General features: G+C 71.6%; 35 protein-coding genes (2 of these 35 cut by a window edge). 20 read left to right on the top strand and 15 right to left on the bottom strand.

From position 1 onward, the window contains the following. The 4 genes from J8M50_RS23195 to J8M50_RS23180 all read right to left on the bottom strand — a co-directional run. A protein-coding gene (locus tag J8M50_RS23195; protein WP_010355996.1) for a cryptochrome/photolyase family protein crosses the window boundary here: on the bottom strand, window positions 1-340 show its start. It extends 986 nt beyond the left edge of the window; 340 of the gene's 1,326 nt are visible here — the first part of the coding sequence; the start codon lies at window positions 338-340; the stop codon falls past the left edge of the window. Window positions 341-422: 82 nt separating this feature from the next. After that, window positions 423-1,064, bottom strand: coding sequence for an alpha/beta hydrolase (locus tag J8M50_RS23190; protein ID WP_010355997.1), 642 nt, complete (start codon window positions 1,062-1,064; stop codon window positions 423-425). Window positions 1,065-1,123: 59 nt separating this feature from the next. Next, the gene (locus tag J8M50_RS23185; protein ID WP_010355998.1) at window positions 1,124-2,623 is read right to left on the bottom strand and encodes a glycoside hydrolase family 43 protein; all 1,500 of its coding nucleotides are present in this window, start codon (window positions 2,621-2,623) and stop codon (window positions 1,124-1,126) included. Window positions 2,624-2,703: 80 nt separating this feature from the next. Beyond that, complete coding sequence (locus J8M50_RS23180) at window positions 2,704-3,753, bottom strand: LacI family DNA-binding transcriptional regulator (protein ID WP_010355999.1); 1,050 nt, start codon at window positions 3,751-3,753, stop codon at window positions 2,704-2,706. A gap of 129 nt (window positions 3,754-3,882) precedes the next feature. On the opposite strand from J8M50_RS23180, the gene J8M50_RS23175 reads away from it, so the two are divergent. Then, window positions 3,883-5,592: a cellulase family glycosylhydrolase gene (locus J8M50_RS23175; protein WP_010356000.1), complete on the top strand. Its 1,710-nt coding sequence runs from the start codon at window positions 3,883-3,885 to the stop codon at window positions 5,590-5,592. 48 nt (window positions 5,593-5,640) lie between these two features. Here the strand turns inward: J8M50_RS23175 and J8M50_RS23170 are convergent, their stop codons facing one another. Beyond that, the gene (locus J8M50_RS23170; RefSeq protein WP_010356001.1) at window positions 5,641-6,168 is read right to left on the bottom strand and encodes a hypothetical protein; all 528 of its coding nucleotides are present in this window, start codon (window positions 6,166-6,168) and stop codon (window positions 5,641-5,643) included. 107 nt (window positions 6,169-6,275) lie between these two features. Here J8M50_RS23170 and J8M50_RS23165 point away from each other — a divergent pair, with 107 nt between their 5' ends. Next, entirely contained in the window at window positions 6,276-7,481 is a 1,206-nt protein-coding gene (locus J8M50_RS23165; RefSeq protein WP_029184170.1) for a cytochrome P450 family protein, read from the top strand. Here J8M50_RS23165 and J8M50_RS23160 read toward each other — a convergent pair. Further along, on the bottom strand, window positions 7,432-8,889 hold the full coding sequence (locus J8M50_RS23160; protein ID WP_010356004.1) for a carboxylesterase/lipase family protein: 1,458 nt from the start codon (window positions 8,887-8,889) through the stop codon (window positions 7,432-7,434). The two genes, J8M50_RS23165 and J8M50_RS23160, sit on opposite strands and share 50 nt — an antisense overlap. A gap of 88 nt (window positions 8,890-8,977) precedes the next feature. Between J8M50_RS23160 and J8M50_RS23155 the strand changes: the two genes are divergently transcribed. From J8M50_RS23155 to J8M50_RS23135, 5 genes are read left to right on the top strand one after another with little or no spacing between them, the layout of a single operon-like run. Beyond that, window positions 8,978-10,033 carry a hypothetical protein gene (locus J8M50_RS23155; protein WP_010356006.1) on the top strand — a complete coding sequence of 352 codons (1,056 nt, stop codon included), beginning with the start codon at window positions 8,978-8,980 and terminating at the stop codon, window positions 10,031-10,033. An 11-nt stretch (window positions 10,034-10,044) separates the two neighbouring features. Next, the gene (locus tag J8M50_RS23150) at window positions 10,045-10,902 is read left to right on the top strand and encodes a DUF3592 domain-containing protein (protein WP_010356007.1); all 858 of its coding nucleotides are present in this window, start codon (window positions 10,045-10,047) and stop codon (window positions 10,900-10,902) included. A 15-nt stretch (window positions 10,903-10,917) separates the two neighbouring features. Further along, window positions 10,918-11,250, top strand: a complete 333-nt coding sequence (locus tag J8M50_RS23145) for a hypothetical protein (RefSeq protein ID WP_010356008.1) — start codon at window positions 10,918-10,920, stop codon at window positions 11,248-11,250. A 46-nt stretch (window positions 11,251-11,296) separates the two neighbouring features. After that, window positions 11,297-12,985: an acyltransferase gene (locus J8M50_RS23140; protein ID WP_010356009.1), complete on the top strand. Its 1,689-nt coding sequence runs from the start codon at window positions 11,297-11,299 to the stop codon at window positions 12,983-12,985. Continuing rightward, a complete protein-coding gene (locus J8M50_RS23135; protein WP_010356010.1) occupies window positions 12,982-13,536 on the top strand; it encodes an SMI1/KNR4 family protein in 555 nt (184 codons plus the stop codon). Before J8M50_RS23140 ends, J8M50_RS23135 begins: the two co-directional genes overlap by 4 nt. Window positions 13,537-13,538: 2 nt before the next feature. On the opposite strand, the gene J8M50_RS23130 is transcribed toward J8M50_RS23135, so the two are convergent. The 4 genes from J8M50_RS23130 to J8M50_RS23115 all read right to left on the bottom strand — a co-directional run bounded on the left by J8M50_RS23130 (window position 13,539) and on the right by J8M50_RS23115 (window position 19,005). Then, entirely contained in the window at window positions 13,539-14,504 is a 966-nt protein-coding gene (locus tag J8M50_RS23130) for an aldo/keto reductase (RefSeq protein WP_010356011.1), read from the bottom strand. A 76-nt stretch (window positions 14,505-14,580) separates the two neighbouring features. Then, window positions 14,581-17,430 carry an aminotransferase gene (locus J8M50_RS23125; protein WP_010356012.1) on the bottom strand — a complete coding sequence of 950 codons (2,850 nt, stop codon included), beginning with the start codon at window positions 17,428-17,430 and terminating at the stop codon, window positions 14,581-14,583. Between the two features lie 69 nt (window positions 17,431-17,499). After that, window positions 17,500-18,216, bottom strand: coding sequence for an HAD family hydrolase (locus J8M50_RS23120; protein ID WP_010356013.1), 717 nt, complete (start codon window positions 18,214-18,216; stop codon window positions 17,500-17,502). A gap of 240 nt (window positions 18,217-18,456) precedes the next feature. Beyond that, a complete protein-coding gene (locus J8M50_RS23115) occupies window positions 18,457-19,005 on the bottom strand; it encodes a hypothetical protein (protein WP_029184171.1) in 549 nt (182 codons plus the stop codon). 166 nt (window positions 19,006-19,171) lie between these two features. Here J8M50_RS23115 and J8M50_RS23110 point away from each other — a divergent pair, with 166 nt between their 5' ends. The 5 genes from J8M50_RS23110 (at window position 19,172) to J8M50_RS23090 (ending at window position 25,431) form a co-directional block, all read left to right on the top strand. Then, the gene (locus J8M50_RS23110; protein WP_010356015.1) at window positions 19,172-19,387 is read left to right on the top strand and encodes a DUF5988 family protein; all 216 of its coding nucleotides are present in this window, start codon (window positions 19,172-19,174) and stop codon (window positions 19,385-19,387) included. Between the two features lie 105 nt (window positions 19,388-19,492). Continuing rightward, window positions 19,493-20,761 carry an acyltransferase domain-containing protein gene (locus J8M50_RS23105; protein WP_010356016.1) on the top strand — a complete coding sequence of 423 codons (1,269 nt, stop codon included), beginning with the start codon at window positions 19,493-19,495 and terminating at the stop codon, window positions 20,759-20,761. 6 nt (window positions 20,762-20,767) lie between these two features. Beyond that, window positions 20,768-23,011 (top strand): beta-ketoacyl [acyl carrier protein] synthase domain-containing protein, encoded by a 2,244-nt coding sequence (locus J8M50_RS23100; protein WP_010356017.1) that lies wholly within the window; start codon window positions 20,768-20,770, stop codon window positions 23,009-23,011. Continuing rightward, window positions 23,008-24,345 (top strand): crotonyl-CoA carboxylase/reductase, encoded by a 1,338-nt coding sequence (ccrA, locus tag J8M50_RS23095; RefSeq protein ID WP_010356019.1) that lies wholly within the window; start codon window positions 23,008-23,010, stop codon window positions 24,343-24,345. Before J8M50_RS23100 ends, ccrA begins: the two co-directional genes overlap by 4 nt. A gap of 159 nt (window positions 24,346-24,504) precedes the next feature. Next, complete coding sequence (locus J8M50_RS23090) at window positions 24,505-25,431, top strand: esterase/lipase family protein (RefSeq protein WP_141655607.1); 927 nt, start codon at window positions 24,505-24,507, stop codon at window positions 25,429-25,431. A 6-nt stretch (window positions 25,432-25,437) separates the two neighbouring features. On the opposite strand, the gene J8M50_RS23085 is transcribed toward J8M50_RS23090, so the two are convergent. Next, window positions 25,438-26,808 carry a phenylacetate--CoA ligase family protein gene (locus J8M50_RS23085; RefSeq protein WP_010356023.1) on the bottom strand — a complete coding sequence of 457 codons (1,371 nt, stop codon included), beginning with the start codon at window positions 26,806-26,808 and terminating at the stop codon, window positions 25,438-25,440. 380 nt (window positions 26,809-27,188) lie between these two features. On the opposite strand from J8M50_RS23085, the gene J8M50_RS23080 reads away from it, so the two are divergent. Continuing rightward, the gene (locus J8M50_RS23080; protein WP_010356025.1) at window positions 27,189-27,965 is read left to right on the top strand and encodes a thioesterase II family protein; all 777 of its coding nucleotides are present in this window, start codon (window positions 27,189-27,191) and stop codon (window positions 27,963-27,965) included. Beyond that, window positions 27,962-28,756: an AfsR/SARP family transcriptional regulator gene (locus J8M50_RS23075; RefSeq protein WP_010356027.1), complete on the top strand. Its 795-nt coding sequence runs from the start codon at window positions 27,962-27,964 to the stop codon at window positions 28,754-28,756. Before J8M50_RS23080 ends, J8M50_RS23075 begins: the two co-directional genes overlap by 4 nt. 50 nt (window positions 28,757-28,806) lie before the next feature. Here the strand turns inward: J8M50_RS23075 and J8M50_RS23070 are convergent, their stop codons facing one another. Continuing rightward, window positions 28,807-30,027 carry a cytochrome P450 gene (locus J8M50_RS23070; protein WP_010356029.1) on the bottom strand — a complete coding sequence of 407 codons (1,221 nt, stop codon included), beginning with the start codon at window positions 30,025-30,027 and terminating at the stop codon, window positions 28,807-28,809. Window positions 30,028-30,204: 177 nt separating this feature from the next. On the opposite strand from J8M50_RS23070, the gene J8M50_RS23065 reads away from it, so the two are divergent. Genes J8M50_RS23065 through J8M50_RS23040 form a run of 6 tightly spaced genes read left to right on the top strand, consistent with a single transcriptional unit; the run spans window position 30,205 to window position 47,611 of the window. Then, complete coding sequence (locus J8M50_RS23065; protein ID WP_263303544.1) at window positions 30,205-31,962, top strand: type I polyketide synthase; 1,758 nt, start codon at window positions 30,205-30,207, stop codon at window positions 31,960-31,962. Further along, window positions 31,865-34,975 carry an SDR family NAD(P)-dependent oxidoreductase gene (locus J8M50_RS23060; RefSeq protein ID WP_233450431.1) on the top strand — a complete coding sequence of 1,037 codons (3,111 nt, stop codon included), beginning with the start codon at window positions 31,865-31,867 and terminating at the stop codon, window positions 34,973-34,975. Before J8M50_RS23065 ends, J8M50_RS23060 begins: the two co-directional genes overlap by 98 nt. 41 nt (window positions 34,976-35,016) lie before the next feature. Further along, window positions 35,017-45,312, top strand: a complete 10,296-nt coding sequence (locus tag J8M50_RS23055) for a type I polyketide synthase (protein ID WP_010356032.1) — start codon at window positions 35,017-35,019, stop codon at window positions 45,310-45,312. Continuing rightward, on the top strand, window positions 45,309-45,743 hold the full coding sequence (locus tag J8M50_RS23050; RefSeq protein WP_010356033.1) for a nuclear transport factor 2 family protein: 435 nt from the start codon (window positions 45,309-45,311) through the stop codon (window positions 45,741-45,743). The genes J8M50_RS23055 and J8M50_RS23050 overlap by 4 nt, the downstream gene beginning before the upstream one ends. A gap of 36 nt (window positions 45,744-45,779) precedes the next feature. Then, the gene (locus tag J8M50_RS23045) at window positions 45,780-46,193 is read left to right on the top strand and encodes a nuclear transport factor 2 family protein (protein ID WP_010356034.1); all 414 of its coding nucleotides are present in this window, start codon (window positions 45,780-45,782) and stop codon (window positions 46,191-46,193) included. Next, window positions 46,190-47,611 (top strand): NAD(P)/FAD-dependent oxidoreductase, encoded by a 1,422-nt coding sequence (locus tag J8M50_RS23040; RefSeq protein ID WP_010356035.1) that lies wholly within the window; start codon window positions 46,190-46,192, stop codon window positions 47,609-47,611. Before J8M50_RS23045 ends, J8M50_RS23040 begins: the two co-directional genes overlap by 4 nt. A gap of 70 nt (window positions 47,612-47,681) precedes the next feature. On the opposite strand, the gene J8M50_RS23035 is transcribed toward J8M50_RS23040, so the two are convergent. The 3 genes in view from J8M50_RS23035 to J8M50_RS23025 are tightly spaced (at most 46 nt apart) and all read right to left on the bottom strand, a layout consistent with a single transcriptional unit that may run on beyond the window. Beyond that, window positions 47,682-50,336 carry an AAA family ATPase gene (locus tag J8M50_RS23035; protein WP_010356037.1) on the bottom strand — a complete coding sequence of 885 codons (2,655 nt, stop codon included), beginning with the start codon at window positions 50,334-50,336 and terminating at the stop codon, window positions 47,682-47,684. 46 nt (window positions 50,337-50,382) lie between these two features. Continuing rightward, on the bottom strand, window positions 50,383-54,960 hold the full coding sequence (locus tag J8M50_RS23030; protein ID WP_010356040.1) for a type I polyketide synthase: 4,578 nt from the start codon (window positions 54,958-54,960) through the stop codon (window positions 50,383-50,385). A gap of 17 nt (window positions 54,961-54,977) precedes the next feature. Beyond that, on the bottom strand, window positions 54,978-57,671 hold the 3' portion of the coding sequence (locus tag J8M50_RS23025; protein WP_223786250.1) for a type I polyketide synthase. The gene runs 8,526 nt beyond the window's last position; 2,694 of the gene's 11,220 nt are visible here — the last part of the coding sequence; the start codon falls outside the window, past its right edge; it ends in the stop codon at window positions 54,978-54,980.

The raw sequence follows: 57,671 nt of genomic DNA, 5'->3' as shown, positions 1-57,671 counted from the left end.
GTCCCCCCAGCTCCCGGCGCAGCCGCTCCTCCCGGCGCTGCGCGAACCCACTCACGTCGGCCGCCATGTGCACCGCCCCGGCACCCGTCTCACGAACGACCCGGCACACCTCCTCGACGACGTCCCCGCTGCGGACGACCAGCCGCCCGCCCCGCTCCCGCAGCCCGGCGTCCAGATCGCGGAGGCAGTCCGCGAGGAACGCCAGCCGGTTGGCCGCCGTGAACCGGGGCTCGCGGACGAACAGGGGGACGACCTCGCGGGCCCCGGCGAGGGCCGCCGCCAGCGGGGGATGGTCGTGCAGGCGCAGGTCCGAGGTGAACAGGACGACCGAGACGTTCACAGGTGCGTGACTCCGGGATCGGGACGAGATGTATTCCACGGATCACTTCCGCGTCGGGGCAACGTCCGGATGCTCCGAAAGGTCACGCATTCCACGAGGTCGGCAGGAGGTCCGCCGGCAGCGGGTCGGGGCTGCCGGCGGGGTCGACGAGGTGCGCCACGAGCGCCGTCGTCGTCCGCTGCCAGACGCGGTACCGCCGGAGCATCGCGTGATCGCCGCCCGTGACGAGGGCGAGGTCGGCGCGTACGGCGATGCCCTGGGCCCGCCGGATCAGCTCGGCGGTCTCGGTCGCCGACGTGATGTGGTCCCGGTCGCCGTGCAGCGCGACGACCCGCCGCCCGGCGAGTTGGTCGACGGGCTCGCCGGGCGGCCACCACGGAGCGAGCCCCACCACGGCGTGGACCAGCGGATGCCCGGCGGCGTGCAACGCGGCCCGCCCGCCCATGGAGTGCCCGACGAGGACGGTGGGGACGTCCCCGTACCGCTCGGCGAGGTCGTCGAGCGTGCCGAGCGTGTCGCGTACGGGGTCGGCCTGGACGCCGTTCCACCCGCGCACCCGGTACCGCACGCGCGTGACCAGCACGTCCTCCCCCACCGCCGCACCCAGCGCCCGCGCCACGGGCCTCATCCGCAGCGCGGCGAGCTGCCGGTCCCGGCTGGGCCGGACGTCGTTCACCGCACCACCGTGCAGCACCACCACCGCCGCACGCACCTGGCCGGACACAGGCCTCACCTCCACCCCCGATCTTCCCCCGCCGTCCGGTTCCGATACACGCGGGGGCGTCAGGAGCCGACCGGTTCGTACGTGCACCAGTCGAAGTGGACGGTTCCTTCGGCGGCGTACATGCCGATGACCCGGCCCGTGAAGCCGCCCGCGACCTCCGTGGAGAGGTAACGGCCGTCCAGGGCGGCGAGTTGAACGTACGTGCCGTCGGGGTTCTCGATGCCGAGCGTGACGGTGTCGGGGCCGGTGCGGGCGCCTCGGGGCTCGGGGGTGGTCGTCTCGATGCGGAGGACCACGGGGCCGGGCGGGGTGGGGTGGGTGGCCACGATGGGGTTCAACGGGCCGATGCGGGCGCGGACTTGGACCTCGCCGGGGGTGGCCTCGATGGAGTAGTGGTGCTGTTCGTCGAGGCGGACGGCGAGGCCGCCGCGGCCTTCGGAGGGGTCGATGAGGGTGCGGGTGCGGGAGTGGGGGTGTTGCTGGCGGCGGCCGGTGAAGATGACGTCCGTGGCGTCGAGGGAGGTGCCTCGGGTGCGGAGGGTGAGCCAGCCGGGGCGGTCCTTGGTGGTGCAGTGTGTGGTGGGGCGGTCGCGGAGGGAGATCCAGTGGGGGGCGAGGTCGGCGAGGTCGAAGTCGTCGTGGGGCGGGTCGAGTTGGGGGAAGGGAGGCGCGGAAGCGTGGGGCGTTTCCGAGGTGAACTCGCCTTCGGCTGCCCCGAGTTCGCCGACCACCGGCCACCCCTCCACCCACTCCACCGGCGCCAAGAACGTCTCGCGCCCCAGGACGTGCCACCCCGGAGTGCCCCCGCCCGGGCGTACCCCGAGGAACAGCATCCACCAACTGCCGTCACGCGCCTGGACCAGATCCGCGTGCCCCGTGTTCTGGACCGGCTCGTCGGTGCCCCGGTGCGTGAGGACCGGGTTCGTGGGGCACGGCTCGAAGGGGCCCTCGGGGGCGGAGCTCCGGGCGATGGAGACGGCGTGGCCGCGTTCCGTGCCGCCCTCGGCGATGAGGAGGTACCAGAAGTCGCCGATGTGGTAGAGGTGCGGCGCCTCGGGCGCTTTCGCGCCGGGTGCGCCGGACCAGATGCGGCGGGCGGGGCCGAGGGTCTCGTCAGTGCGGGGGTCGATGCGGTACTGGCTGACACCGGCGACCGTGCACCAGCAGGTGCCGTCGCCGTCCCAGGCGAGGTCGGGGTCGATGCCGTGGACGCCGGTCAGGAGGACCGGCTCGGACCAGGGGCCCGCCGGGTCGGTGGCGGTGACGAGGAGGTTCCCGTCGCCGCTGACGTTCGTGACGATCAGCCAGAAGCGGCCGTCGTGGTGGCGGAGCGTGGGCGCGTAGATGCCGCCGGAGGACGGAGAGTCCAGGGGAAGCCGCAACTGGGTGGGCCGGTCGAGGGCGTTGCCGATCCGGGTCCAGTTCCGCAGGTCCCGGCTGTGGAAGAGCGGTACGCCGGGGAAGTACTCGAAACTGGAGCAGGCGAGGTAGTAGTCGTCACCGACCCGGCAGACGCTGGGGTCGGGGTGAAAGCCGGGGAGGACGGGGTGGGCGACCATGAGGATCACGATCCCTGGGGGCGCCCGGAGTTGGCAAGTGTCGTGGCGAGAAGAAGAAAGTTTCGCGCTCAGGCGCCGGATCACTTTCTCGGCGGCGCCGTACTCTCCCGCACCGTCAGCCGCGTAGCGATCTCCACCCCCACCTGCGGCGCCTCCTCCCCGCGCCCCAGCAACAGCGCCAACTCCGTTGCCGCCACCGCCATTTCGGTCAGCGGCTGGTGGACCGTCGTCAGCGGCGGATCGACCCACCCGACGACCGGCAGATCGTCGAACCCCACGACGCTCAGGTCCGCCGGAATCCGCAGCCCCGCTTCCCGCGCCGCCTGGTAGACGCCCAGCGCCTGGAGGTCGTTGGCGGTGAAGATCGCCGTGGGCCGGTCGGGCAGCGCCAGCAGCGCGCGGGCGGCTTCGCAGCCGTCCTCTCGGGTGAGCTGCGTATGGACGATCAGGTCGGGGTCGTCCGGGAGTCCGGCGGAGCGCAGAGCGGAGCGGTGGCCGTCCAGCCGTGCGGCGCAGCAGAGTTGGTCGCGGGGGCCGCCGATCATGGCGATCCGGCGGTGTCCGAGGCCGGTGAGGTGGCGGGTGGCCGCGCGTCCGCCGGACCAGTTGGTGGCGCCGACGAACGGGACGTCGTCGGGGAGTTCGACGATGGGGTCGAAGACGACGAACGGGATGCCCTTGGCGGTGAGTTGGGCGCGTTCGGCCTCGGAGAGCTGAGCCACGGACAGGACGCAGTTGGGGCGCCGGGCGACCGTGTCGTCCCAGCCGGGCGCGGAGTCGTGCAGGCCGAAGCGGGAGACCATGAGGCCGACGCCGTTGCGCCGGGCGACCTCCTCGACGCCGCGGATGATCTCGACCGCCCACATGTCCTTGAGCTCGCGGAAGACGAGTTCGACGACGTTGCTGCGGCTCGCGCCTGCGGGTTTGCGGTAGCGGTACTTGTCGACCAGCGCTTCGACGCGGGCCCGGGTGTCCGCGGAGACGCCGGACTTGCCGTTGATCACCTTGGAGACGGTCGGGACGGAGACGCCGGCCGACTCGGCGATGTAGGCGATGGTGACGGGCCGGCTGGTGTCGGGGGCCCGACCGCTCGCGTGATCGGCCGTCCGGTCCGTTGCGTGATCCTCCAAGGTCGCCTTCCTCGTCGTCGGTACCGGCATTCTCGCACCGGCTCTGGCCCCTTGTAGATCCCCGTGTTAATTTCTCCGCCGCGTAGAGCGAAAGTTTTCCCGCACAGCCCGAGTTTCCGGAAGGTGCACATGGCGAACTTCCTCCGCCGGCGAACCCTGTCACGGCTCGCGGCCCTCCTGCTGGCCCTCCTCCTGCTCCCCCTGCTGCCGGCCACCACCGCGCACGCCGCCGATCCACCCCCGCCCGCCTCCGCCGCCGCCCGCAGCGCGGTCGCGGCGATGCAGCCGGGCTGGAACCTCGGCAACACGTACGACGCGATCCCCGACGAGACGTCCTGGGGCAACCCGCCCGTCACCCGGGCCCTTCTCCAGCAGGTCAAGTCGCAGGGGTTCCGCAGCATCAGACTCCCCGTCACCTGGAGCGGCCACCAGGGCGGCGCCCCCGGCTACACCATCGACCCCGTCTGGCTGGGCAAGGTCCGGCAGGTCGTCGACTGGGCGCTCGACGAGAACCTGTACGTCCTGCTGAACCTGCACCACGACTCGTGGATGTGGCTCAACACGCTGCCCACCGACCACGACAACGTCCTCGCCCGCTACACCGCGACCTGGACGCAGATCGCCGCCGCGTTCCGTGACCGCTCCCCCAAGCTGGCGTTCGAGAGTGTCAACGAGCCCACGTTCACCGACACTTCGGGCGACGAGCAGAGTTACCGTCTCCTCGCCGAGCTGAACCGCGCCTTCCACACGGCCGTCCGCGCGTCCGGCGGCGGCAACACGAACCGGCTGCTCGTCCTGCCGACCCTCTACACCAACTCCGACCAGGGCCGCCTGGACGCGCTCACCGCCGAACTCACCGCCCTGCGCGACCCGATGATCGCCACCACCATCCACTTCTACGGCTGGTGGCCGTTCAGCGTGAACATCGCCGGGTACACGCGCTTCGACGCGACCTCCGAGCAGGACCTCACCGGTTCGTTCGACCGCGCGTACAACGCGTTCACCGCGCACGGCGTGCCCGTCATCGTCGGCGAGTACGCGCTCCTCGCGTACGACCACACCCGGCCCGGGATCATCGAACGCGGAGAGGTGCGCAAGTACTTCGAGTACCTCGGCAACTACGCGCGCGAACGCCGGCTGACGACGATGCTGTGGGACGCGGGCCAGTTCCTCAACCGGAACACCCTTCAGTGGCGCGACCCCGAACTCTTCGCCCAGATCAAGTCGAGCTGGACGACCCGCTCGGGCACCGCCTCCACCGACCAGGTCTTCCTTCCCAAGTCGGCCCAGATCACGGCCCAAACAATCACCCTGAACCCCAACACGACCACCTTCCAGGGCCTGCGCGCCGGTTCCCGCAACCTCCTCCAGGGCCGCGACTACACCCTCTCCGGCAACCAACTCACGCTCACGGCAACCGCCTTGACGGAACTCGCGGGCAACCGCGCGTACGGCCTCAATGCGACCCTCCAGGCACGCTTCTCGCGAGGCGTCCCCTGGCGGATCGACATCGTCACGTACGACACCCCGGTGCTCTCCAACTCCTCGGGAAACACCAGCGGTTTGAGCATCCCCACCCAATTCCGCGGCGACCAGCTAGCCACGATGGAGGCCCGCTACGACGACGGCACCAACGCGGGCCCGGCGAACTGGACTCCGTACCAGCAGTGGGACAGCGCCTTCACGGCGTACACCGCCGACTCGATCAAACTCACCGCGGACTTCACCAACTCCCTGCGGGACAACGCCCGGGCGACACTGACGTTCCACTTCTGGAGCGGGACGACGGTCACGTACCACGTCGTCAAGACGGGTGGGGTGGTGACCGGAACCGTCTAACACGAACCACCTGCCCGTGACGCGCCGCCGTACGCGTCACGGGCAGGTTCAAAGTTCCGGCAGCCGCTTCGTGGACCCAGGAGCCCGGCGTTCGTCGAGCCGGAAGAGGTAGAGCCGGAGATCCAGGGCCAACTCCCCGTCGAGATAAGCGGCGTACTCACGAACGGCAGCTGCCACCCCCTGCCCAGCCCTCTCGTCGTCGGCCTCCCAGGCATCGCCGTGCCGCGCGAGATACTCACGAACCCGCCCCCGCTCCGCCCACCACTCCCGCACGGCCGCGGGCGTCCAGTGCTCGTCCCCGTCGCAGCCGTAGCCGGCGAAGGGGTCGTTCTCGGCGGCGGTGACGAGCCGGCGCAGCTCCTCCGGGGTGCGGGGCTGGCGGTAGACGTACTCGGTGAAATGCTCGGCCTCGTAGAGGACATGGCCGGGAGCGTGCAGGCGTCCGGTGCCGCAGTTGTCCGTGTCGGCGCCGTAGAAGGGGCCCGGTACGTTCAGCCATTTCCGGTCGGGCCACTGGCCACGGAAGGCCGCGCGGGTGTCACCGAGGAGGGGTACGGGGTCGAAGTAGCGCTGCACGTCAGAAGGGTAGGCCCCCTTTTCCCCCGGGGGGCTGTCACGAGTCCGCCCCCTGCCTTGTCATAGAACTGAGGCGGCATCGTCTCGTCCCGTCCGAGGAGGGTTTCGTGGAGCAGCAGGCGGTGTACGTGCTTGATCCCACAGGTGCGGCGCGTGAGGTTGAGCATCGGGTGTTACGGGAGCGGGGGCCGGTGACTCGGGTGGACGTTCTTGGGGTGGAGGTGTGGGCCGTGTCCGAGCCTGCCTTGCTCAAGGAGTTGTTGACCAATCCCGACGTGTCCAAGGACGCCCGGGCGCACTGGCCTGAGTTCGGTGAGGTCGTGACCCGGTGGCCGCTCGCGTTGTGGGTGGCCGTCGAGAACATGTTCACGGCGTACGGGGGGAACCATCGGCGGCTGCGGCAGATGGTCACGCCGTCGTTCACGGGGCATCGGATCAAGGCACTGGTGCCGACGGTCGAGCGGATGGTCGCCGGGCTCCTCGATGAACTGCCGTCGGGGCAAGGCGTCGTGGATCTGCGCGAGCACCTCGCGTACCCGTTGCCCATCGCCGTCATCAGTCACCTGCTGGGCGTGCCGCAGGACCGGGCGAACGGCTTCCGCGAGGTCGTCGACGGCGTCTTCGACACGACGCTCACCCCCGCACAGGCCCAGGCCAACACCGCGCTGCTGTACGAGAAACTCGCCCAGTTGATCCGTACGAAGCGGGACGCCCCCGGCGACGATCTGACCTCCCAGTTCATCGCGGCCCGTGACGACGACGGCACCGGTTTCACCGAGGACGAGCTGCTCGGGACGATGGTGCTGATGCTGAGCGCGGGGTACGAGACGACGGTGAACGTCATCGACCAGGCGATCACGCTGCTGCTGACGCACCCCGATCAGCTGGACCTGGTCCGCACCGAGCGGTACGGCTGGAAGGACGTCGTCGAGGAGACGCTCCGGCTCGAACCGGCGGTCACGCACCTGCCGTTGCGCTACGCCCTCAAGGACATCGCGCTGCCCGACGGCACGACGATCGCGAAGGGCGAGCCGATCCTCGCCTCGTACGGCGCCGCGAACCGGCACGGCGCGGACGCGGACGTCTTCGACATCACCCGCGTCGACAAGGAGCACCTGACGTTCGGCCACGGCGTCCACTTCTGCCTGGGCGCACCGCTGGCCCGCCTGGAAGTGACGGAGGTGCTGCGGCAGTTGTTCGCACGGTTCCCGGACGTCCGCCTGGCGGTCCCGCCGGACCACCTCCGCCCGCTGGCCTCCCTGATCAGCAACGGCCACCAGGAACTCCCGGTGCATCTCGGGACAGCCCCGTGAAGGTGTGGTCCCGCCAGAGCCGGCGTGACGTCTCCTCCGGGTAGGCGGTCACGGCCGGTTCGGCGGCCAGGATGCGGGTGAGGCGGTCCCCGGGGGTGTACGCGGGCCACCCGGGATCACCGGTCGCGGCGAAGGACGTCCACGCCCGGCGCAGGTGCGCCGAGACCGCCTCCGCCTCGGGGGTCGGCCCGGGCCCGATGAGGAGGCGCGCGAGGAACCCCTCGTACACACCGAAGGTCAGCGGCACGTCCAGCGCGTGGCAGGCGCCCGAGGACCAGGTCAGTTCGTACAGATGCGCCCGGCCGCCACCGGCCGTATGCGCCTCGGCGAGGTGCAGCGACGGCATCCGGAAGAAGCGGTCGGACTGGACGAGTTCGTACAGCCGCTCCGGCGACGCGTCCGGATACGCGGCGCGGTAGTCGGGCCCCGGCCCGAAGTACGTCAGCGCCTCCGCCGCCATCGCCTCGTCGACCTTCCCGATCAGCCCTCCCATCAGCAGGAACAGCCGGAACTCGTCCCGGTTGTGCCCGACGACCAGCTCCACGTCCGCCGCGCCCCCACCGGCGAGCGCCTCCCAGGGTGCGCACGGCAGGACCTCCCCGTCGACGACGGGCGCGTACGGCGTCGTCGTCAGCGCGGTAGCCCCCCACCGGTCCAGATGGTCCCGCATCCGCAGCCTCGCCCCGGCTTCGGGCAGCCTGCGGGGGTGTACGGCGGAGAGGTCGCCGACGGTCGGCCGCAGCCCGATTCCGGCGGCGAGGGCGCGGGCGATGTCCCGGGCGAGCGGAACGGTGAAGAAGCCGCCGGGGACGCTCTGGGCGATGGCCCGCCGGAACAGTCCCCGTGCGCACGGCATCGTCATGAGCGCGGCGATCGAGCCCGCGCCCGCCGACTGCCCGAAGACGGTGACGCGCCCGGGATCGCCGCCGAACCCGGCGACGCAGTCGCGCACCCACTCCAGCGCGGCGACCTGGTCGAGGAGCCCCCGGTTGGCGGGAGCGCCCTCGATGAGCGCGAACCCCTCGACGCCGACACGGTAGTTGAGGGTCACGACGACCACTCCGCCCTCGCGCGCCAGCCGCCCGGCGTCGTACCCGGGGTCGGCGGCGTCGCCGAACTTGTAGCCGCCGCCGTACAGCCAGACCATGACGGGCAGCCGGGCGGCGGGGTCCGGGGTCCAGATGTTGACGGTGAGCCAGTCGTCGCCGCCCGTCGAGCCGCCCTCCTGCGGGACCGGCGGCCCGAAGGCGAGGGCGTCGCGGACGCCGTCCCAGGGCTCGGGCGGGCGCGGGGCCGCGAACCGCAGCTCCCCCACCGGGGGCCTCGCGTAGGGGATGCCCCGGAAGACGGCGAGGCCGTTCTCCCTGCTTCCTCGGACCGTGCCCGCGGGCGTGCGCACCTTCGTCATCCCCGCATCGTCACACCGGGACGGACTGGTGACATTTCCTTCTTCGGAAGGTCTGTCGGACGTCACCCGGAACCAGCACAATCGGGCCATGACGATCACCAAGAGCGCGGCGCCGCCTCAGCACGACACGCCGTTGGAGCTCGTCCGGGGGGTGCTGACCGGCGGGGTGATCGGGGTGTCGCTGGCCGCGTTCGTCGTCGGGATCGTCGTCGAGCGGGTGCCGCTGATCGTCGGCGGGCTGGTGCTGCCGACCGTGTACGGGCTGCTGGTGCTGCTCGCCGGTGCGCCGGCCCGGGCCCGGGAGCGGGCCGTGGCGCCGCGTACGGCGCTCGCGATGATCGAGAGCGTGGAGGCCGTCGGGGGCGAGATCAGCGATGTGCCGGTGCAGTTCGAGGTGACGGTCGCGCCGGACGAGGCGTACGCCTACCGGGTGCGGTTCCGGCAGTCCATCAACCTCGCCGACCTGCCCGACTACCGGCCGCGCGACGTCGTGGTGGTGTCGTATCCGCCGGACGAGCCGTGGAAGGTGCGGATCGTGAAGCGGCCGACGCCGGAGTGGGAGGAGCGGGCGGCGGACGCGCGTCTGGACTCGGTGCCGGGGCCGGTCATGGAGAGCGGTCCGACGAAGGGGTGCGCGACCGGGTTCGTCACGATGGTCGCGCTGCTGCTGGGGGCGGCGGCCGTGGTGTACGGGTTCCGGGGCGAGCTGTTCGACTCCGACTCCCCCGCGAAGCCGTCGGCGTCCTCGTCGTCGTCGACCACGTCCATCACCTCGACCGTCACTTCGTCCACCGGAACCACCACCCTCGGCCCGAACCAGTCGATGCTCGACCCCGGTGTGCTGCGCCGGTCGGTCGAGTCGTTGGATCAGGGGAACCACCGGAAGGCGATCACCGTCGTCGTACAGGAACGGCTGCTGACGGTCGTCTTCTCCCCCGATGACGGTGCCACCGGGTTCGATCCCCGGTCCCTGCCCTTCGACCGCGTCCCCGCGCTGGTCGAGGAGGCCGGGTCCGGGCTCGGCGCGCCGCGCACCTGGCAGCTCACCGCCGACGGCGCCGCGCTCAAGGTCACGGTGACCGGGCGGGGCGGCACGAAGTCGCTGGAGGCGGACGGGGCGGGCAAGGTCGTACGTCGAGGGTGAGGGAGGGCCGCATGGAGGTGTACCTCGCGTTGTGGTGCGCGGTGCTGGGGGTGGCCGCGCTGGCCGGGTACGGCAGGTCGCTGTCCGGGATGACCAAGGCGCAGCGGACGGTGCGGGCGCCCGGGCGGATCGAGCAGGTGCGGCAGCCGAAGCACGGGGGGTCGCGCCGGGACGGGGTGTCCGTGGTGGTCTCCTACGTCGAACCGGAGACCGGGCAGCGGGTCACCGTCACGAACGAGGGCGAGCGCGGCGAGATGATCACGGCGGCATGGACGGGCCGGGAGATCGAGGTCAGCCATCCGCGCGGCCGGCCGCACGCCTACGAGTTCGACACCGCTCCCGTGGAACCCGGCCGGGGGCTCGGCTGGCCGAACTTCGCGGTGTTCCTGATCTACGCCGGGGTCGTGGTGTATCTCGCGGTCGAGTACGCCTGGCCGTGGGCGCTGGTCGGGTTCTGCGGCCCGTGGGCCGTGATCGGCGTGCTCTACCTGCCCGAGAACGTCCGGGAGAGCCGGGTCCGCAAGGAGCGGCTGGCCTCGATGGTCGCCGTGCCGGGGAAGGTGATCGCGGTCCTCAAGGACGTCAGCAAGGACTCCGAGGGCGGCACCACGACCACCATCACACCGGTCGTCGCCTTCACGACCGCCGACGGTACGGCCGTCACGGCGCACTGCCGGTCCGGCATCCCGAAGCCTGCCGACGCGTACGGCCGTGACGTCACCGTCCACCACGACCCCGCCGACCCCTCCCGCTTCGTCCTCGACCCGGCCGCCGCACGCCGCTCCGAGAACCGGGAGGTGCCGTTCGTCGCCCTCGTGGTGGCGGTGCTGGCGGGAGCGGCGGTGGCGGGGGCGGTCCTGCTGGTCTGAGGTACGTTCACCGGCATGGAACCGCTGACGTTCGACTACGACTACCTGCACTTCCGCGTGGACCGGGGGGTGTTCGAGCAGTTCAGTCTGGCGGCTCCCGCCCAGGGCTTCCGGATTCCGCTGCGCTGGCTCGGGGCCACCATCCACTACAAGAAGCCGGGCAGGCCGGGGAAGCTGTACGTCGGTTCCGTCCGCGACCCCGGCGCCGCGCTCTACGGCACCGACCGGCTCGCCTTCTCGTACTCGTCCTCCCCGTCCTTCGAGATACCTCCCGTCGACGAGGCGTTGTTCCGGGCGTACTTCACGGAGGTCGCGGCGCTCGCGGACCGGCGGGTCGCCGCGTTGTGAGCACCGGCCCTTCTCAGCGCTGATTCCCCGGGTTAGCGTTCCTCCCGTGGATCAAGAGCGGCGTTTCGACCACTGTCCCTGGCTGTTCCCCGGCGAGGCCACCGACGAGGAGCGTGCCGCTCAGCGGGAGCGGCAGGCCGGTATCGGCGGGGACAGCGTGGTCGGTGAGCGGTGTTACGTCGCCGGGTCGGCGGCCGTCTTTCCGGACCGGCTGCGGCTCGGGGACGACTCGTACATCGCCGCGCATGCCTATGTCACCGGGGAGTTGACGACCGGGACCGACTGCACGGTGAATCCGTACGCGACGGTGCGGGGGACTGTCGTCCTCGGGAACGGGGTGCGGATCGGGGCGCATACCTCGCTGCTCGGGTTCAACCACTCCATGGCGCCTGAACGGCCGGTGTTCCAGCAGCCGTTGACCAGTCGGGGGATCACTGTCGGGGACGACGTGTGGATCGGGTCGCATGTGGTTGTGGTGGATGGGGTGTCCATCGGGGACCACTGTGTGATCGGGGCGGGGGCGGTGGTGACGAAGGATCTTCCGGCGTGGACGGTGGCGGCGGGGAATCCGGCGCGGCCGTTGCGGGATCGGCGGGAGGGGAGGGCGGTGGTGCAGGGGGGTGCGGGGGTAGTGGCGGCTGTGGCGGGAGTTGTGCACCCCGACCCGCTCGCCCGGTTCGCCGAGACCGTCCGTGCGCAGGCCGCCGACGTCATCGGCCGTTGCTGGGACGGCGATCGGTACGTCGACCGGCCCGGCGCCGCGCCCACGCTGCGCGCGCACTGTGACGCCGTCGAGATCGCGGATCTGCTTCTCGGTGCCGTGCCGGAGCAGTTGACGGCTGACGAGCATGTGAAGCGGCTCGCCGGTGCGCAGGACCCGGGGACGGGGCTCGTGCCGGAGTTCGGTGAGGCGGTGCCGGTGCCTGAGGGGGACGGGTTCATCGGGGACGGTTCCGCGCTGTATCACGTGCTGTCCGTGGGGTACGCGCTCGACCTGCTGGGGTCCGCCTTCCCTCAACCGGTGCGCGGCGTCCGGGACATGACGGCCGGTCAACTCACCGCGCGGCTCGACGCGTTGCCGTGGCGGGACGGCGCGTGGGGCGCCGGGGCGTGGATCGACGCGTGGGCGACGGCCGCGCACTGGAACATACGGCGGCAGGGCGACGTACGTCAGGAAGGCGACGTCCGGCAGCCCGGCGGCGTACAACCCGGCGCCCTGGAAGCCCTGTTCGGCTGGCTGCTCACCCGCACCGACCCGTGGACCGGCATGTGGGGCACCCCCTCCCCCGACGCCGGACGCCTCCAGGTCGTGAACGGGTACTACCGCCTCACCCGGGGCTCGTTCGCCCAGTTCGGCCTCCCGGTCCCGCACCCCGAGCGGGTCGTGGACGCGGTGCTCGACCACGCCCGCGACCCCCGCCACTTCGGCCCCGGCCGGGACAACGCGTGCAACGTCCTGGACGTCGCGCACCCCCTGTGGCTGTGCGGACGCCAACTCGACGGCTACCGCTCGGCGGACGTACGGGCCTGGGCGGAGAGGCAGCTCGCCGCGCTCCTCCCCCGCTGGCAGGACGGCCGGGGTTTCGCCTTCGCCACCGGTGAACCCGGCTTGCAGGGTACGGAGATGTGGCTCGCCATCATCTGGTACCTGGCCGACCTCGCCGGCCGCGCCGACACCCTCGGTCACCGCCCACGCGGCGTCCACCGACCCGAACCCGCCGGAGCCCTCCGATGAACCGAGAAGCCGAGAACGTACGGCGAGCCTGGGCCCGCGTCACCGAGTGGCTCGACCAGAACGCTCCGAGAAACGCGGCCTCCCTCTGCGCCCCCGCCCGCCCGAAGGAGATCAGCGACGCCGAGGAGTCGCTCGGCGTGAGCTTCCCGCAGGAGCTGTGGACCTGGCTGCTGACCAACGACGGCGTCCGCATGGCGGACGAGCATTTCGCCGAACCGGACAGCCACTTCCTGCCGCCCGGCTGGCATCTCCTGTCGGTGGAGCAGATCGTGAAGGTCTACCGGACGCGTTCCGGGTACGAGGTGATGGAACCGTCCCCCGACCCGGACCCGGCGACCCTGGCCTGGCACCCCGACTGGATCCCCTTCGCCGTCGAGACGGACTGGCTCTACGGCCGGTTCCTCGACACCGCGACCGGCGAGGTGGGCGGGTGGAGCGACGGCGACCTGAACAGGTTCGGCGTCCACGACTCGCTGGCCGCCTACTTCCACTACCTCGCGGACGAGATGCGCGAGTACGGCAAGGTCGAGGACGGCCGCCTCAGGTGGTGACGTCAGCTGTAGAAGTTCTTCTCCCAGCGGTGCTTCGCGAGGACCGCCAACTGTTCGGCGGTCAGCGGGGGTTCGTCGGAGAGTGCCGCGTTGCGCTCGACGTTCGCCAGTGACCGCATCCCGACGATGACCGTGGACACCGCCTGCCCGGCGAGCGCGAACCGCAGGGCGACGGAGGGGAGTTCGGCGGGCTCGATCCCCAACTCGGCGACCAGCGCGTCCACTCGGCTCGCGACCTGCGCCGGACGCTCCTCGCGGAAGTACCAGTTGCGCCAGTCGCCCTCGGGGAAGGTGACGCCGGGACGGATCGTGCCGGTGAGCGCGCCCTCGTCCAGGGCGACCCGGACGATGACGCCGACGCCGTACTCCTCGCAGGCGGGCAACAGGGCGTCCGCCGGGGCCTGTTCGAAGATGTTGTGGATGACCTGGACGGTGTCGAGGACGCCGGTGCGCAGGACGGTCAGCACGTTCTCGGGCTGGTGGTCCTTGACGGAGATGCCGAAGTACCGGATCTTTCCCTCTTGTTTGAGCGCGGCGACCGTCTCCAGGAGGTCACCCCGGCCGGTCCACTCGTCCTCCCAGGTGTGGAGCTGGAGCAAGTCGACGTGATCGCGGCCGAGTTCACGCAGGCTCGTCTCCAGGCTCGCCCGCAGGTGCGCGCCGGGGAAGGTCTCCAGGGGGTCGAGTCCGCTGGCCGCGAGGGACACCGGCACCTTCGGACCGACCTTGGTCGCCACGAACACGCTGTCACCGGGGCGCTCCCGCAGCGCGCGTCCGACGACGCGTTCGCTGCGGTCGTACGCCCTGGCCGTGTCGATGAAGGTGACGCCCAGGTCGAGCGCGCAGTGCAGGGCGCGCACGCCGGAGTCGTCGTCGGCACCGACCCAGGCGCCCTGGCCCAGTCCCCAGGCGCCGTAGCCGATCTCCGACACGGTCGAGCCGGTGCGGCCCAGTTCGCGGTTGCGCATGTGCTGTCCCCTGTACGAACGGTCCCGGTGATCTTCGACGACGGTACCGGCGGCGCGGCCGTTCTGGGAACCCTCGTCACCAGCCGTGCGTGAGGACGTCGTCGAGCGCCGCGACGAACACGTCCGCGTCGTCCCGGGTCAGACAGAGCGGCGGCTTGATCTTCAGCACGCACTGCCGGTCCGACGTCGGCTGCATGATCACACCGAGTTCGCGGAGGCGTTCGCAGATCGCGGCGGTCTCCTCGGTGGCCGGTTCCAGCGTCGTACGGTCGCGGACGAACTCCACGCCGAGGTAGAGGCCGGAGCCGTGGACGGCGCCGATCAGCTCGTGCCGGTCGGCGAGTTGCCGGAGCTGCTCCTTCAAGTACCCGCCGACTTCAAGGGCGTTGGCCTGGAGGCCCTCGTCCCTCATTGCGTCCAGGACCGCGAGGCCGACCACCGAGCTGACGGGGCTGCCGCCCGCCGAGGAGAAGAAGTAGCCCTGCGTGCGGTAGGCGTCGGCGATCTCGCGGCGCGTGACGACCGCGCCGAGGGGGTGTCCGTTGCCCATCGCCTTCGCGACGGTGACGATGTCGGGGACCACGCCCTGCTGCTCGAACCCCCAGAAGTGGGTGCCGAGCCGGCCGTAGCCGACCTGGACCTCGTCGGCGATGCAGAGGCCACCGGCCTCGCGGACCGCCGCGTAGACCTGCTCCAAGTAGCCGTCGGGCAGGGGCATTCCGCCCGCGTTGCCGTAGAAGGGTTCACAGATGAACGCGCCGGGGCGTACGGCGGCGATGCGCGCTGCGGCCTCCGGGGCGTACCGGTGGGCGTCCTCGCCCCGGTGGCGGCCCCGGTAGGAGTTGGGGGCCGCGACCGTGTGGACCCAACTCGGGCGTGAGGTCAGGGCGTTGGGGTTGTCGGCGATCGAGGTGGAGACGGCGTCGCCGGCGAACGTCCAGCCGTGGTACGCCTCTTCGACGGCGACGGTGTCCTGTCTGCCGGTTGCCGCCCAGGCGAGCCTCAGCGCCAGGTCGACCGCTTCCGATCCGCTGTTCACGAGGAACACGGTGTCGAGTTCCTCGGGGAGCAACTCCGTGAGGCGTTCGGAGAGTTCGACGACCGAGGCGTAGTGGAAGCGGGAGTTGGTGTTGAGCTTGCGCCACTGCTGGTGGACCGCGTCGCCGAGGGCGGGGTGGCCGTGGCCCAGGATGGTGACGTTGTTGAGCATGTCGAGGTAGGGGCGGGCTTCGGTGTCGAAGAGGTGGTGGCGCCAGCCTCGTTCTATGCGGGGCGGGGTTGTGTAGTAGTGCTCCTGGACGGGGGCGAAGGCTTGGGTGCGGCGGGTCAGGAGGGGGGTCTCGGGTTGTCCGGGGTGGGGGGTGGTGAGGAGGAGGGAGGTGGGGTCTGGGCACAACTTCAGCCAGGCGGGGGCCAGTTCGGCGGGGGCGAAGCGAGGCGGGTGGGGGCTGTCGGGGTGGGTGCCTTCAGAAAGGGCAGCTTCGGGGAGGGTGCAGAGCTGGACGTGGAGGTGGCCGGAGGCGGTGCCGAGGAGGTCTCCGGCTCCGACCGGACCCGGTACGCAGTCGACGCCGCCCAGGAAGAGGGCGGGACCGTCGCCAGTGAGCTTGACGCCGTCCGCCGTGCGCGTGACCGTTCCAGCCCAGGGCGCCCGCACCTCCAACTCCCCTTCCCCGTACACCTCGACACCGAGCGCGCACGTGTCCCCGCCCGCCCGCGTCAACCTGAACTCCCCGTGCCGGGTCACCGCCGCCCCGTACCCCTCGGCGAGCCCCGCCTCGATGCCGGATTCGCGCCAGCGCCCGCTGTGCAGGTCGTCGCTGTGCACGGAGAGGTCGAGCACAGGGACGTCGTCCGGCAACCCCGGCAGCAGCCGATGCCCGCGCACGGCCCCAACTGCCGTACCCTCCGCCAGCAGTGCCGTCATCACCTCCACCGGCACCGACACCGCCGCCTCGAACATCGCCCACTCCCGTTCGAGCGCGTCCGACGCGTACGTGTTCCCCGGGTCCAGCGAAGCGTCGTACTGTCCGCTGACCACCAACACCCCGGCCCGCAGCACCACGAGCGGCCACAGGACCGTCGACTCGGCGTCGGACAGCGGCCGTTGCGCGCGGAACGCCTCCACGGCGGGGAGTACCGACACCGGCCCCGCGCCATGGTGGTGCAGCACCGACGTACAGGCGACCGCCAGCTCCGACACCGCCCAACCGGGCCCCAGATCACCGAAGTCGATGACTCCGACCGGCATCGGGCGGCCGTCCGCCCCCGTGTCGCAGACGACGTTGTTGTCCGTGAGGTCGCCGTGGATCACCTGCACCGGCAGGCTCTCGGCGTACGGCTCGACCGCCGCCCAGGCGGCCCGCGCGGCGGCGGTCACCCGTGCGGCGCGTTCCTGGTCGGCCATGCGCGGGGCCAGCGCCTCGATCACCTCGGCGGCGTACGACAGGTCCCACAGCCGTCCCGCCTCCGGCTCGACCGGCTCGGCGGTGGCCAGCGCCGTCACCACGCGGCCCGCGAGTTCGCCGAGGCGGGCGACGACCGGCGGGGCGAGGTAGCGGCTGTCCATGATGGGCTCGCCGGGGACGTATTCGAGGAGCCGGCAGGCGAGTTGCTCCTCCCCCACCGGCAGCCACTGGATGACGTCCCCGTCGATCCCGGCGCGCGCCCGGGGCAGCCGTACGTCCGGCAGCGCCTGCGCGAGCCGTTCGGTCACCGCGCACTGGGCGCGCAGCGCGCCGACCGCCGTCGCCGGGTTCGCGATCTTCAGGACGTACGCGCCGACCCGGTAGTTGCGGTCCTGCTGGCTGCCGAGGTCCTTCAAGTCCCCCTGGACACCGAACCGTTCGGCGAGCAGTGCGGTGACCGCCGTCTCGTCGATCACCGGCATGGGCCGGACCAGCCACTCCTCGTCGGGGAGGGTCATGAAGTGCTCCGCTCTGTGCGCGGCCCGACGGCGGGACGTCGGATCGGCTGGTTCCTGTCGAGGCCAGTATCAACCGTGATCGGCCGAGGCGGTCAGCGCCCTCCGGGTCTCGACGAGGACCGTGTCACGGTCGGCCATGGGCCAGCCGTTGGCCAGGGCGGCGGTGCGGAGTTGGGGGTCCGGTTCGAAGGCGACGGGGTGACCGGCGAGGGCGAGGACCTCGATGTCGGAGGCGGAGTCGCCCAGCGCGAAGGAATGCGCCCAGTCGACCGGAGTGGCCGCCTCCACCCGTCGCAGCACAGCACGCTTGGCTCCGCGCAGGCCGAGGGCCGGTCCGGTGCCGGTGGCGAAGGTCATTCCCCAGGCCCGGTCGGGGTCGATACCGAGATCGGTGGCGGCCTGCCGGACGGCCTGGTGAGGGCTGCCCGACAGCAGGCACACGGTGAGGCCACGCGCCCGCAGCAACGCGATCAAGTCGCGTACGAAAGGGTGGAGTTCACGCCCCACCTGCTCCCACGCGAGCCGGCCGGCACGGTCCAGGGCCTGCGGGGGCACGCCCCGTACCGTCGCCGCGTATCCGGCGTGGAAACGGCGAGCGCACTCCTCGTGGTCGATCTCGCGGGCCTGATAGCTGTGGATCGCGGCGATCGCCGCACGCGCGGCAGCCGGGTCCGCGCCCGGGACGTCCAGCAGCGCCTCGGTCATCGCCAGCGCCGCGAAGCCGGGAACGAGAGTGCCGTCCAGATCCAGTACCGCCAACCGGAGCATGTTCCAGGTGTCCTTCATCAGTTGGCCGAAAGGTGCCTCCGTTGACTGCCCCGGCCTCACGCGCCGCATCCCGCCGTCGCCGTCCCTCGCGGGTGCACTGGTGTGCCGAAGTCCGCGACGTGAGCGCCGGTAGCACTCGTCACGGCCGGTGAGCGCCCAGCGCACGGCCCCTGTGGTCGAGGCGTCGGTGTGCGCGCCGGTTGGGGCGCCGCACGATGCGGGGTCGCCTGTGCGGGTCGGTCCACGACAGCTGACGTGTCAGTTCTGGTCCCGGGAGTCCGTCGAGACGGCCCAGAAGCGCAGGAGCAGCGCGAGTACGCCGGTCAGGACCAGCAGCGATACGTTCCAGCCGACGGTTCGGCGGCTTGCCGCGTCGTTCAGCATGGCGATGACCACGAAGCCCATGAAGCCCAGTGCCGCGTAGAAGCAGATCCGGATGGCCTTCGCGGACCGGCGGCGCAGCCGGTAGAGCAGCAGCAGTCTGCTGACCGAGACGTAGGGTTCCTCGCCGGTGGGGGGCTGCTCGGCCGCGGAGACCCGTGCGGCTGCCTCGTCCAGCCAGCGGTTCGCCACCGTGGCCGGGTCGTGGAGTGCTTCCGGTGTGGAGGCGGTCAGCTGCTTGGCCTTCAGCCACTCGGCCGCGAAGGCCACCTGTCGCGTCGCGTCCTCGAAGGCCAGCCGACGACGGCCGTCCCGCGACCGGCGCACCCGCCGGTCCTGCGCCAGCAGACTCACCACGCCCGCGATCGCGGTCACGACGGGAACCAGCACGGCGGCGGCGATCGTCACCGCGTCTTGCGCCCTCATCGGCAGACCCCCACGATGCGTCCTGGTCCGCCAGCATCGCACCCCGGCGGGTGCCGGGACCCCTAACTCCGGTCCCGCGCCCCCCTACCTTCCGCCGGGAGTCCCCCACGGCCGTCGGCGGGATGGTGCACTTCCTCGCAGGTTCCGACGACGGAAGGTGGCATCCATGGTGACTCAGGAGCCCAATGCCCTCCTGACCGGCGGTCCGGAGTTCCTCCCCGACACGGAGCGGCTGCGGTATCTGCCGGACACCGGCAGGAAGTTCCGGCTGCTGAACGGGAACCGCTGGGAGCACTTCGAGCCGACCGCCCGCCGGGTGCGTGAGCAGGGGCGGGAGTTGGTGGTGTTCATCTGGAGCCGGCACACGTACGTGGCCGAGTAGCGGGAACAGGAAACCCCACTGTCAATTAGGGGTGCACCCCCGCGTTTTAGGGGCAGACGCTCCAGTGCCCCGTTCCTAGGCTCGACGCGTCGAAAGGATGACCAGATGAGGGTGGCGTTGCTGTTCCCCGGCCAAGGGTCGTACCTCCCGGGCGTGTTCGCCGGTCTCGGCGCGGACACCGACCTGATCTCGGATCAGGTGGCGGAGATCGACGAGGCCGCGGCGGAGTACGGGGTCAAACCCGTCCGGCCCCTGTTGTTCTCCCCGAACGCCCCCTCCCTGGGGGTGCTGCTCAAGTCCGACCCCGACCGGATGGACGTCGCCACTGTGGCGACGTCCCTCGCGCTGGCGGCGCTCCTGGAGTCCCGGTACGGGCTGACGGCCGACCATGTCGTCGGGCACAGCCTGGGCGAGTTCGCCGCCCTGTCCGTCGCCGGTGTCCTCACACCGGGCGACGCGGTGCGGGCCGTGTGCGAACGGCATACCGCGCTGCGGGAGGCGCCCCCGCCGGCGGGCGGCATGGTCGCGGTCGAGGCCGATCCGGAGCGGGCCGAGGAGCTGATCGCCTCGGTGCACGCCTCGACGGTCGCGGTGTCGTCCGTGAACGCGCCGGGCCAGTCGGTGGTCAGCGGCGCCGAGGGGGACCTGATCCGTGTGTGGGACGCGGCGCGGGCCGCGGGTCTGCGTACCTCCCGGCTGAAGGTCGTCCTCCCCTTCCACGTCCCGGTGCTGGCGAAGGCGAGCGCCGCCTACGCGCAGAGGCTGCCCAGCGTCCCGATGGCGGCGCCCCGCGAGCGGTTCTGCTACTCCCACGGGCTCGGCCGCTTCCTGACCGGTGAGGACGACGTCGTCGCGCTCATGGTCGACGACATGACGCGCCCGGTGCGCTTCCACGACGCCGTGCGCGCCCTGGACGCCGAGGGGGTCACGGCGTACGTGGAGTGCGGCGCGCTGGACGTCCTGACCCGGCTGGTCTCCGGGACGCTGCCCGCCGCGCTCACCGTGGCCCCGCTGCGCGAGGCGCTGACGGCACCCGATCTGTCGGGCCGGCTCGACTCCCTGGGCCCGGCGGCGACGGCGGCGTCCATGGCGACGGCGGCCGACCCCGAGGTCCTCGAAACGGTCCGCGCCGTCTGTGCCGAGCTCCTGGAGTACCCGTTGGAGACGCTCACCGACGACGCCCACTTCCAGGCCGATCTGGGGGTCGACTCCCTCGGCATGACCGAGCTCCTGGAGCGCTCCTTGCGCCGCTACGGCCTCCAGCACCTGTTCCACGTCGCCGACAACGGCGACTACGACACGGTCGCCGACCTGGCCGCGCTCGTGACCGGCCTGCTGCGCGACGAGACGCTCTCCGCTCCCGAGCGGCGGTGACCGGCCATGACGGCAGGCGTCGCCGTGGTGGGCATGGGCATCGCCGTCCCGGGGGCCGGTGACCCGGACGAGCTGTGGAAGCTGCTGCGCGGCGGCCGGCCCGTGTTCGGGGAACCGGCGGACCGCTATCCGCTGGACGCCTTCTGGTCGGCCGACCCGGCCGCCGAGGACCGCTGCTACACCCGTACCTCGGGTTTCCTGCACGACTTCCGGCCGCATCCCGTGCTCGCCGGGGAGATCGCGGCCGGTGTCCACGACGAGGCCGACCGCACCGCGCTGTGGCTGCGGCACTGCCTCCTCCAGGCGCGTACGGACGTCGCCGTCCGCGCCACCGACCGGTACGCCTACTACGTCGGCACCAGTTCCCTCATCGGCGACCGCGCCGAGCGCGCGGTCCTCGCCGAGGCGGTCGCCGGCCGGCACACCGACCCGAAGGCCGCGGACCGGCTGCGGTCCCTGGTGTACGGCGGTGGTCCGCCGCGCGACACCCTGCCGGACCGGATCGCGCGCAGCGCCGCGTCCGGACTGCTGCCCGCCGACTGCGAGTTCGCGGTCGTCGACGCCGCGTGCTCGTCGTCGCTGTACACGATCGGCCTCGGTGTCCTGGGGCTCCTCGACGGCTCCTGCGACCTCGCCGTCTGCGGCGGTGTGTCGGCGGTGACGCCCCGCTACAACGTGACCTTCGCGAAGCTGCGCGGGCTCAGTCCCGGGGAGGACGTCCGTGTCTTCGACGAGCGCGCCGACGGCACCCTGTTCTCCGACGGCGCGGGCGTCGTCGTCCTCAAGCTCCTGGAGCGGGCCGTCGAGGACGGTGATCCGGTGCTGGGGGTGCTGCTCGGGTTCGGCGGGTCGTCGGACGGCCGGGGTACGGCGATCTACGCGCCGAACCCGGTGGGGCAGAGCCGGTGTCTGGAGCGGGCCCGGCGGGCTGCGGGGGTGTCCGCCGACGACGTGGACTGGGTGCTCGCGCACGGGACGGGGACCTCGGTCGGGGACGCGGTCGAGCTGCGGACGCTGGCCGGCGCCACGGGCGCGGGCGGGGTGTGGTGCGGGTCGAACAAGTCGCTGCTGGGGCACAGCGCCTGGAGTTCCGGGGTGGTCTCGGTGATCGAGGCGCTGACGGCGCTGTGGGAGGGCGCGATCCCGGCGCAGGCCCGGTTCACCTCGTTCGGTGCGAGTGCGCCGTACGCGGACCGGGTGCGGGTGCCGGTCACCGACGTCCCGTGGCCCGAGGACCGGCGCAGGGCCCGTGTCGTGGGGGTCTCCGCCTTCGGGTTCGGGGGGACCAACGGGCATCTCCTGATCGCCGACCGGGCCGAGGTGCCTACGTCGCGTCCGGTGCCGGACGCCGATCCGGTGGTCGTGCTCGCCTGGACCGCGCATCTTCCCGGTGATCCGGGGCCCGGGGAGGTGGCGCGATGGCTGCGCGGTGGTGTGCTGCCGGGTCCGCGGACGTTCGGCGACCGGTATCCGGCGCCGCCGTTCCCGGACGTCCGGCTGCCGCCGCCGACCGTGCGGGCCACCGACGCGGGCCAGCTGATGGCGTTGCGGGTGACGGCGCTGTTCGGCGCCGAGCACGGCGAGCTGTGGGATCCGGTGCGGGCCACGACCGGGGTGGTCGCGGCGGCGTCCGGCCCTCAGCCGTCCGCGTCGGACAACCTCGTGCGCTGCCACGCCGCCGAGCTGGACGCGCTGCTGGAGGGCGCCGACCGGGCGGCGTTCGCCGAGTACGTCGCCGGGCTGCGGGCGGTGACCCCGCCGACGACGAAGGACACACTGCCGGGGATCCTGCCGAACGTCGTCGCGGCCCGTATCGCCAACCGGTACGACCTGGGCGGGGTCACGATGCTGGTGGACAGCGGGTTCACCGCCGTCCATGTCGCGGCCCGGCAACTGGCCCACGGTGAGCTGGACATGGCGCTCGTGCTGGGTGTCAGTGCCAACAGCCGCCCGGAGTTCGCGCGTTTCATGGGGCTCGGGGACGTCGCCGAGGGGGCGTTCCTGCTGGCGCTGGCCCGGGAGTCCGTGGCCCGTGCGCACGGCCTCGTTCCCCTCACCCGCCTCGGCAGTGCCTGGCAGCGCGCGCCCCGTCGGGCGCCTGTGGCCGGGGAGACGTTCGCCGCCGCCGACGGTGTCCTCGCGGTGCTGCGCGCCCTGCACGCGGACGCGGCCGAGACCTCGGTGGGACCGGCGGACGGCGAGCCGGGACCCGTGATCACCCTCCGCCGGCAGACAAGGAGCAGCCGATGAGCCGACTGCGTGCCGCCGCGGCGGCGGACGACCCCTTCGCCGTCGCCGCGTGCGACGTCCCGGACAGCTACCGGGCCGCCGTGACCCTCGCCGCCGACCAGCGCGCCCTCGCCCGTACGCCCGTCGAGCAGCGCGACCCCCGCAGGACGATCCATGTGCAGGAGGTCGCGACCCCTGAACTCGCGTACGACGAGGTGCTCGTCGCGACGATGGCCAGCTCGATCAACTACAACACCGTGTGGTCGGCGCTGTTCGCGCCCGTCCCGACCTTCCGGTTCCTGCGCACCCTCGGCAAGCTCTCGCCGGAGGGCGCGCGGCACGATCTGCCGTACCACGTCCTGGGCTCCGACCTGTCGGGGATCGTGCTGCGCACCGGGGCGGGGGTGCGGGAGTGGAAGCCGGGGGACGAGGTCGTCGCGCACTGTCTCCAGCCGGATCTCCAGACGCCGGGCGGGCACGACGACACGCTCCTCGATCCGGGGCAGCGGGTGTGGGGGTACGAGACGAACTTCGGCGGGCTCGCGGAGATCTCCCTCGTCAAGGCGAACCAGCTGATGCCGAAGCCGGGGCACCTCACGTGGGAGGAGGCGGCGTCGCTGGGGGTCGGACTGTCCACCGCGTACCGGCAGTTGGTGTCCCATCACGGGGCGGCGATGAAGCAGGGGCAGCGGGTGCTGATCTGGGGTGCGGCGGGCGGTGTCGGCGCGTACGCGACGCAGCTGGCCCTGAACGGCGGGGCGATCCCCGTCTGTGTCGTGTCGTCGCCGGCGAAGGCGGAGCTGTGCCGCCGGATGGGGGCCGAGCTGGTCGTGGACCGGGCGGCGGAGGACTTCGTGTTCTGGGACGAGGAGGAGCGGCCCCGGCTCAGCGAGTGGAGCCGGTTCCGGGGCGCGGTGCGCAAGCTGGCGGGGGACGACCCGGACATCGTCGTCGAGCATCCCGGGCGGGACACCTTCGGGGTGAGCGTCATGGTCGCGGCGCGCGGCGGGTGCGTGGTGACCTGTGCGTCGACGAGCGGCTACCAGCACACCTACGACAACCGTCACCTGTGGATGCACGTCAAGCGGATCGTCGGCTCGCACATGGCGAACTACAGCGAGGCGTGGGCCGCCAACGAGCTGGTCGTGCGCGGCAGTATTCACCCGGTGCTGTCGCGGACGTATCCCCTGGACGGCGTGGGGGAGGCGACGCACGCGGTCTCGTCGAACGTGCATCAGGGAAAGGTGGGTGTGCTCTGTCTGGCCGACCGGCCCGGGCTGGGGGTGCGTGATCCGGATCTGCGGGCCCGGAAACGGGAGCGGATAGATCTTTTCCAGGAGAGCGCGGTGCTCTGACGGCGTTTTCCGGGCCGGTCCGGAATTCGCCGTCGGCGTTATCGGTGTCGTAGGAGAAAATCCCGCGAGGCCTCTTGCCGGGTTTTCGTATTCTCGTTGTCGGAGGTTCGTGTGCGGTTTATCCCGGCGGTCGGCCGTCTCGCGGCTGCGATCCTGTCCTTGGCTGTTTTCTCGACGCCCGTCGCGCGCGCGGACAGCGATCTGTCACCGCCTCTGGAAACGCCGGTGGCCGAACTCGCGGCGGCGCTGCACTGTGAACCCGATGGCGGCGACGGTCCCACCGTCCTGTTTGTTCCGGCCACCGGCCTCACAGGGTACGAGAACTTCGCCTGGAACTATGCGGCCGAGCTGAAAAGGGCCGGGCATCCGTCATGTTGGGTCGATCCGCCGGGGCGTGGTCTGCGGGACATGCAGGAGTCCGTCGAGTACGTGGTGTACGCGGTGCGGGTGATCGAGGAGCGCACGGGCCGCAAGGTCGACCTGGTCGGGCACAGTCAGGGCGGGCTGCTGGTGGCGTGGGCGCTGCGGTTCTGGCCCGATCTGGCGGGGAAGGTGGACGACGCGGTGACGCTGGGTGCTCCGTTCCAGGGGACCCGGCTCGCGAGTGGATGTCTGCCGCTGGGCGGGGTGACGGGGTGTCCGGCGTCGGTGTTCCAGTTCGCGCGTGACTCGAACTGGTCGAGGGCGCTGACCGCGAACGGCACGCCGATGCCCGCCGGTCCCTCGTACACCACGGTCTATTCGACGGCGGACGAGTCGGTGGTGGCCGACGGAGGTCCCCCGGTGCTGCCGGGTGCCACGCGGATCGGGGTCCAGGACGTGTGTCCCGGGCGGCCGTGGCCGGGCCATGTCGCCATGGCGGTCGATCAGGTGAGCTACGACCTGGTCGCCGACGCGATCGGGCATCCGGGTCCGGCGGATGCGGCCCGGGTCGGTTCCGCGGACTGTGCGCGGCTGGTCATGCCGTTGAACACGGCGGAGGCGGTGGCGGCGCTGCCGGGTTTCCTGGCGTTCCCCGTCGAGATCCTGGTGCGCAGCAGGCCGTGGGCGGCCGAGGAGCCGCCGTTGCGGCCGTACGCGAGGTGAGCGGGGTCAGTCCAGGGGGACGACCGTGCGGTACTTGCCGCCGGGGGTCTGGTGGGGTGGTTCGTCGGCGCGTTCCACGGTGACGTCGTCGAGGCGGTTGTCGGCGAGGAGGCGGGTCAGCTCGTCGCGGGAGGTCCGCCAGACGGTGTCCGCGTCGGCGCCGGGGGCCGTCTCCAGGCGGACGCGCAGGGTGGTCGGGGCGGTCTGTTCGACCTGGAAGAGCTCGATGCCGGGGACCCGGTCGAAGAGGCTGCTCAGGGCGAGGGGGGAGAGGCGTACGTCGGCTCCCCGGCCGGTGGGGAAGGTGAGGATGTCGCCGGAGCGGCCTCGGACGCGGAGCGCGGGCAGGGGGCTGCCGCAGGGGCAGGGGTCGGGGCGGAGCATGACGCTGTCGCCGAGGTCGTAGCGGATGACCGGCTGGACGCGGTTGGCGAGGTTGGTGAGCAGCACGGTGTGGGAGAACTCGCCGGGCGGGGTGGGGCGGTGGTCGGCGTCGACGGGTTCGAGGACGGCCCAGTCGGCGTTGAGGTGGTACCAGCCGTCGGCGCAGGTGTAGCTGAGGTAGATGCACTCGGTGGCGCTGTACGCCATGTGTACGGGGGCGTGGAAGGCCCGGGCGATGCGGTCGGTGTCGGCGGTGGACAGGGTCTCGCCGGCGGGCTGGACGAGGACCGGGTCGAGGTGGAGGCGGCCGGCTTCCTGTTCGGCGGCGAGCAGCATGATCGTGCCGGCGGCGCCGATGACGAAGGCGGGCCGGTAGGCGTCGAGTTCGGCGGCCAGGCGCTCGGTCGGTTCGTGGACGGAGAAGGCGCGGACGAGTTTGCCGCGCAGGCCGCCTTCCCTGCGGGTGCGGGAGTAGCTCGCGTATCCGACGTAGTGGCCCTCGGTGGCGACGAGCTGGGCGAAACGGCCGCGGCGCAGGGCGGCCCTGGCGAGGTCGCGGGGGCCCAGCCAGGAGGTGAGGGCGGCGGAGAGGACCGCGGAGCCGACGTGCAGGCAGCGGTCGTCGAGGACGAACACGCCGCGTCGGCCGCTGGTGCCCGAGGTGGTGGCGACCAGGTAGCGGCCGAGGAAGCGGCGGCCGATCCGGTCGGGGTCGTCGGTGAAGGCGCGGACCTTGTCGGCGGTGATCTCGCGGTCGGTGGCCCAGTCGTCGAAGTGTTCGGTCAGCTCCTGTTTGCCGGTGACGGGGAGTGCTCGTGTGGTGGCGACGTGCTCGGGCAGGTGGCGGTACAGCTCGCGGTAGTACGGCGACGCGGAGCGGGCGTGGGCCACGGTCCGCGCCAGCCGTTCGCGCTGCCGGCGGGCGATGGCGTCCGGGCCCTGCCCGCGTGCCCGGCGGGCGTCCAGATCCAGCCACAGGGTGTTCTCTGTCATCGTCTCTCGCTCCTTCCCTGTTCCTTCGGGGAGTGGCGGGTACCCCTGCGGGGCGGCGGCGCACTGAACGGATCCGGCCACTTCCCACCCCTCCCATCCTTCACAGAACCTTCACACCCGGTCAGGCCGGGAGACGAACGCATCGCCATTCCCTCAATTCGACCCGGATCAATAGGCCAGAAAAGCCGACCGGTCACACGTCATTTATGACGGAAGGCCACTGGAATGTCTTATTCCGCCCAGTAGGACCCGGCACCTCGTTGCCGTTTGAACTGTGACCCTGCATGATGGTCGGTGCTTATTCGGCACCTGCCGCAACTGGTCGACGATGATCGACATGTGGCGGTTCCCTTGTCACTTATCCGGAGAAGGGAATAGTCTTGCCTGCCCCCTCGCCAAAAGATCTCCCGGACCTATGGATACGACGCTTCCGGCCGCACCCGGAACCCGAGGTACGCCTGGTCTGTTTCCCCCACGCCGGCGGTTCCGCCAGCTATTACCACGCCTTCGCACAGTCCCCCGCGCTCACCCCCGCGACGGAAATCCTCGCCGTCCAGTACCCCGGACGACAGGACCGGCGCAGAGAGCCCCTCATCGACAACGTCCCCGAACTCGCCGACCGCGTCACCACCGCGCTCGCCCCCTACCTCGACCGTCCGCTCGCCCTCTTCGGACACAGCATGGGCGCCGCCCTCGCCTTCGAGGTCGCCCACCGGATCCCCGCACCCGACCGGCTCTTCGTGTCCGGACGCCGCGCACCGTCCCGCTTCCACCCCGGCACCGTCCACCTCCTCGACGACACCGGCCTCGCCGCCGAACTCCGCCGCGCCGGCGGCACCAACCCGGTCTTCCTCGACGACGAGGAACTCCTCGCCGACATCCTCCCGATCGTCCGCAACGACTACCGGGCGACCGAGACGTATCGGTGGACCCCCTCACCACCGCTCCGCTGCCCGGTCACCGCCCTCGTCGGCGACAGCGACCCCCAGGCCCCCCGCGACGACGTCGCCGCCTGGCGCGAGCACACCACGGGACCCTTCGACCTCAGGGTCCTGCCCGGCGGCCACTTCTACCTCGACAGCCGCCGCCACGAGGTGACCGACATCGTCGCGAAGGCCCTCACCCGTTCCGAAGCCGTGAGGGGGAGCCGCCAGTGAGGTACGAGATCCTGGGCCCCCTCCGCATCGTCGACGACAACAAGTACTCCACGATCAACGCGCGCAAGGTCGAGATCGTGCTCTCCGTCCTCCTCATCAGAGCCGACCAGGTCGTCTCCCTGGACCAGCTCATGCTGGAGCTGTGGGGCGAGGACCTGCCCCGGCGCGCCACCGCCGGACTGCACGTGTACATCTCCCAGCTCCGCAAGCTCCTCCGGTCCCGGTGCAGCGGAGACAGTCACGTCGAGACCCGCGCGCCGGGCTACGTCCTGCGCACGGGGCACGACGAGATCGACGCCCACCTCTTCCCTCAACTCGTCGACAGAGGAAGGTCGTTGCTCCGGGAGGAACGCCTCGACCGGGCCGCCGCCCAGTTCGAGACGGCGCTCGGCCTGTGGCGCGGACCGGCCCTCGGGCACGGCGGCAGCGGACCCGCGGCCAACGGCCCCATCATCGACGGGTTCACCACCTGGCTGGCCGAAGTCCGGCTGGAGTGCCAGGAGATGCTCGCCGAATGCCGGCTCCGGCTCGGCCGCCACCGCGAGGCCGTGGGCATGCTCTACGCCCTCACCGCCGAGAACCCCATGCGTGAATCGTTCTACCGCCAGCTCATGCTGGCCCTCTACCGCTCCGAGCGGCAGGCCGACGCCCTCAAGGTCTACCAGTCGGTCCGCAAGACCCTCAACGACGAACTGGGCCTGGAGCCAGGACGCCCGCTCCAGGACCTCCAGCGCGCCATCCTCGCCGGAGACCGGCGCCTCATGGCGACGCCGGTCGTGTCCGGTCGCTGACCGCGGCTCCGCACATCACGCGCCGCGCGGTGTGCGGAGCCGCGGCACGCTCAGAACGCGCACCTGACCTGCTTGATGCCCTCGATGAAGCTGGAGTCCAGGCGGTGCGGCTGCCCCACGGCGCGGATCTCCGGCAGCGCGGCGAGCAGTTCCCGGTACAGCACCGTGATCTCCAGCCGGGCGAGGTGGGCGCCGAGACAGACGTGCGGGCCGACCGCGCCGAACGTCAGGTGCGCGTTCGATCCGCGCGTGATGTCGAAGCGGTACGGGTCGGGGAAGACGCTCGCGTCCCGGTTCGCCGACCAGTAGAACAGGAAGAGCCGGTCGCCCTTGCGGAACCGGTGCCCGTTCATCTCGCAGTCCCGGGCCGCGACCCGCCGCATCCAGTTGATGGGCGTGGAGACCCTGAGGACCTCCTCCACCGCTCCCTTCGCGTACCGGTCGAAGTCCGCGAGGAGCAGCCGCCGTTGCTCAGGGTGCTCGGTCAGCAGGACCAGCGCGTGCGAGATCGCGTTGCGGGTGGTCTCCATGCCGGCGATGACGAGCAGGATGAAGAACGACACGAGTTCCTGCCGGTTCAGGTACTCGCCGTCCGCCTGCACCCGCACCAGCTTCGTGATCACGTCGGCGCGCGGGTGGGCGAGCCGGTCCTCACGGAGCTGGGCGATGTAGTCGCCCAGCCGGCGCGACGCCTCGACGACCGCTTCCCCGCCGGCGGGTTCCACGATCTTGTTGGACAGGTCGAAGAGGAGGTCGTGGTCCTCCTCGGGCAGGCCCATCATGTCGCCGAGCACGGCGATCGGCATCTCCGCGGCGACGGGCCGTACGAAGTCACCCGGCCCGCGCTCCACCAGGTCACGGATGATGCCGCGGGCGATCCGGGTGGCCCGCGCCTCCAGTTCGGGGACCGTCGCGCGGCCGAAGGAGGCGGAGACGATACGCCGGAGCCGGGCGTGCTCCGGATTGTCCATGTTGATCATCGAGCCGTAGTACTCGTCCAGCTCCGGCGGCATCCCCACGATGCTGGTCGCACCCTGCGAGGAGAAGTCCTGCGGGCGTCGGCTCACCTCGACGATGTCGGCGTACTTCACCAGCGCCCGGTAGCCGAGCGCCCACGGCACCCCGGGCAACTGCTGCCGGACGAACGCCGGCTGCGGCAGCGCCCGCAACTCCTCGAACAGCGCCACGCGTTCGTCGTAGGGCCGGGCCCAGAACGAGGGGTCGACCAGGTCGGGCACCGTGGCCGCCGACGTGCTCTCCGTGAGGGACATCGCGTCTCGTCTCCCATCGTCCGAACCGACCACCGCACCCTCACACCGACCGCTTAAGCGCCGCTAAGACACCGCGCGCCGGACGACAGCCGGGTTTTACGAGTCTTAGAGGCGCTTTAGCGGCGTCGACAACTCTGCCGTCAGACAGGCCCCACCTGCCCTGAGCAGAGGATCGGGATGGCGCACACCGAAGAGAAGCTCCTGGAGTACCTCAAGCGGGTCACAGCCGACCTGCGGCGTACGGAACACCGGCTGCACGACCTCGAAGCGGCGGGCCACGAGCCGATCGCGGTCATCGGCATGGCCTGCCGACTGCCGGGCGGCATCCGCTCCCCCGAGGACCTGTGGGACCTGGTCGCCACGGGCGGGGACGCCGTCACTCCCCTGCCCGGCGACCGCGACTGGGACCTCGACGCGCTCTACGACCCCGACCCCGAGTCCACCGGCACCAGCTACGTCCGTGAAGGCGGCTTCGTCCAGGACGTCGGCGGCTTCGACGCGGCGTTCTTCGGCATCGGCCCCAGCGAGGCCCTCACCATGGCCCCCCAGCAGCGGCTCGCCCTGGAGACGGCGTGGGAGGCCATCGAACGCGCCGGCATCGACCCGCTGACCCTGCGCGGCAGCGACACGAGCACCTTCATCGGCTGCGACGGCCTCGACTACGCGTTCGGCGACGTCGAGGTCCCCGACGGCACGACCGGCTACCTCACCATCGGCAACTCCGGCAGCGTCACCTCCGGACGCGTCGCCTACACCCTCGGCCTCGAAGGCCCGGCGGTCACGGTCGACACCGCGTGCTCGTCCTCGCTCGTCTCCCTTCACCTCGCCGTACGGTCGCTGCGCACCGAGGAATGCGCGCTGGCCCTCGCGGGCGGCACGTACGTCATGGCCACACCCGCGCCGCTGATCGGCTTCAGCGAACTGCGCGGCCTCGCACCCGACGGACGGTGCAAACCGTTCTCCGCGCACAGCGACGGCATGGGGATGGCCGAGGGAACCGGCGTACTCCTCCTCGAACGCCTCTCCGACGCCCGGCGCAACGGGCACGACGTCCTCGCCGTGATCCGGGGATCGGCGGTGAACCAGGACGGCGCCTCGAACGGGCTCACCGCACCCAACGGGCCCTCCCAGGAACGCGTCATCCGGGCGGCGCTGGCCGATGCCGGGCTGTCTCCCGAGGACATCGACGCCGTCGAGGCACACGGCACCGGGACCGTCCTCGGCGACCCCATCGAGGCGGGGGCTCTCATCGCCGCCTACGGACGGGGGCGGCCTGCCGAACGGCCCCTGTGGGTCGGTGCCGTGAAGTCCAACATCGGGCATACGCAGATCGCGGCGGGGGTTGCCGGGGTGATCAAGACGGTGCTGGCGCTTCAGCACGAGGTGCTGCCGCCGATCCTCCATGTCGGGGTGCCTTCGGGGCATGTGGAGTGGGACGGGAGTGGGGTGCGGTTGCTCACGGAGGGGGTGGAGTGGGGGCGTGGGGAGCGGGTTCGACGGGCTGGGGTGTCGTCGTTCGGGTTCTCGGGGACTAATGCGCATCTGATTCTTGAGGAGGCGCCTTCGGTTGAGGGGGCGGGGGTGTCGGGTGGTGAGGTGTCGGGGGTGGTGCCGTGGGTGGTGTCGGCGCGGAGTTCGGGGGCGTTGGGTGCAGGTGCGGCGGGTGGGGGAGTTGGAGGCTTCGGCGGTCGAAGTGGGGTGGTCGCTGGTTACGGCGCGGTCGGTGTTCGAGCACCGGGCCGTGATCGTGGACGGGGACATGGTGTCGGGGGTGGCCGGGGACATTGGCCCCGGGCCGGTGCTGGTGTTTCCCGGGCAGGGGTCGCAGTGGGTGGGGATGGGGGCCCAACTCCTGGACGAGTCGCCGGTGTTCGCAGATCGGATCGCGGAGTGCGAGCAGGCCCTTGCGCCTCATGTGGGCTGGTCGCTGACTGAAGTGCTGCGGGACGGCAGGGAGTTGGACCGCGTCGATGTGGTTCAGCCGGTCCTCTGGGCGGTGATGGTCTCCCTTGCCGCCGTCTGGGAGGGTTATGGCGTTCGTCCTGCCGCAGTGATTGGGCATTCACAGGGTGAGATAGCAGCCGCCTGTGTTGCGGGGGTGCTGTCGCTCCAGGACGCGGCGAGGATCGTCGCCGTCCGCAGTGATGCGCTCCGGCAGCTCCAGGGCCGGGGAGACATGGCCTCGATCGGCACCGGCCCGGACGAGGTGCGTGCGCTCATCGGCGACGAGCGGCCCGGCGTGTCCGTCGCCGTCGTCAACAGTGCCTCCTCGACGGTGATCTCGGGGCCGCCCGCCGAGGTGGCGGCGGTGGTGTCCGAGGCTGAGGCGCGCGGACTGAGGGCACGCCTCATCGACGTCGGCTACGCCTCTCACAATGCTCAAATAGACGAACTCGCAGGACAGTTGGAGGAACGGCTCTCCGGCGTCCGCCCGGTCGCGGTCTCCGACGTGGCGTTCTACTCGACCGTCACCGCAGGCCGTATCGACACCGATGCTCTGACTGCGGAGTACTGGGTGACCAACCTCCGTGAACAGGTGCGTTTCGCCGAGACGCTGGAGGCGCTCCAGGCCGACGGCTACCACCTGTTCATCGAGGCCAGCCCCCACCCGGTCCTGGTCCTGCCGATGGAGGAGACCATCGAGGCCGGGACCGTCGTCCCGACCCTCCGCCGCGATCAAGGGGGTACGAAACAACTCACCCTCGCCGCAGCCCAGGCCTTCACCGCAGGCGCCGACATCAACTGGCGACGCTGGTTCCCCACACCACAACACCCCATCGACCTCCCCACCTACCCCTTTCAACACCACCACTACTGGCTCAAGCGCACCCGCCCCCACCCACCAACCCCCGGCGCCCAACCCACCGCCTCCGAAGCTCAGTTGTGGCGCGCTGTCGAGGAGCGGGATCTCGGACTGCTCTCTCAGACCCTGGGACCCGAGGAAGGCAGTGAGGAAGCCGTCCAGGCTCTGGCACCCGCGTTGCCCGTGCTCGGGAGCTGGCGTCGTCGGCATCAGGAGCAGGCGACCATCGACTCGTGGCGCTACCACGTGACGTGGACGCACGTCCCGGACAGCGGTTCGCCCGAACTCGGCGGTGACTGGCTGCTGTTCGTGTCCGCCGGGCAGGCCGAGCACCCGGCGGTGCAGGCTGTCTTCGACGCGTTGACGAAACACGGCGCGGCCGACGTACGGCTCTGCTCCGTCGAGCCTCGTACGGATCTCGCGCCGGTGCGGACAGACGGGCTCGCCGGGATCGTCAACCTGCTTGCCCTGGACGAGGATCCGCACCCCGACCATCCAGCCGTACCCTCCGGGCTCGCCGCGACCATCGCTCTCGTCCAGGCGCTCGGCGATACGGGCGTCCCCCTGTACACCGTCACCCAGGGTGCCGTCTCGACGAGTGCCGCCGATCCGCTCGGTCGCCCCGTGCAGGCTCAGGTCTGGGGGCTCGGGCGGGTTGCCGCGTTGGAGTATCCGCGCCTGTGGGGTGGGCTCGTGGATCTGCCGGCACGGATCGACCACCGGACGTTGCCCCGGCTCGCCGCCGCTCTGTCGCCGCAGGACGAGGACCAGATCGCGGTCCGCTCCGACGGTGTCCACGTACGCCGGCTCGCTCACGCCGACCCGGTTGGGATCGAGGCGAGTTGGCGGCCCGAGGGCACGACTCTCATCACCGGTGGCACGGGCGGCATCGGCGCCGTGCTGGCCCGCTGGCTCGCCCACCAAGGCGCACCCCACCTCCACCTCACCAGCAGGCGAGGCCCCGACGCCCCCGGCGCCCACCAACTCACCACCGAACTCACCGACTTGGGCACCCACGTCACCGTAACCGCCTGCGACGTCAGCAACCGCCAACAACTCCGCGACCTCATCGACACCCACCCACCCACCGCGATCATCCACGCCGCCGGGGCCGCTGATCTCACTCCCATCGGGGAGTTGACGGCCGCGCATCTGGGGGGCGTGCTCGGGGCGAAAGCTCATGCGGCCTGGAATCTGCATGAGTTGACTCGGGGGCTGGATCTCTCGGCGTTCGTGATGTTCTCGTCGGGGGCTGCTGTGTGGGGCAGTGGGCAGCAGGGGGCGTACGGTGCCGCCAATCATTTCCTCGACGCGCTCGCCGAGCATCGGCGTGCGCAGGGGCTGGCGGCCACTTCTGTCGCGTGGGGGCCTTGGGCGGAGGCCGGGATGTCGGCGGGTGAGGAGTCGTTGGCGTACTTCAAGCGGTTCGGGCTGTTGCCGCTCGGTTCGGAGTTGTGCGTCAAGGCGCTGCATCAGGCGATCAGTTCGGGGCGGCCCACGCTGACCGTCGCCGACTTCGACTGGGCGCGGTTCACCCCGACGTTCACCGCGCAGCGGCCCAGTCCCTTCCTCGCCGATCTGCCGGAGAACCGGCGGGCGGCCGAGGGGGGCGGGTCCGATGCCGAACTCAGCGCGTTCCGGGCCGAGTTGGAGAAGACGCCTGCGGCTCAGCGGCAGGACTTCCTGGTGCGGCAGGTGCGGGCGTACGCGGCGGCGACGCTCGGGCGGGCGGTGGAGGAGGTGCCCGCGGTCAAGCCGTTCCAGGAGCTGGGGTTCGATTCGCTGACCGCCGTGCAGTTGCGCAACCAGCTCAACTCCGCGACCGGGCTGGCGCTGCCGCCCACGGTCGTCTTCGACCATCCGACGTCCGAGGCGCTCGCGACGTATCTGCGCGAGCAGCTCGGCGTGGAGGGCGAGGCCGGTGAGGGGCAGGTGCTCACCGCGCTCGACAAGTGGGCCACGGCGTACGACGCGGCCGGGTTGGACGAGGCGGCCCGGCGGCGGGTCGTGGGCCGGTTGCGGGCGCTCGTCTCGAAGTGGAGCCCCGCAGCAGACGGGTCCGAGAACGGCGGCCACGACGACCTGGAGAAGGCGAGCGCGGACGACATCTTCGACCTCATCTCCAGCGAGTTCGGGAAGTCCTGAGCACTTTTCCACCACCAAGCAGCCTCAAGGAGCGGGGTCGGATGTCGAACGAGGAGAAGCTTCTCGATCACCTCAAGTGGGTCACCGCGGAACTCCGCGAGACCCGTCGCCGACTCCACGACAAGGAATCGACCGAGCCGGTCGCCATCGTGGGCATGGGCTGCCGCTACCCCGGCGGCGCCGGTTCCGCCGAGGAGCTGTGGCGCCTGGTGCGCAACGGGGGCGACGCGGTCTCGGCGTTCCCCGACAACCGGGGCTGGGACCTGGAGTCCCTCTACCACCCGGACCCCGAACACCCGGGCACCAGCTATGTCCGCGACGGCGCCTTCCTGTACGACGCGGGCGGCTTCGACGCCGAGTTCTTCGGCATCAGCCCCCGCGAGGCCGTCGCCATGGACCCCCAGCAACGGCTACTCCTGGAGACCGCCTGGGAGGCCGTCGAACACGCCGGTCTCGACCCGAAGTCCCTCCAGGGCAGCGACACGGGCGTCTTCACGGGGGTGAGCGCGCACGACTACCAGATGCTGCTCAACGAGACCGCCAGCGAGGTGGAGGGGTACATCGGGACCGGCAACCTCGGCAGCGTCGTGTCGGGGCGGATCTCCTACACGCTGGGGCTCGAAGGTCCTGCGGTGACGGTCGACACGGCCTGCTCGTCGTCTCTCGTGGCGATCCACCTGGCGGCGCAGGCGCTGCGGCGGGGCGAGTGCTCCCTCGCGCTGGCCGGGGGCGCGACCGTCATGGCCACGGCCGGGCCGTTCACCGAGTTCTCCCGGCAGCGGGGGCTGGCGCCCGACGGGCGGTGCAAGCCGTTCGCCGCAGCCGCCGACGGGACCGGGTGGGGTGAGGGTTCCGGGGTGGTCGTCCTCGAACTCCTCTCCGAGGCACAGCGCCATGGGCATCGGGTCCTTGCCGTGCTGCGGGGGTCCGCCGTCAACCAGGACGGGACGAGCAACGGGCTCACGGCGCCGAACGGGCCGTCGCAGGAGCGGGTCATCCGGGCGGCGTTGGCTGATGCGCGGCTGTCTCCCGAGGACGTCGATGTTGTCGAGGCGCATGGGACGGGGACTGTTCTTGGTGACCCCATCGAGGCGGGGGCGTTGCTTGCTGTTTATGGGCAAGGGCGGGCTGCGGAGCGGGCGTTGTGGCTCGGGTCGGTGAAGTCGAACATCGGGCATACGCAGGCGGCGGCGGGGGTCGCCGGGGTCATCAAGATGGTCCAGGCGCTGCGGTATGGGGAGTTGCCTGCTTCGTTGCATATCGATGCGCCTACGCCGCATGTGCAGTGGGAGTTGGGTGGGGTGCGGTTGCTGGGTGAGGGGGTGGGGTGGTCTCGGGGGGAGCGGGTTCGGCGGGCGGGGGTGTCGGCGTTTGGGATCTCGGGGACTAATGCGCATCTGATTTTGGAGGAGGCGCCGGGGGTTGAGGGGGCGTCGGGGGTTGTGGATGCGCCTTCGGCTGAGGGGGCCGGGGTGTCGGGTGGTGAGGTGCCGTGGGTGGTGTCGGCGCGGAGTTCGGGGGCGTTGGAGGAACAGGTGCGGCGGGTGGGGGAGTTGGAGGCGTCGGCGGTGGAGGTGGGGTGGTCGTTGGTTGCGACGCGGTCGGTGTTCGAGCACCGGGCGGTGGTCGTGGGTGGGGACGTGGTGTCGGGGGTGGCCGGGGACATTGGGCCCGGGCCGGTGCTGGTGTTTCCGGGGCAGGGGTCGCAGTGGGTGGGGATGGGTGCGCAACTCCTGGACGAGTCGCCGGTGTTCGCGGCGCGGATCGCGGAGTGTGAGCAGGCTCTTGCGCCTCATGTGGGGTGGTCGTTGGCTGAAGTGTTGCGGGGCGGCGGGGAGTTGGACCGTGTCGACGTCGTGCAGCCGGTGCTGTGGGCGGTGATGGTTTCCCTCGCCGCCGTTTGGGAGGGTTACGGTGTTCGTCCTGCCGCAGTGATTGGGCATTCACAGGGTGAGATAGCAGCAGCCTGCATTGCGGGGGTGCTGTCGCTCCAGGACGCGGCGAGGATCGTTGCCGTTCGTAGTGATGCGCTCCGGCAGTTGCAGGGCCGGGGTGACATGGCCTCCCTCGGCGTCGGCACCGACCAGGCGGCCGAACTGATCGGCGACAGGCCCGGCGTGTCCGTCGCCGTCGTCAACAGCGCCTCCTCGACGGTGATTTCAGGGCCGCCCGGCGAGGTAGCGGCGGTGGTGTCCGAGGCTGAGGCGCGCGGACTGAGGGCACGCCTCATCGACGTCGGCTACGCCTCCCATCATGCTCAAATTGACGAACTCCGCGAGGAGTTGGAGGAACGGCTCTCCGGAGTCCACCCGGGTGCGGTCTCCGACGTCGCCTTCTACTCCACCGTCACCGCAAGCCGTATCGACACGGCCACTCTCGACACCGGCTACTGGGTCACCAACCTCCGCGAACAAGTCCGCTTCGCCGAGACCATCGAAGCTCTCCAGGCCGACGGCTACCGCCTGTTCATCGAGGCCAGCCCCCACCCGGTCCTGGTCCTGCCGATGGAGGAGACCATCGAGACCGGGACCGTCGTCCCGACCCTCCGCCGAGACCACGGGGGTACGGAACAACTCACCCTCGCCGCAGCCCAGGCATTCGTAGCTGGCGCCGACATCAACTGGCACCACTGGTTCCCCACCCCGCCCCACCCCATCGACCTCCCCACCTACCCCTTCCAACACCACCACTACTGGCTCAAACCCCCATCCGCACCCCCCTTCACCACCACCTCCGCCGACCCCATAGAAGCCCAAGTCTGGCAAGCCATCGAGGACTTGGACATCGAGGCCCTCACCGGCAGCCTGGAGATCGAAGGCCGGCCGGAGACAGTCGGCGTGCTGGAACCGGCCCTGCCCGTCCTCTCCGCCTGGCGCCGCCGCCACCGAGAGCGGACCACCCTCAACTCCTGGCGCTACCGCATCACATGGAAACGCCTCCCCGACACAACAGCACCGCACGTCACCGGCACCTGGCTCCTGCTGGCCCCCACCACGCACCCGGACCACCTCGCCGTCCGAGCGACCGCACAGGCCCTGACCGCACACGGCGCCGAAGTCCGGCAGCACCTGATCGACACCCGGTCCAGCGAGCCACCGGAGCTGGACACCTCCGGCCTCACCGGAATCGTCAACCTGCTCGCCCTGGACGAGGACCCGCACCCCGACCATCCAGCCGTACCCGCCGGGCTCGCCGCGACCACCGCCCTCATCCAGGTACTCGCCGCCACAGAGACCCCCCTCCACACCATCACCCAGGGCGCCGTCGGCGACACCCTCACGAACCCGATCCAGGCCCAGGTCTGGGGATTTGGCCGAGTCGCCGCCCTGGAGTACCCCCGCCTGTGGGCCGGCCTCGTCGACCTCCCTGCGCGGGTCGACCACCAGACACTCCCCCGCCTCGCCGCCGCACTCCTGCGCCAGGACGAGGACCAGATCGCCCTGCGCCCGACCGGGACGTACGCCCGGCGGCTCGTCCACGCACCGGCCGACCGTGGCACCGCGCCGAGTTGGCGGCCCGAGGGCACCGTCCTGATCACCGGTGGCACGGGCGGCATCGGCGCCGTGCTGGCCCGCTGGCTCGCCCACCAAGGCGCACCCCACCTCCACCTCATCAGCAGGCGAGGCCCCGACGCCCCCGGCGCCCACCAACTCACCACCGAACTCACCGACTTGGGCACCCACGTCACCGTAACCGCCTGCGACGTCAGCGACCGCGACCAACTCCGCGACCTCATCGACACCCACCCGCCCACCGCGATCATCCACGCGGCGGGCGTGCCGAACTACATCGGGATCGCCGAGTTGTCGGGCGCGGCTCTGGACGAGGTGCTGCGGCCGAAGGCGCTTGCCGCGCTTCATCTCCATGAGCTGACGCGGGAGTTGAACCTTTCGGCGTTCGTGATGTTCTCGTCGGGGGCGGCTGTGTGGGGCAGTGGGCAGCAGGCGGCGTACGGTGCCGCCAATCATTTCCTCGACGCGCTCGCCGAGCACCGGCATGCGCTGGGGCTGCCCGCGACGTCCGTGGCGTGGGGGCCGTGGGCCGATGCCGGGATGGCCGCCGATCAGGCGACGCTGACGTTCTTCTCCCGGTTCGGGTTGCAGCCGCTCGCGGCGGAGTTGTGCGTCAAGGCGCTGCATCAGGCGATCAGTTCGGGGGAACCCACCCTGACCGTCGCGGACTTCGACTGGGCGCGGTTCACCCCGACGTTCACCGCTCAGCGGCCCAGTCCGCTGCTCGCGGATCTGCCGGAGAACCGGCGGGAGAGCGCGCCCGCCGAGCAGGAGTCCGGTGCTGCGGCGGGTTCGTCGCAGGAGCTTCAGCGGGAGTTGGCCTCGGCGAACCCGGTCCAGCAGCGGCAGTTGCTGCTTCAGCACGTGCGGGAGCAGGCGGCGGCGACGCTGGGGCACGCGGACGTGGACTCCGTACCCGCCTCGAAGCCGTTCCAGGAGCTGGGGTTCGACTCGTTGACCGCGGTCGAACTGCGGAACCGGCTCAACAAGAGCACCGGTCTGACGTTGCCGACGACGGTCGTGTTCGACCATCCGACGCCGGACGCCCTCGCGGGCGTGCTGCGTGCCGAGTTGTCGGGGGAAGCGGCGGCCGTGGACGTGGCGCGTGCGGCCGTCGCGGTCGCGGACGACGAGCCGATCGCGATCATCGGAATGGCCTGCCGGTATCCGGGCGGGGTGCGTTCCGCCGAGGACCTGTGGGAGCTGGTCGCGGACGGCCGGGACGCCATGGGCGGCTTCCCCGACGACCGGGGCTGGGACCTGGAGAAGCTGTACGACCCGGATCCGGAGAGCCGGGGGACCAGCTATGTCCGCGAGGGCGGATTCCTGTACGACGCGGGGGACTTCGACGCCGAGTTCTTCGGGATCAGTCCGCGTGAGGCCGTCGCCATGGACCCCCAGCAACGGCTGCTCCTGGAGACCGCCTGGGAGGCGGTCGAGCGCGCGGGGCTGGACCGGGGGACGCTCAAGGGGAGTGACACGGGGGTGTTCGCGGGGCTGACCATCTTCGACTACCTCGCGCTGGTCGGTGAGCAGTCCACCGAGGTGGAGGGGTACATCGGCACCGGCAACCTCGGCTGTGTCGCGTCCGGCCGGGTGTCGTACGTACTCGGTCTCGAAGGTCCGGCGATGACGCTGGACACCGGGTGTTCGTCGTCGCTGGTCGCAATCCATCAGGCGGCGCACGCACTGCGGCAGGGCGAGTGTTCGCTCGCGCTCGCGGGCGGGGCGACGGTGATGGCGACGCCGGGCGCGTTCATCGAGTTCTCCCTCCAGCGGGGGCTGGCGCGGGACGGCCGGTGCAAGCCGTTCGCCGCGGCGGCCGACGGCACGGGCTGGGCCGAGGGGGTCGGGCTGGTCGTCCTGGAGCGGCTCTCCGAGGCACGCCGCAACGGCCACCGCGTCCTCGCGCTGATCCGGGGCTCGGCCATCAACCAGGACGGCACGAGCAACGGCCTCACCGCGCCCAACGGGCAGGCCCAGCAGCGGGTGATCCGGCAGGCCCTCGCCAACTCCCGGCTCTCCGGCGAGGACGTCGACGCCGTCGAGGCGCACGGCACCGGCACGATGCTGGGCGACCCGATCGAGGCGAACGCCCTCCTGGCCACGTACGGCCAGGACCGGCCCGGCGACCGGCCGTTGTGGCTGGGTTCGGTGAAGTCGAACATCGGGCACGCGCAGGCGTCGGCCGGGGTCGCCGGGGTCATCAAGACGGTGATGGCGATGCGGAACGAGTTGCTTCCGCGTTCCCTGCACATCGATGAGCCGACCCCGCATGTGCGGTGGGACGGCAGCGGGGTGCAGCTCCTGTCGGAGGCGGTGCCGTGGACGCGCGGGGAACGTCCGCGCCGGGCCGGGGTGTCGGCGTTCGGGATCTCGGGGACGAACGCACACGTGATCCTGGAGGAGGCGCCGCCGTCCGAGGAGGCTACTTCGGCCAAGGAGCCTGAGCTGGTGCCGTGGGTCGTCTCCGCGCGGAGTGAGGCGGCGCTCGGTGAACAGGTGCGGCAGCTGGGCGAGTTGGAGGCTTCGGCGACCGAAGTGGGGTGGTCGCTGGTCACAACACGGTCGGTGTTCGAGCACCGGTCCGTGATCGTGGGTGAGGACACGGTGTCGGGGGTGGCCGGGGACATCGGTCCCGGGCCGGTGCTGGTGTTCCCCGGCCAGGGGTCGCAGTGGGTGGGAATGGGCGCTCAACTCCTCGACGAATCACCCGTGTTCGCGGAACGCATCGCGGAGTGCGAGAGGGCTCTCGCGCCTCACGTCGACTGGTCACTGACCGAAGTGCTGCGCAGCGCCTCCGAGTTGACGCGAGTCGACGTCGTACAGCCGGTCCTGTGGGCGGTGATGGTCTCCCTTGCCGCCGTCTGGGAGGACCACGGCGTGCGGCCCGCCGCAGTGGTAGGTCATTCGCAGGGTGAGATAGCAGCGGCCTGCGTTGCGGGAGCACTGTCGCTCCAGGACGCGGCGAGGATCGTCGCCGTCCGCAGCGACGCACTCCGGCAGTTGCAGGGCCGGGGAGACATGGCCTCCCTCGGCACCAGCGCCGCCCAGGCGACCGAACTGATCGGTGACAGGCCCGGTGTGTCCATCGCCGCCGTCAACAGCGCCTCCTCGACGGTCATTTCAGGGACGCCCGCCGAGGTGGCAGCGGTGATCGCGGAGGCCGAGGCACGCGGACTGAGGGCACGCCTCATCGACGTCGGCTACGCCTCCCACCATGCCCAAATAGACGAACTCCGCGAGGAGTTGACCCAACGGCTCTCCGACGTCCACCCCGGCACCCCCTCCGACATCGCCTTCTACTCCACCGTCACCGCCAGCCGTATCGACACCACCACCCTCGACACCGACTACTGGGTCACCAACCTCCGCGAACAGGTCCGGTTCGCCGAGACCATCAAAATCCTCCACCAAGACGGCTACCGCCTCTTCATCGAGGCCAGCCCCCACCCGGTCCTGGTCCTGCCGATGGAGGAGAGCATCGACACCGGGACCATCGTCCCGACCCTGCGCCGAGACCACGGCACCACCCACCAACTCACCCTCGCCGCAGCCCAGGCCTTCACCGCGGGCGCCGACATCAACTGGCGGCGCTGGTTCCCCGCCGTCCCGCCCCCGCGAGTCGTGGACCTGCCGACGTACGCGTTCCAGCATCAGCGGTACTGGCTGGACGGCCCCAGGGGTGTCGCCGGTGACCCTGCGGGCTTCGGGCTCGTCCCGGCGGGGCATCCGCTGCTCGGCGCGGTCGTGGAGCTCGCCGACGGGGACAGTCGGCTGCTGACGGGCCGGCTCGCCGCGCGGGATCAGGCGTGGCTGGCCGAACACCAGGTCATGGACCGGGTGTTGCTCCCGGGGTCGGCGTTCGTGGAGCTGGCGTTGCAGGCCGCTGTGCGGAGCGGCTGCGACGAGGTGTCGGAGTTGACGCTTCACACGCCGCTCGTCTTCGGGGACGAGGGTGCGGTCGACCTCCAGGTCGTGGTCGGCGTCGCGGAGGAGGACGGTCGGCGCTCTGTGGCCGTGCACGCGCGGCCCGTCGGTGAGCCCGCGTGGACCCGGCATGCCGCGGGTGCCGTCGCCCGGGCCGGTACGGACGCCGTGGAGCCGGAGTTCGGCGGGGTCTGGCCGCCGCCCGGTGCCGTGCCGGTCGGTGGGGACGATCCGTACGGGGAACTCTCGTCGTACGGCTATGAGTTCGGGGACGCGTCGCGGGGGCTCGTGGGGGTGTGGCGGGTCGGGGACGACTTGTTCGCCGAGGTGGCGTTGGGTGAGGTGCAGGGGGGCGAGGCCGGCCGGTATCAGGTGCATCCGGTGTTGTTCGACTCCGTGTTGCATGCCGTGGTGCTGGATGCGGTGGGGTCGTCCGCCGCGTCGGGTGATGTGTTGTTGCCGTTCGACTGGAGCGGGTTGCGGGTGTTCGTGCCGGGGGCCGAGCGGCTGCGGGTGCGGGTGGTGCGGGTGGCGGCGGACCGGTTGGCGTTGTCGGCCGTGGACGAACTGGGGGTGCCGGTGCTGGCGTTGGAGTCGTTGACGGTGCGGCCGGTGGCCGCGCGGCAGATCGTGGGGGCTCGTGCGGAGCGCGATGCGTTGTTCCGGTCGGTGTGGCGGGAGGCGGAGATCTCCGGTGGTGCGGTGCGTGCCGGGGTGGTCGCGGCCGGTGGTTCGTCGGTGCTGGCCGGGGTGCCGGTGTGCGGGAGCCTGGACGGGTTGCGGGACGACGTGCCCGATGTCGTGGTCGTGGAGTGTGCGGCGTCCGGGGTAGGTGCGTCGGGGGCGGTGGTGGAGTTGTTGGGGGTGCTCAAGGAGTGGGTCGACGATCCGGTGTTCGCGGCGAGCCGGCTGGTCGTCGTGACGCGGGGTGCGGTGGTCGCGCGGCCGGGTGAGGGGGGTGGGGAGCCGGCCGGTGCCGCGTTGTGGGGGTTGGTGCGGAGTGCTCAGGCCGAGAATCCGGGCCGGCTGACGCTGGTCGACGTGGATGAGGATGCGGACTCGTTGGCGGCTCTGCCGGGCGTACTCGCCTGTGAGGAGCCGGAGTTGGCGGTGCGGGCGGGGCGGGTGCTGGTGCCTCGGTTCGTCCGGGACGACGCGTCCGGGCGGTTGGTGGCGCCGGTCGGGTCGTCGTGGCGGCTGGAGTGGTCCGGCGGGCAGTGGGGGGTGGTCGACGCGCCCGAGTGCGGGCGGGAGGTGGCGGCGGGTGAGGTGCGGGTCGCGGTGCGGGCGGCCGGTGTCGCGGGTGCCGGTGTGGTGACGGAGGTCGGTGCAGGGGTCGGTGGGATCGCTGTGGGTGACCGGGTGATGGGGGGCTTCGGTGTGGTGGGGCCGGTGGCGGTCGTCGGGGCCGGGGCGGTGGCGCCGGTGCCGGAGGGGTGGAGCTGGGCGCGGGCCGCCGGGGCGGTGGAGGTGTGGGACGTACGGCAGGCTCCCGTCGCTCCGCCGTCCGCCGTGTTCGTGCTGCCGGTGCCGTTCGATCCTGAGGGGACCGTGCTGATCACCGGGGGTACGGGGGCGTTGGGCGCCCTGACGGCCCGGCATCTGGTGAGCCGGTACGGCGCCCGGCATCTGCTGCTGTGCAGCAGGCGGGGTGCTGACGCGCCGGGGGCGCTGGAGCTGGGGGCCGAGTTGTCGGCGCTCGGGGCGCGGGTGTCGTTCGCGGCCTGTGATCCGGGGTACCGGGAGGCCGCCGAGGCGCTGGTGGCGTCGGTTCCCGCGGAGCATCCGCTGACGGCCGTCTTCCACTGCGCGGGCACGGTGAGCGACGCGGTGGTGCAGAACCTCACGGCCGAGCAGGTCGAGGAGGTCATGCGGGTGAAGGCGCGGGCCGCGTGGCATCTGCACGAGCTGACGCGGGACATGGACCTGTCCGCGTTCGTCCTGTATTCGTCGGTCGCGGGGCTGCTCGGCGGTCCCGGTCAGGGGAGTTACTCGGCCGCGAACGCGTTCCTGGACGCGCTGGCCGTCCACCGGTACGCGGGTGGCGCGCACGCCGTGTCGCTCGCCTGGGGTTACTGGGATCTGCCGGACGGCATGTCGGGCCGGCTCACGGACGCCGACCGGGCACGGCACGCCCGCGCGGGTGTCGTGGGGCTCGGCGCCGAGGAGGGGCTGGCGCTGCTGGACGCCGCGTGGGCGAGCGGCCTTCCGCTGCTCGCGCCGGTCCGGCTGGACCTGGGCAGGCTGCGGCGGGAGGCGGGGAGCCGCCTTGTACCGGCGCTCCTGCGGGACCTGGTGCGGCCTACGAAGGCGGGCGGCGGGGTCTCGGCGGGTGCGGCGGCGCTGCGGAAGGCGCTCGGTACGGCGTCGGAGGCGGAGCGGGAGCGGATGCTGCTCGATCTGGTGTGTACGCAGGTCGCGGCGGTGCTCGGCCACGACGCGGCGGCCTCGGTCAACGCGTCGCAGGGGCTGCGTGACCTGGGCTTCGACTCGTTGACGGCGGTGGAGTTGCGCAACCGGCTGTCGGCGGCGACGGGGCTGAAGCTGCCGGCGACGTTCGTGTTCGACCATCCGGACCCGGCGGCGCTGGCCGCGCGGCTCGGTGCGGAGCTGGCGCCGCGCGCGGTGGATCCGCTGGCCGGTGTGCTCGCGGAGTTCGAGCGGCTGGAGGGCTCGCTGCTGGCGGTGTCGTCGCGGGACGGCGGCGCGCGGCTGGAGCTGGCCGGGCGGCTGCGCGCGACGCTGGCCCGCCTGGACGTGCCGTCGGGCGCGGCGGACGGGTCGGCGGTGGCGGCGCGGATCCAGGACGCGTCGGCGGAGGAGATCCTCGCGTTCGTCGACCGGGATCTCGGCAGGGACAGCGGCAACGGACGGACCGTGGAGGGTCAGCGATGAACGAGGTCGCCCGTAAGAAGCGGGCCCTGGAGTACAACCGGCGGGTCAACGCCGGGGATCTGGACGCGATCGTCGAGCTGTACGCGCCGGACGCGGTCGTCGAGGATCCGGTGGGCCCCGAGCCGGTCGCCGGGCACGACGCCGTGCGCGCGCACTACGCGTTGCTGCTGTCGGCGCGGGTGCGTGAGGAGGCGGCGGAGCCGGTCGCCGGCCAGGACGCGCTGCACGTGCTGATGCAGGTGACGTCCGTCATGGACTATCTGCCGGTCGGCGCGCTGTATGCGGAGCGCGGCTGGCTGGCGGTTCCCGGGGTTCCGGAGCGGGCGCGGGTGCGGCGGGCGTCGATGCAGCTCATCCGTATCGACGGGTCCGGTCTGATCACGAGCCTGAAGTCGTACTGGGGTACATCCGATCTCGCGGTCCTCGGCTGATCCGGCGCGGAACCGCTCTCTCTTCCTGGAGGTGCTATGCCTGACGAGGCCGCGTGCAAGAGGATGGTCGTCGACTACGCCGAGCGCATCAACGCCGGTGACATCGAGGGTGTCCTGGACCTGTTCACGGACGACGTCGTCTTCGCGGATCCGGTGGGCCGGCCGCCGATGGTGGGCAAGGGCGATCTGCGCAGGCATCTGGAGCTGGCGGTGGAGTGCGGTACGCACGAGGTGCCGGGGCCTCCGGTGTCGTCGATGGACGAGCGGTTCGTGGCGGTGTACAGCACGATCACGGTCCAGCGGCCGAAGCCGATGACGTTCCGGGTGATCGGCATCGTCGAGCTGGACGAGAACGGGCTCGGCGTCAAGGTCGACGCGTACTGGGGGGTCACGGACGTGACCATCGAGGAGTTCGCCACCGTCACCGGCCCGGAAGGGGTGCGCGCATGAGCGGCATCCGGCCCGCGCACGTCGTCGTGGTGGGCGCCAGCATGGCGGGCACGCTGGCGGCGCATGTCCTGGCCCGGCACGCGGAGGCCGTGACCGTCGTGGAGCGTGACGCGCTCCCCGAGGCGCCGGAGCACCGCAAGGGGGTGCCGCAGGGGCGGCACGCGCATCTGCTGTGGTCGAACGGGGCCCGGCTGATCGAGAAGATGCTTCCCGGTACGACCGATCGGCTGCTGGCTGCGGGGGCGCGGCGGCTGGGGTTCCCCGAGGATCTGCTGACGCTGACCGCGCAGGGCTGGCAGTACCGGTTCCCCGAGACGCAGTTCGCGATCGTCGCCACGCGTCCCCTGCTCGACCTGACCGTGCGCCGGGAGGCGCTCGCCGCCGGGAACATCACGGTGCGGGAGCGGACGGAGGCCGTCGAACTCCTCGGTGACGCGGGGCGGGTGAGCGGTGTCGTCGTCCGTGACGTCGAGACCGGTCGTACGGAGCGGCTGGTGGCCGATCTCGTGGTCGACGCGGGGGGTCGCGCGTCGCGGCTGCGGCCGTGGCTGGCGGCGCTCGGGGTGCCGCCGCTGGAGGAGGACGTCGTGGACGCGGGGGTCGCGTACGCGACGCGGCTGTTCCGGGCGCCGCCGGGGGCGACGCTGCGGTTTCCCGCCGTGAACGTGGCCAGTGACGAGAAGCGGGGGGAGCCGGGGCGGTTCGGGGTGGTCTATCCGGTGGAGGGCGGCCGGTGGCTGGCCACGATGTCCTGCACGCGTGGGGCCCAACTCCCCAGCCGGGAAGAGGAGTTCGTCGGGTTCGCGCAGGGGTTGAGCCATCCGATCATCGCGGATCTGCTGCGGGACGCCGAGCCGCTGACCCCGCTGTTCGGTTCGCGGTCCGGGGCGAACCGCCGTATCTATCCGGAGCGGTCGGCGGGGTGGCCCGAGGGGCTGGTCGTGGTCGGGGACTCGTTGAGCGCGTTCAACCCGGTCTACGGGCACGGCATGAGTTCGGCGGCGCGCTGCGCGGACACCCTCGACCGGGAGCTCGGCAGGGGGGTGGGGTCGGCGCACGCGCTTCAGCGGGCGGTCAGTGCGGCGGTGGACGATCCGTGGATCCTGGCGGCGACGAAGGACATCGACTACGTCGGCTGCCGTGTCGACGCGTCGGACGCCCGGCTGTACGGGGTGGACGCGGAGCAGCGGCTGCGGTTCGCGGAGGCGATCACGACGGCGTCGTTGCGGTCGGCGAAGGCGTCGGCGATCGTGACGGAGGTGATGAGCCTCAACGCGCCGCAGAGCGACCTGGGTTCGAACCGGATGCTGATGGCGATGCGGGCCGGTGAGCGGCTCCCGGAGCTGACGGCTCCGCCGCTGAGTGCGCAGGAGCTGGCGGTGGTGAACCTCGACGCGGCGACGGTCGCGCCGTCCTGACGCGTCCTGATGCAGCGCGCGTGGTGGAGGCGGCTCCTGCCGGGGCCGCCTCTCTCTTTCAGCGCCTCTTTCAGCGCAGGACCACTTGGAGGTCGAGGCGCTTGACGTTGAGCTTGCGGTAGATCCGGGTCAGGTGCTGTTCGACGGTGCTGATCGTGACGTACAGCTTCCGGGAGATCTCGCGGTTGGTGTAGCCGTCGGCGGCGAGTTCGGCCACGCGGCGTTCCGCGCTGGTGAGTTGGGTCTCGGGGACGTCCTCGGGCGGGGTGTCGGCCGGCGTCGGCAGGGGGGTGCCGCTGGTCCAGCGGCGGGCGAGGAGCTGGGCCTTGCGGTCGAGGTGGCGGGCGCGTTCGGGGTCTCCGGCGGCGCGGACGGCGGCGCTCTGGTCGGCGACGGCGCGCGCGAGTTCGTAGGCGTCACCGCTGTCGTGGAGGGCGGCGACGGCTTCGGCGAGGAGTTCCGTCCGGCGGGGTGCGGGGGAGGCCGCCGCCAGCAGGCGCAAGGTCATGCCCCGGGTGCGGCCTCGGGCCGGGGTGGGCAACGCCAGCTGCTCCCCGATGAGTTGACGAGCCATCAGGGCATCGCCGAGGGCCAGGTGGGCTTCGGCGGCGCCGAGGCGCCACGGTTCGAGGGCGGGGAGGTCGACGCCCCAGCCACTCATGCGTTTCCCGCAGGCGTAGAAGTCGCTCAGGGCGGCGTAGTAGCAGCCGGTGGCGAGGTGGTAGCGGCCTCGTGCGGCGAGGTAGTGCAGGCCGGTGCGGGTCTGGAACATGGCCTGGGGGACGGGCCGTTCGAGGAGGGCGGCGGCACGGTCGACGTCGCCGAGGGCGGTCTCGGCCTGGACGGCGACCGCCAGCGGGAGGCCGACCGCCGCGCCCCAGCTCTTGGGGCCGAGGAGGTCGAGGGCGGTCTGTGCGCGGCGCGCGGCGGCGGCCGGGTCGCCCTGCCGCAGGTGGATCAGGGCCCGCCACGCGGTGAACAGGGCTTGCCAGGTGGGGCTGTTGCGCTCCCGGGCCTGCGCCACGAACCCCTCGCACCAGGCGGCGGCCCGGTACGGCCGGTCGCGGTAGGTGAGGGCGGCGAGGGCCGCCGACTGGACCGCGACGGTCCGCGGGCCGAGCCGGTAGCGGTTGAGGGCGCGTTCGGCGGCCTCGGTGGCGTCGTGTTCGTCGCCGTGCAGGAGGTCGTTCAACAGGGTTCCCGCGCCCTGGAGTTCGGGCGTGAGCGCGGGCGGCGCGGCGGCGCGCTGCGGGGGTACGGCGCCGGCGCCGAGGCGCTCCTTGACGTGGCCGGGGTAGAGGAAGGCGCCCCACAGCCACGGCGTGTCCAGGTCGGCGGTGTTGACGGGGGCCGCGCCGATCGCGTCGAGGCCCTCGTCGACACGGCCGTGCCACAGCAGGTGGGTGGGCAGGGACGGCGGGCTGTCAGGGCTGTCAGGGCTGTCCGGGGTCGCGGGTTCGGAGAGGTGGCGCAGGACCTTCGCCGGGTCCAGGCGCCATTCGGCGTCGGCGAGCGCGCCGACGACGGCGGCCCGCTGCTCGGGGCTGCGGCAGCGGCGGTGGGCGGCGCGCAGGTAGCCGATGCCGGTCTCCACCTGGTCGTCGTCCAGGACGAGCCGGGCCGCCTCCTGGAAGACGGGGACCGCCCACGGGGCGTCCGACCGGTCGGCGGCGGCGAGGTGGGCGGCGACCTCGGTCGCGGGCGCGCCCTCCTCGTACAGCAGGGCCGCGACCCTGCGGTGCAGCGCGCGGCGCTCGTCCGTCGGCATCCCGTCCAGCACGGCCGCCTCGAACGCCGGATGGCACAGGCGGCCGTCGTGCAGGACCTCCGCGACGGTGAGCTGGTGCACGGCCCGGCCCACGGACGCCACGTCCAGGTCGAGGAGCCGCCCCACCAGCATCGGCCCCGCGTGCCCCCGCAGCATGGCGACGGCGCGTGCGACCTGCGTGAACGGCTCCTCGTGCCGGTACAGGAAGCTCAGCACCGCCCGGCCGTACGCCTCCCCGGGGCCGCCGGTGGCGCGGTGGTCCTCGATGAGCGCCTGGACGAGGAGGGGGTAGCCGGCGGTCATGCCGTGGACGGCCGGGGTGAGGTCCTGCGCGGTCCGCTCGTCCAGGTGCTGCGCGAGGAGGGCCTCGACGCCGGCCTTCGACAGCGGCTCCAGGCGGATCCGGCGCAGGCTGGGTTCGCGCAGGAACTCGCTGCCCAGCAGGGCGTTGGCGACCTTCCACTGGGCGTGCTCGGTGAAGATCACCTGGAGCCGCGCCGACCGCAGCCGCCGGACCAGGTACAGCAGGAAGTGCAGCGACGCCGTGTCCGCGTGGTGCGCGTCGTCGACGGCGATCACGACGGGCCGTACGGCGGCCATGGCCCGCAGTTCCTCGCACAGTCCGCGCAGGGCGGGCGCGGTCAGGGTGCCGCCGCTGTCGGCTCCGGCCCCGTCGAGCCAGGCCAGCGTGCGCGCGGTGGTCGGGGCGGGCAGGCCGGGGCTGCGCAGGAGCTGTTCCAGGACGCCCAGGGCGAGAGCGCGTTCGGCCCGGCAGGCGGTGGCGGTCAGCACCAGGGCGCCGCCGCGGCTCAGCCGGTCCGTCCAGGCCCGCAGCAGCGCGGTCTTGCCGGTGGCGACGGCTCCGCTGAGCACCACCAGTCTGCCGCGGACGTAGGGGGAGCAGTCGAAGACGCCGTGCAAGGCGGCCAGTTCGTCGGTCCGTTCCACCAGGTTCACCGCTCACCTCGTTTCCGTGGTCACCTGTAGTCCCGTGCGGCGTACGTCATCGTGCGCCCCACTCGCGGTCGATCAGCGCGAACATGTGGTCGGCGTCCGCGTCGGACAGGTCGTCCGGCTCGGACCGGCCGTCCGGCTCCGCCGCGTCGGACTCCTTGCGCAGCAGGGCCCGCAACCGCCGGACCAGTTCCCTGCGGCGCGGATCGTCGGGCGGGAGTCCGTCGAGGGCCGCCGCCACCTCGTCCAGCCGCGTGACCGGGGGGAGCGCTCCGTCGGGCATGACCCGTTCGAGGAGGTGCTCCGCGAGGGCGCGGGGGGTGGGGTGGTCGTACACCAGCGTCGCGGGCAGCCGCAGCCCGGTGGCGGCACGCAGCCGGTTACGCAGCTCCACCGCCACGAGGGAGTCGAACCCCAGGTCCTTGAACGCCCGCTCCGCCCGCACCGTCCGCCCCGGTTCGTAGCGCAGGACGCCCGCGACCTGGGTGCGTACGAGGTCCAGGAGCACGCCGACGCGGTCACGCGCGGGGAGCGCGGCCAGGTCACGCCGCAGCGCCGAGGACGTCTCCGTGTTCTCCGGGGAGGCTTCCAGGACGGATACGGCTGCGGGGATCGCGTCGAAGAGGCGGGTGGGGCGGGCCAGGGTGAACAGGGGGGTGAGGCGTTCCCACTCGATGTCGGCGACGAGGGTGTGACCCGGGGGGCCTGCGAGGGCGGTGCGGAGTGCTTTGAGGGCGAGGTGGGGGGAGAGCGGGGGGAGGCCTTGACGACGGGAGAGGGAGGCGGGGGTCGTGACGTCGGGGGCGTCCGTGGCGTCCGTGGCGTCCGTGGCGTCCGGCAGATCCCACACCCCCCACCCGACCGACACCGTACGGGGACCCTCGTGCCGCTGGGCCAGCGCGTCGAGGCAGGCGTTGGCAGCGGCGTACACGCCGTGGCCGCTGCCGCCGAGCGTGGCCGCAGCGGAGGAGAAGAACAGCACGGTCTCCGCGGACCGCTCCCCCAGCGTCAGGGCCGCCGCGACAGCCTCGCCGAGGGCCTGGGGAGTGACCTCGGCCAAGGGCGCGAGCGCGCCGGGCAGCGAGGTGTGGACGACCGTCCGCACGGGAACGTCGGCCTCTACGACGGGCTCGGCGCCGATCTCGTCCAGCCACCGCGTGACGTGGTCGACGAGCGGGGCGACCATACCGGTGACCAGGACGGGCCCGGCGGGCTGCCAGTCGTCGGAAAGCTCGTCGCCGGGCGACTCCGCGACCAGCCGCCGCCCGAAGACCCCGCCCTCGCGCAAGGCGACCTGGTCCTCACCACCGCCGCCGCACAGCACCCCGTACAGAGCACCCGAGTCGAGCACCTCCGCCCTGGAGGGCAGATCCACCAGCCCACCCCACAGCTGCGGATGCTCCAGAGCCGCAACCCTGCCGAGCCCCCAGACAGCGGCCTGAGCCGGAGACACCACCGGATCGGCACCACCACAGGACACGGCCCCCCGGGTGACACACCACAGGGACGTATCAAGACCCGAATCCAGAAGCCCGTGCAGCAACGTCAGGGTGGAGGACGCCCCACCGCCCGGTGCGAGAGCGAGGAGCGAAAGCACCCCGGCGAGGGGCGGACCGTCACCACTCACCGAGCGCAGAAGCGCAGCCGTCTCCGCACGATCGGAACCGACCCCGACGACGGTCACCGCGCCCCCGGCGGCCTCCAACTCCTGGACGACCACCCGAGTCCAGCCCTCACGATCGGGCGCCACGACCACCCAGGCCCCCGGAGCATCGGACGCGGAAAGCTCAACGCGCCGCCAATCGACCCGATAACGCCACCCGTCGACGACCTGCCGCTCACTCCGTTCCCGCCGCCACTCCGCCAGCACCGGAAACACGGTCCCCAAAGCCGACCGCTGCACGTCGTTCTTGAGATGAAGGGTGTCGCACAACGCCTCGACGTCACCGCCTTCAACAGCCGCCCAGAACCCCACTTCGTCGGCCTGGGCCGCGACTTCGGGTTCCTTGAGGTCAGCTAGCCAGAAGCGTTGGCGTTGGAAGGGGTAGGTGGGGAGGTCGACGATCTGGGGCGCGGGGTCGGTGGGGAAGAACACGGACCAGTCGACGGAGTACCCGGCGGTGTAGAGACGTCCCATCGCCTGCATGAACGCGACATCGTCCGGCCAGCCTTCGGCGAGCGAAGCCGTAAGCACAGGTTCGGTGGTCAGGGTGTGCTGAGCGGCCGTGATCAGCACCGGACCGGGCCCGATCTCCACGAACACCCCAGCCCTGTCAGCGACTTCAGCAATCGCGGGCTGGAAGAGAACCGGCTGACGAACGTGCCGCACCCAGTATTCCGGGGTCGCGATCTCCGCCCCCGCGAGCGTGCCGGACACATTGCTCAGCAGCGGAAGAGACGGCTCCTTGAAGGCGACGCCGCCCAAGACTTCGGCGAAGTCGTCGAGCATCGGCTCCATGAGTGCCGAGTGGAAAGCATGGCTCACCTGAAGCCGCTTCACCCTCCTGCCACGCTCACGCCACATCGCCGCAACCCGCTCAACCTCGCCGACGGAACCGGAAATCACCGTGGAGTCACCCGAGTTCACGGCGGCAATACTCACGCCAGCCTCTTCAACCTCCCCCCGCGTGGCCTCAATTGCACACATCGCCCCACCCTCAGGAAGAGCACCCATCAAACGAGCCCGCGCACCCACGACCCTGCACGCATCCGCGAGATCGAACACCCCGGCGACGTACGCCGCCGCAATCTCGCCCACCGAATGCCCGATCACCACATCCGGCTTAACCCCCACCGACTCCCAAAGCCTGGCCAAAGCCACCTGCACCGCAAACAACCCGACCTGAGCCCACTCCGTACGATCCAACAACTCCTGCGGCCCCCGGAAAACCGTCTCCCTCAGCGACCCCCCTAAGAGGTCACACACCTCGTCAAACGCCTCGGCAAACACCGGGAACCGCTCATACAACCCGGCCCCCATCCCCACGACTTGACTCCCCTGCCCACTGAACAACCACACCACCTCCCCCCTACGAGCCACCTCCCCCTCAGCCAAAACCTCCGCCCCACCCCCCAACACAACCCCCCGCCACTCCTGCACCGCCCGCCCCCTCAACAACGACCACCCCACATCAACGTGAGACCCCCGCACCCCACCCAACCGCCCCACCTGCTCCCGCAACGCCGCCGCACTCCGAGCCGACACCACCCACGGCACCACACCCCCCTCACACCGCTCGACAACCCCCTCCTCCTCAGGCGTCTGCTCCAGAATCAAGTGCGCGTTCGTCCCACTGATCCCGAACGAGGAAACCCCCGCACGACGAGGCCGATCCCCCCGGGGCCAAGGAGCGGATTCGGTGAGAACCCGGACGCCTTCCCACTCGACATGAGACGTGGGCCGATCGATGTGCAGGGACGCGGGCAGAAGCCCATGCCGAAGCGCCATCACCATCTTGATGACCCCGGCGACCCCGGCAGCGGCCTGCGTATGCCCGATGTTCGACTTCACCGACCCCAGGAGGAGCGGAACCTCACGCCCCTGCCCGTACGTGGCGACCAGCGCCCCCGCCTCGATCGGATCCCCGAGCGTGGTCCCCGTACCGTGCGCCTCGACGGCGTCCACGGTGTCCGGCGTGACCCGGGCGTTGGCCAGGGCCTGCCGGATGACCCGCTCCTGGGCGACGTCATTGGGCGCGGTGAGCCCGTTGCTCGCCCCGTCCTGGTTGACGGCGGACCCCCGTACGACCGCGAGAACCCGATGCCCGTTGCGCCGCGCGTCGGAGAGGCGTTCGAGGAGGACGAGCCCGGCCCCTTCGGAGAACCCCGTACCGTCCGCGGCCTCGGCGAACGCCTTGCACCGCCCGTCCGGCGCCAGCCCCCGCTGGCGGGCGAACTCGACGAACGCGGTGGGCGTGGACAGCACGGTGACGCCCCCGGCGAGAGCGAGCGAGCACTCCCCCTGCCGGAGCGCCTGGCAGGCGAGGTGGATCGCGACGAGGGAGGCCGAGCAGGCGGTGTCGAGGGTGACGGCCGGCCCCGTGAGGCCGAAGGTGTAGGCGATACGCCCGGAGATGACGCTGGAGAGGGTGCCGGTGGTGGCGTACCCGGCGACGGCCTTCGGCACTCCGGAGCCGGACATGTAGTCCTGGCTGGAGACACCCGCGTACACGCCGGTGGGCGTGTCCTTGAGGGTGGCGGGGTCGATGCCGGCGCGTTCGAAGAGTTCCCAGGCCACTTCGAGGAGCGTGCGCTGCTGGGGGTCGGTGGCGAGGGCCTCGCGGGGGTTGATGCCGAAGAAGTCCGCGTCGAAGTCCGTGGCGTGGCGCAGGAATCCGGCTTCGCGGACGTAGGTGGTGCCCTGGTGGTCGGGGTCGGGGTGGTAGAGGCCGCCCAGGTCCCAGCCACGGTCGGTGGGGAACTCCTCGATGGCGTCGCGGCCCGAGGCGACGAGGTCCCACAGCTCCTCGGGGGAGGTCACCCCACCGGGGTAACGGCAGGCCATCGCGACGACGGCCACCGGTTCCCGGCCGCGTTCCTCTATGTCGCGCAGCCGCTGGCGGGTCTGGCCGAGGTCTGCCGTGACCCGTTTCAAATAGTGGCGAAGCTTGTCCTCCGTGCCCGGCATGTCTGCTCCACTCCTGGTCAGGACGGAAGGTCTCGGTCGATCAGCTCGAACAGCTCGTCGTCGGACGCGGAGTCGAGGTGCCCGTTGTCGGCGGCGACGGCGCCCGCCGGTGTGTCGTCGCCCGCCGGGGTGTCGTCCAGACGCCACAGCAGGCTCTGGAGGCGCGCCGCGAGCCGCCCGCGCGTCTGCGCGTCGTACGGATGCCCCACGAGGACCGTCTCCAGCCGGTCCAGCTCGCCGAAGAGCGGGGCCGACGGGTCGCTCGCCGCAGGACACAGCCGCTCCCGCAGCTCTCCCGCGATCGCGGTCGGCGTGGGATGGCGGAAGACGAACGTGGAGGGCAGCCTCAGCCCGGTGACGGCGGCCAGCCTGTTGCGCAGTTCGACGGCGGTGAGGGAGTCGAACCCGAGGTCCTGGAAGGGGACTTCGGCCCGCACGGCGTCGGCACCGGCATGCCCGAGAACCGCTGCGGCGTGCGTACGGACGAGGTCGAGGAGGGTGCGGTGCTGCTCCTCCTCGGTCAACAGGGCGAGCCTCCCGACGAGGTCGGTGTCCTGCCGGGCGACGGACGCGGCAGGCCGCCCGGAACCCCGCCCGCTGTCCCGGGCCGGAAGCAGCGGGGACTTCCCCGCGAGGGCGCGCGTGTCGAGGTCGGCGGCGATCAGGTGGGGCCGGCCGTGCCGGTACGCGGCGTCGAACAGGGCGAGCCCCTTCTCGGCACTCATCGCCCTGACGCCACCGCGCCGCATCCGCGCCAGGTCGGTGTCACCGAGCCCGGCGGTCATGCCGCTCTGCCACATGCCCCAGCCGATGGAGAGGCCGGGGAGCCCTTCGGCCCGGCGGTGTTGCATCAGGGCGTCGCAATAGGCGTTGGCCGCCGCGTAGTTGGCCTGGCCGGGACTGCCGAGGGTGGCGGCGGCCGAGGAGAACACCACGAACAGGTCGAGCCCCAAGTCCCGTGTCGCCTCGTGGAGATGACGCGCACCGGCCGCCTTGACGGCCCACACTTTCGCCAGGCTCTCCGGCGTCTGAGCGGTGACAACGGCATCGTCCAGGACACCAGCGGCATGAATGACGCCGGTCAACCCCTCAATGGACGCGACGAGTTCGGCCACGGCATCCGCATCGGTGACGTCCAAGGCCGCGAACGACACATCGGCGTCCAGCCCCTCCGCGGCACCCTCGCCGCCCCCGCTCCGACTCGCCAGCACCAACCGCCGCACACCCCACTCGTTCACCAGATGCTCGGCGATGGCCTGTCCCAACGCCCCCGTCCCTCCGGTGATCAGCACCGTCCCCTCGGGGTCGAGGGCATGGGGCACATCGAGCACCAGCTTCCCGGTGTGCTGCGCCTGACTCATGAACCGGAACGCCTCACGGGCCTGCCCAACCGGCCAGGCACGCACAGGAAGCGGCGCGAGCCGACCGGAGTCGAACAGCGCACCGAGTTCGCCGAACATCCGGCTGATGAGATCGGGCCCGGCATCGGTGACCAGGTCGTACACCGTGTACGCGATGCCCGGGTACGCATCGGGGTCCCGGAGATCGGTCTTCCCCATCTCCAGGAACCGCCCACCCGCACCGAGGAGTTGGAAAGACTCGTCGATCAAGTCACCGGTGAGGCTGTTGAGTACGACGTCCACGCGCCCGAACTTCTCCGCGAACCCCAACTCCCGCGAAGACGCCCGATGCGCCTCGTCGATCCCCAACTCCTCCAGCACAGCATGCTTGGCGGGACTCGCGGTCGCGAACACCTCGGCGCCCAGATGTCGGGCGATCTGCACGGCCGCCATCCCGACCCCGCCCGTCGCGGCGTGGATCAACACCCGCTCGCCCAGCTGGAGTTGGGCCACTTCCACCAGCCCGTACCAGGCCGTCAGGTACGCGACCGGCACGGCCGCCGCCTGCCGCGCGCTCCACCCTTCGGGAACCGGAGCGATCATGCGCGTGTCCGTGACGGCCAACGGGCCGAAGGAGCCGCGCAGTACGCCCATCACGGGGTCACCGACCGCGAGATGGGTGACGCCGGGCCCCACCTCCGTCACGACACCGGCTCCCTCACCGCCCAGCCCGATCTGTCCCGGGACCATGCCCAACGCGACCAGCACGTCACGGAAGTTGATACCGGCGGCGTGGATGCCGAGGCGGACCTCGCCGGGGGCGAGGGGTGCGGTGACCTCGGGGTAGGGGATCGGGGCGATGGTCTCCAGGGTGTCGTCGGCGCCCTTGTCGAGCCGCCAGGCCCGGTCGGGGGGCAGGGAACGGGTGGGGACGAGGCGGGGGGCGTAGAACGTGCCGTCACGCAGGGCGAGTTGGGGTTCGTCGAGGGCGGGAGCGGTCCGGGGGATGTCGGCGTCCGTGTCCAGGAGGAGGAGACGTCCCGGGTGCTCCGACTGCGCGCTGCGGACCAGGCCCCAGACGGCTGCGGCTGTCGGATCCACGTCGGCACCGTCGGGGGACACCGCACGCCGGGTCACGATCAGCAGGGGGCGGGGTTCGTCGGGGGCGGCGAGGTACGCCTGTATCTCGGCCAGCACTCGGTCGACGGCGGGGAGTTCAGCGCCGTCGGCGATCAGGACGACGGGGTCCTCGGCGTCCGCTTCCGGGGTCGGGAGGGGTGCCCACTCCACCGTGAACAGGCCCTCGTCGTGGGTTCGCAACTGGGTGACGTCGACGGGGCGGAGGGTGACCGAGCCGACGGTCAGGACGTT

Origin of the sequence: Streptomyces acidiscabies, from assembly GCF_020010905.1 — a bacterium.
Lineage (GTDB): Bacteria > Actinomycetota > Actinomycetes > Streptomycetales > Streptomycetaceae > Streptomyces > Streptomyces acidiscabies.
The sequence above is the reverse complement of the archived record's forward strand: the minus strand, read 5'-3'. Positions and strand labels throughout refer to the sequence as shown.

Coding starts and splice junctions, on each gene's coding strand:
- J8M50_RS23085 (WP_010356023.1), bottom strand. CDS start 26,808: ATGACAGAGAACACCCTGTGGCTGGATCTGGACGCCCGCCGGGCACGC.
- J8M50_RS23060 (WP_233450431.1), top strand. CDS start 31,865: ATGGGGGCCCAACTCCTGGACGAGTCGCCGGTGTTCGCAGATCGGATC.
- J8M50_RS23135 (WP_010356010.1), top strand. CDS start 12,982: ATGAACCGAGAAGCCGAGAACGTACGGCGAGCCTGGGCCCGCGTCACC.
- J8M50_RS23100 (WP_010356017.1), top strand. CDS start 20,768: ATGACGGCAGGCGTCGCCGTGGTGGGCATGGGCATCGCCGTCCCGGGG.
- J8M50_RS23155 (WP_010356006.1), top strand. CDS start 8,978: ATGACGATCACCAAGAGCGCGGCGCCGCCTCAGCACGACACGCCGTTG.
- J8M50_RS23055 (WP_010356032.1), top strand. CDS start 35,017: ATGTCGAACGAGGAGAAGCTTCTCGATCACCTCAAGTGGGTCACCGCG.
- J8M50_RS23105 (WP_010356016.1), top strand. CDS start 19,493: ATGAGGGTGGCGTTGCTGTTCCCCGGCCAAGGGTCGTACCTCCCGGGC.
- J8M50_RS23110 (WP_010356015.1), top strand. CDS start 19,172: ATGGTGACTCAGGAGCCCAATGCCCTCCTGACCGGCGGTCCGGAGTTC.
- J8M50_RS23160 (WP_010356004.1), bottom strand. CDS start 8,889: ATGACGAAGGTGCGCACGCCCGCGGGCACGGTCCGAGGAAGCAGGGAG.
- J8M50_RS23130 (WP_010356011.1), bottom strand. CDS start 14,504: ATGCGCAACCGCGAACTGGGCCGCACCGGCTCGACCGTGTCGGAGATC.
- J8M50_RS23050 (WP_010356033.1), top strand. CDS start 45,309: ATGAACGAGGTCGCCCGTAAGAAGCGGGCCCTGGAGTACAACCGGCGG.
- J8M50_RS23070 (WP_010356029.1), bottom strand. CDS start 30,027: ATGTCCCTCACGGAGAGCACGTCGGCGGCCACGGTGCCCGACCTGGTC.
- J8M50_RS23185 (WP_010355998.1), bottom strand. CDS start 2,623: ATGGTCGCCCACCCCGTCCTCCCCGGCTTTCACCCCGACCCCAGCGTC.
- J8M50_RS23175 (WP_010356000.1), top strand. CDS start 3,883: ATGGCGAACTTCCTCCGCCGGCGAACCCTGTCACGGCTCGCGGCCCTC.
- J8M50_RS23040 (WP_010356035.1), top strand. CDS start 46,190: ATGAGCGGCATCCGGCCCGCGCACGTCGTCGTGGTGGGCGCCAGCATG.
- J8M50_RS23150 (WP_010356007.1), top strand. CDS start 10,045: ATGGAGGTGTACCTCGCGTTGTGGTGCGCGGTGCTGGGGGTGGCCGCG.
- J8M50_RS23125 (WP_010356012.1), bottom strand. CDS start 17,430: ATGACCCTCCCCGACGAGGAGTGGCTGGTCCGGCCCATGCCGGTGATC.
- J8M50_RS23065 (WP_263303544.1), top strand. CDS start 30,205: ATGGCGCACACCGAAGAGAAGCTCCTGGAGTACCTCAAGCGGGTCACA.
- J8M50_RS23045 (WP_010356034.1), top strand. CDS start 45,780: ATGCCTGACGAGGCCGCGTGCAAGAGGATGGTCGTCGACTACGCCGAG.
- J8M50_RS23115 (WP_029184171.1), bottom strand. CDS start 19,005: ATGAGGGCGCAAGACGCGGTGACGATCGCCGCCGCCGTGCTGGTTCCC.
- J8M50_RS23030 (WP_010356040.1), bottom strand. CDS start 54,960: ATGCCGGGCACGGAGGACAAGCTTCGCCACTATTTGAAACGGGTCACG.
- J8M50_RS23145 (WP_010356008.1), top strand. CDS start 10,918: ATGGAACCGCTGACGTTCGACTACGACTACCTGCACTTCCGCGTGGAC.
- ccrA (WP_010356019.1), top strand. CDS start 23,008: ATGAGCCGACTGCGTGCCGCCGCGGCGGCGGACGACCCCTTCGCCGTC.
- J8M50_RS23120 (WP_010356013.1), bottom strand. CDS start 18,216: ATGAAGGACACCTGGAACATGCTCCGGTTGGCGGTACTGGATCTGGAC.